The following is a 56,813-nucleotide window of genomic DNA, read 5'->3' as shown; positions in this document are numbered from 1 at the left end:
GGCGAACGCGCCGTCGTCGACGTGGGGCGGCATCACCTGGCTCTGGTACATCGGCGGCAAGCCCGGTGGTGGAGAGGAGTCCGCGCGCGCGGGGGGCGGGACCCGCAAGGGCGCCACCGCGGGGGTGGGCGAGGAGTTCTGCTACATCACCTTCTACAACTACCCGGTGGTGAATACGGGCACGGGACCGCAGTGCGGCACGGTGGAGGCGCCCTGCACGGTGGCCTGCCTCAATCCGCAGACGTGCCAGGTGAATGGCGCCTGGGTCACCGACGCCGCGCAGTGCGGAACGATGACGGGGCCCTGCGGCCCTGGCAGTGGGACGCCGCTCTACGGCACCTGCCGCGACGTCAGCCATGGCGCGGCGCCGGACGCGGAGTGCGGCGCGGGCTTCGTGGAGGGCCAGGCGCCCGCCACCGCCACCCAGGCGCAGGTGCAGGCGCAGGCAGCGGCGGAGTGGGCGGCCTCGGGGAGCCTGGGCGCGCCCGTGTATGACGCGCCCATCCTGTGCTCGGAGTGCCACAGCATCTTCTCGCTGTCCCCGCAGGAGGTGAACCGGCGCGTCTATGCGGCGGCGGCCATGGCCAACGAGCACCCGCGGCTGCACCTGCTGGCGGGCGCGGCGTACTTCCTGGCCCGCGACAACCCGGCGCTCTCCCAGGCGGAGCTGACGGCGGGGCTCAACGCCATCTCCACCGCGCTGGACGTCTACCCCTTCGACCCGGCGAAGGACGGCTCCGGCCCCCGGGTGCGGACGATGATTCGCATGCTCGCGCGGGCGGAGCCGCACCTGCCCACCACGACGGCGCCGGGCCGCGCGCTGCGGGCCCATGCGCGCGCGCTGCTGGCCAGCATGCACAATGGCCTGGACCTGAAGCGGGGGCTCGCCAACGCGCAGTCCTTCGTGGACCGCTACGGCGAGGCGGAGGCCTTCACCGAGGACACCTGGTCCCGCTTGCATGACCTGGCCCAGGGCAACGCCGCGTTGGCGGCGGCGGTGAACGGCGGGGGGATTGGCGCGGGCGTGGGCTTCCAGACCCACCACACCGCCTCGCAGATGCTCACCGCGAAGCCCCTGGGCCCCCTGGCGGCCTTCGTCCTGCCGCGCCTGGGGTCCGATGGACGTCTGTCGGTGACGCCGGAGGACGCGCGGGGCTTCGTCACGACCGCGTCCACCGTGGGGCTGTCCGCCGTGAAGCAGTACTCGGACATGCTCCATGACTTGAACACCGCCGAGCAGGCGTACCGCGCCTCCGTCGCGCTGAAGAAGCCCGCCCAGCAGGGGCAGTCCCTGGACAACGGCGGCGAGCCCGAGGCGGCGTCGGTGAGCGCGCTGGCCTCGCCGGAGGAGACGGCGCTCGCGGCGGCCATCGCGGCGGCGAAGACGCGCGGGACGTCGTTGAAGGAGACGCTCGGCGGCGTGAAGGAGGGCGTGTCGGTCGGCCTGGGGCTGGTGTCGGAAATCCTCAAGATTGACGGCCAGACGCAGCTCGCCGCGGACATCGTGCGGTTCAGCAAGGCGCTGGGCACCACCCTGGAGTCGGTGGCGAAGTACGCGGAGAGCTCCATCAAGGTCGCGGAGAAGGTCGCCGGCTTCCTCGACGCGGGCGTGAAGGGCTTCCAAATCATCAGCGCCGCCGTGTTCACCGGCCAGATTGTCGGCGCGGTCATCCAGCTCTTCTCCATCCTGCGCAAGCCGGCCGAGCCGCCCATCGAGCAGGTCATCCTCAAGGAGCTGCGCAACCTCCACCAGCTCGTCGTGGAGCTGCAGGGGCGGATGCTCAGCCGCTTCGACCGGGTGGACCGGAAGCTCAATGCCATCCACCGCGACATGCATTCCCGGTTCGCCCTGGTGGACTGGGAGCTGGGCCGGGTGAACCAGAACGTGACGGAGGTCCAGGAGTCGCTGTACGCGCTGCACGCGGGGCTGAACCGCGTGGACCAGAACATGTACGAGTACTTCGCCGACGCGAAGAACGACGCGTTCCAGCGGGCGGCGTGGAACTACCTGGGCTGGGACTCACGCCACCCCATGCCCATGCGCTACGAGGAGGAGTTCGTCCCCGCGGAGACGGAGTTCTCCATCTGGGGCGCGCTGCACGCGCATGACTCCACGGCGCTCGCGGGCATCGACGGGCGCGGCTCCAACCCGGACATCAGCCCCGCGGACGAGCTGTCCACGCACAAGCTCTCCTACAACATCAACTACCTGCGCGAGTTCCCCGTGCAGTTGGGGGCGGGGTTCTCCATGCTGGACAGCAGCCGCATCTCCAGCCCGAAGGACTGGATGGCGGGCGCGGAGGCCTACGCGCAGCTCTTCGAGGAGCAGCCCGCGCTCGGCGGGCAGATGGAGGCGACCCGCCACAACGACCTCGTCACCCAGGGCACGACGCTCGAAACGGCGCTGAAGAACATCGGCAAGCCGCTGTTCGCCGGGGTTCACACCCGCTACACGGCCGACTGGGCGTGGATGAAGACGCTCATCGAGCACGCGGAGGGCGAGTGGCGGACGGACCCCGGCCGGGGCATGTACGGCATCGACCTGTGGGGGCCTCCGGAGCAGGAGCCGGCGACGCACTTCCTGAAGCAGGGAGAGAAGCCCATTGTCCCCTGCGGTGGAGGCCAGTGGGGCGACTACAACGGCGACAACGCGGCGGATTACCTGGGCGTGGACCCGGGCCGCTGGAACCACGACGTGCTGCGCCCGCTGCTCATCGCGGCCAACATGGAGGTGGACGACGCCACCATCGACCTGTGCGGTGAGGGGAGCTGGCAGCTCTACTCGGAGGTCTTCACGGGCCTGGGCGGACTGTACGAGCGCACGTACCGGCTGGTGTCCACGGTGTACGTCCGCTACACCGCCTGGGACGCCGCGACCAGCTCGGTGAAGTCCGAGCGGGTGTTCGCGCACCGCTTCACCGGAGGCCATGAGTTCGTCGCCCTGGTGCGAGGCGCCGACCGGCCCACCTACAACCCGAACAACGCGCAGAACCCCCAGGAGTGGATGGCGAAGCGGTGGGACCATGTCTCGCAGCACATCGCGTCCTACGACTACGTCATGGCCAACGACCTCCGCGCCGCCGTCCGCGCCCGGATGGTGGACGTGTTGAAGTCCCAGCAGCGCCAGTTCTACGCCTCCATCGCGGCGCGGATGAACCAGGCCGGTGACGCGTTGCAGGTCCAGGCGAAGCGGATGACGGGCACGCGCCTGGTGTGGCAGGCCTACGCTGCGCTCGCGCTGCCGCTGTCCCTGGAGCACGACGAGCACCTGCGCGGCCTGCTGTACGGCGAGGACGCCGTGCTGTCGGGTTACGACACCCTGCAGGACGTGGAGGTCACGCCGGTGATGAACGACGTGATGGACATGTACGCGCTGTTCAGCACCGCCGCCGAGCTCCCGGCCTACAACATCCTCCAGGACCTGCACCCGGCGGTGACGTCGCGCGCCGACCGGCTCAAGCTCGCCATCGACGCGTCCATGGATGCTCAAGCCGAAGCAGGTGGCCCCGAGGCGAGCGCCTGGGTGGAGCCGACGCTGCTTCGCTTGCGGCTCAGCGTCCCGCAGTGACGCGCACGCGGTGAGCTGACGTGAGGTGGCGCGGGCCGCGGGGGACGTTCCTCCGCGGCCCGTGCCGTTGCTACCGCTTCGCCACCGGCGGGCACGCGACCTCGAGGAACGTCGTCGTCTTCCCGCTCAGCATGACCCACAGGCAGCGCAGCACGCAGCCCGTCCCGAACTCCCGGTAGATGAGCCCCAGGTTGGCGACCACCTCTCGTCCGGTGATGACCCCGCGCATTGGCACTTCCCCCTTCTTCAGCGTTCCGCCCGCCACCGACCCCGCCCGGCGCTGCCCGCCCGGACCCTTCTGCAAAGCAGCGGCCGTGCTCCGCTTGGACCTTCTGTCGGGCTTCGGACGTGCCAAGCAGGCCAAGCCTCGTGGAGGACGCCTGCCCTCCCTTCTTCTCGGCGGGTACGGCCCCCGGGTTGCTGGAGATTTTTCAGGGAGCCGCCTGGGCGGAGTGGACCTGTTCCGGAGGCTTGCCCGGTCGCGGACTTTGCGACACGCCGAGCCCGGTGGCGCCTGGCGCGCGGCGCCTGAATCTTCAGGGTGTGAAGGTGAGTCTTCGGGTGGAAGGGAAGGAGGGATGGAGATGAGGTCGTCACAGCTTTCGAGGACAGCAGTGCCGCTGCTCCCTCCAGGGCTCGCCCGAGGGCAGCGGGGCGTGTCGCGCCTGGTGGTGGGGACGGATTTCTCGCTGCGCTCCGAGTTCGCGCTGGCGCGCGCGCTGCGCCTCCCGCTGGCGCACGGGAGCGTCTTCTGCGTGCTGCACGTGGCCCCCGCCCTGGACGGGCAGCAGGGGCCCGGTGGGACGCTGTCGGGGGAGCGCTGCCTGCGCAAGGCGGTGACCGCCGTGTGCAGGCGGCTGCGCAACCGCGTGGACATCGACGTGCGCGAGGAGCTGGGGCGGGGAGCCCCGGTAGAGGTGGCGTCCGAGGTGGCGCGGACGTCGGGCGCGGAGCTGGTGGTGCTGGGGCGTCCGCACGTGACGTACCCGGCGCGTGCGCTGGCCGAGGATTCGACGGTGCGGCACATGGTGCGCTGGCTGGGCGTCTCCGTGCTGGTGGTGGTGCCGCACCCGGGCCGGCCCTACGGCAGGCCGCTGGTGGCGGTGGACTTCTCGCGCGAGTCGCGCAGGGCGCTGGAGCTGACCTTGCGCCTGTGCCCGGCGCCCGCGCTGGTGGACGTGCTGCACGTGGTGGACACGGAAGCGCAGGAGGCGGAGCTGCGCCGCGCCCACGCGCCGGCCGAGCGGTGGCTGCTGCTGCGGCAGGAGCGGGAGCATCAGGCGCGAGTGGCGCTTGGCCGCTTCCTCGCGCCCTACCGGGAGGCGGGCCGCGAGCTGGAGGTGCGGGTGCGCTGCGGTGAGCCGGCCGAGGAGGGCATCCTGGCGGAGGCGCTGGAGCGGGGCTCGGACCTGCTGGCGCTGGCCATGTCCGCCCAGGAGGCGCGTACGCCGCTGACGGAGCAGGTGCTGGCGCGCGCGAGCTGCGACGTGTTGGTGTCGCGTCACCTTCCGTCCGCATCCTGAAGCAGGCGGGCGCGCTCCGCGTTATGAACGCGGACCGTGTCTCCTCGTCCTACAACAGCCCCCGCCGCCCCGGTGTCGCTCAAGGCCCGCTTCCAGAACGCGGGCAGTCTCTTCAAGCAGCTGCCGGGGACCTTCCGGCTCTTCTGGCAGGCCAGCCCGCGCGGCGCGGTGGTGCTGGGCGCGTTGACGCTGGTGGCGGCGCTGCTGCCGGCGGCCATCGCCTGGGTGGGCAAGCTCATCGTGGACTCGGTGGTGGCGGCGGCGCAGGGCTCGGTGGAGGCCCGCTCACGGGTGTACGGGCTGGTGGGGTTGGAGTTCGGGTTGATGTTGGGCTCGGCGGTGGTGGAGCGTGGGCTGACGCTGACGCGCGAGCTGCTTCGCGCCAACCTGGGGAACCTGCTCAACGAGCGCATCCTCCAGAAGGCGCTGGCGTTGGAGCTGCAGCACTTCGAGGACTCGGCCACCTACGACAAGATGCAGAACGCGCGGCGCGAGGCGAACAGCCGGCCGCTGTCGCTGGTGACGCAGGCGTTCTCCATTGTCCGCAACGCCATCACCCTGGGCACCTTCGCCGCGTTGTTGGTGACGCTGTCGCCGTGGAGCGTGGTGGTGCTGGTGGCCGCGTCGGTGCCGGCCTTCATCGCCGAGGCGCGGCTGGCCATGGCGGGCTTCCGGCTCTATTCGTGGCGCGCGCCCGAGGGCCGCAAGCTGAACTACCTGGAGTGGATTCTCACGCGGGACAGCCACGTGAAGGAGGTGAAGCTCTTCGGGTTGGGGCCGCTGGTGTTGGGGCGCTACCGCACGCTCTTCCAGAAGTTCTTCGCGGAGGACCGGGCGCTGGCCTTCCGGCGGATGGCCTGGGGCCTGGGGCTGGGCGTCTTCTCACTGGGGGCCTTCTACGGCTGCTACCTGCTGGTGGCGGGCCGCGCGGCGAGCGGGGCCATCAGCGTGGGCGACATGGTGCTGTACCTGAGCGTGTTCCGTCAGGGGCAGGCGGCGTTCCAGGGCATCCTGACCAGCGTGGGCTCCATGTACGAGGACGCGCTCTTCATGAGCAACCTGTTCGCGTACCTGGACATCCCCACGGGCGGCGAGGCGACGCGGGTGCTGCCGCCCCTGTCGCCGCCGCGAGGACAGGACAGCGCCATCGAGTTGCGTGACGTGTCCTTCCGCTATCCGGGGAAGGATGCGTGGGCGCTGAGGAACGTGTCGCTGACGCTGAAGCCGGGACAGAAGCTGGCGCTGGTGGGAGAGAACGGGGCGGGGAAGAGCACGTTGGTGAAGCTGCTCCTGCGCCTGTACGAGCCGGTGGACGGCGACATCTTCTATGGCGGCGTCAACCTGAAGGACATGGACGTGGAGGACCTGCGCAGCCGCTTCGGGGCGGTGTTCCAGGACTTCGTGCGCTACCAGTTCAACGTGGCGGAGAACATTGGCCTGGGGCATGTGCCGGCGCTGGAGGACCGGAGCCGCATCGAGAAGGCGGCCGAGGAGGGCGGGGCCAGTGGGGTGATTACGGCGCTGCCGCAGCAGTTCGACACGATGCTGGGCGGCTGGTTCGAGAAGGGACAGGAGCTGTCGGCGGGGCAGTGGCAGAAGCTGGCGGTGGCGCGGGCCTTCATGCGCGACGACGCGGAGGTGCTGATTCTGGACGAGCCCACGGCCAGCATCGACGCGGAGGCGGAGCACGCGCTGTTCGAGCGCTTCCAGGCGCTGGCGGCGGACCGCATCGCGATTGTGATTTCGCACCGCTTCTCCACGGTGCGCATGGCGGACCAGATTGCCGTGCTCCACAACGGGCAGGTGGACGAGCTGGGAAGCCACGACGAGCTGATGGCGAAGGACGGCCGCTACGCGCACTTGTTCCGGCTGCAGGCGCGCGGGTATCGGGACTGAGCAGGCGACAGCGGTCATGCCACGGCTTGGCGCGTGAGAATTCTCGGACCGTGAAGGTCCCCGCGGCCCGTGAATTTCGCGCGCGCATGTCACTGACCCATGGCAGGTTCTCTCGCCATGTCGCGTGCTCAGGCTCCGAAGAAGGTTGATGTCGCTGCGTTGATGAAGAAGGCGGACACGCTGCTGGACGAGGTGCCGCCGCAGCTGGACCGGGCGATTCCGTTGCTGCGCGAAGTCGTGGCGACGGAGCCCGGGCATCTGCTGGGACTCCACTCCCTGAGCTGGTGTCTGGACCCGACGCGCCGCCTGGAGCCGCACCGCTGGGAGCGGGAGCTGAAGGCCGAGCACTGGCGGCTTCGCGACCGCATCCTCGAGCTGACGCGAGGCACGAAGCCCGGCGGCGCGCTGACGCTCGCGCATCGCGCGCGCTCGCTGGCCCTGAGTCAGTGGGCGGAGGACCTGGTGCGGCGCAAGCCGACCGTGGCGCAGCTCGACGAGGTGGAGGCCGCGCTGGATGAGGCCGACAGCATGCGGCCACTCCCGGACCATCAACGTGGCCGTCGTGGACTTGAAGCCTGGCGTGCGCTGACGCAAGGCAAGAAGGAGCAGGGCTACCGCGAGCTGCTCGCCAAGGTGGAGGAGGTCCCCGGCATGTGCGCCCAGGGCGTGACGGGGGACGACGACCCGCTCAACTTCCAGGGCCTGGAGGGCGCATTCTCCGATGAGGGCTTCCACGCGTGGCTGCGGAAGCAGAAGCCCGCGGCGCGCCCCAAGGGAAAGCAGGCCAAGGACCTGGATGCCGGGCTCCTGCTCGCGGCGGGGTTGGACGCGAAGCCGTTCTTCGGTCCCGGCTTCGAAGGAAACAGCCGCACGGGCCGGGTGCTGGCCCTGGTCGCGCTGGGGGCGGACGTGGAGGTGAAGGACTCCAGCAAGCACAGCGTGCTCCACCTGGCCGCGATGGTGGATGACGCGGCGCTGGTGAAGGAGCTGCTCCGCCTGGGCGTCGCCGCCGATGTCGTCGATTCGAAGAAGTCCACGCCGCTGCACGTCGCGGCCGAGTATGGCGGCGTGTCCTGCATCGCCCCGCTGGCGAAGGGGGGCGTGCCCGTGGATGCGCTCGATGCGTCAGGGCGGACGGCGCTCTTCGAAGCGCGTCAGGCCGACGTGGCTCAGGCGCTCATCGAGGCGGGAGCGAACCCCAACGCGGGCAAGGGCTGGACGCCGCTGCATCAGCACGCACGCTTCAAGGAGCGAGGCCCCGTCATCGAGGTCCTGCTCAAGGCGGGGGCGGAGGTCTCGCTGAAGAATGGCAGCGGCCAGACGCCCGTGCAGGAGGCGCTGGAGCACCAGAACGCGTCCCTCGCCCAGCTCATGGGGGCCAAGGCTTCCCCGGGCAAGGCCGGCGCGTTGGACGTGCAGCCGCTGCTGGAGGCGCTGAAGCGTCAGCGCAAGGCGCTGCTCAAGGCCTGGTACTTCGAGGACAAGGACGTGGACGGCGTCGACCAGGTCCTGCAGGGGCTCGCGCTGCAAGGTGCCACGTCCTGGGACCAGCTCGCGGCCTCGCTCCAGGGCGGGCTCCCGTGGACGGCCATGGCGGTGGTGCAGCTCGCGCGGGACGTGCTTCCGGCCGAGGAGAAGACGCCTCGCCTGTCCAAGCTGCCGCGCTTCGTGCGAGGGGACCTCGTGGTGAAGGGCGACGTGCACGTCGATGGGCCGCTGCTCGTGACGGGAGACCTCACGGTGGAAGGCGTGGTGCGCAACGCGGGGATGGAAGGGATGCTCGTGGTGGGCGGCACGCTGCGCGCCACCGGTGTGGACACGGACGGCGAGGTCGTCGTGGGCAAGGACCTGGAGGCGCGGGTGGTGTGGGGCCACGGCAACGACGCCTCGCTCCGGGTCGGCGGCGTGCTGAAGGCGGACGTGGTCATCGCGGACGACCACGACATCCAGGCCAAGGTGAAGGCGAAGCACCACTACGAGAACGGCGAGTTCGACGCCTCGGACGCGGCGCTCAAGAAGCTCTTTGTCGCCAAGGCCTTCGCCAGGTCGGAGCTGGACCGGGACAAGCTGTTCAATGTGCTGCGCAAGGACGGGGCCGTGCAGGTGTAGGCGGGCTCCCTCAGGCCCTGGGCAGGTGGTCCCGCACCACGCCGAGCCAGTACTCCTTGCCGTAGTACTGGCTCATCTTCCCGATGAGCTTGCCCTCACGGAACAGCAGGAACGTGGGGATGCCGAAGAGTCCGAAGCGCCTGGCCAGGTCCTCGTACTGGTACGCGTTCACCTTGACGACGCGCATGGGTGCGCCATCCAGCTCCGCCAGCAGCGCGGGCTCGGCCGCCGCGTAGATGTCGCAGTTCGGGCAGCCGTCACCCCAGAAGTCCACGACGACCAGCTCGCCCTTGGGTTCCAGGACCAGCTGGTCGAAGTTCTCCGCCGTCCCCTCGTAGCTCACGGGATGTGCCATGGCCTCCTGCCTAACGGGCTCAAGCGTCGTGTTCAATCCGCTCACGGGGCTCGCGGCTCGAAGTCCTCGCCGGCGCCGCCGCCCCGGCGCTCGTACACCGTGCCAGCGGGCAGTGGGCCGTACCAGACGGCATCCTCGGGGCTGTGGAGCAGCGGACGCGCCCCGCTCGTTGCGTTGAACACCCCCACCTCGCCCCCCTCCGAAGGCAGGATGAACGGGAGATGCCGCGGTCCTCGGGCCACGTCGCCGCTCGCTTCCAACCGGAGGGCCGCGCCGGGCTCCAGGACGCCGGCTGGAAGTCGGTAGCGCACCGGTGCGCGCAAGTCCGAGGTGACCTCGTATGCCTCCAAGCGCAGTGGGGCGGTGCCGCGGTTATGAAGCTCCACGAAGCCCGCGCTCCCCGAGGCGACCGCGCGGATGACCAGCGGGCCTGCTCCGTGTGCGCGCAGGGCGCTCAGGGTTTCGAGCAACCACGCGCGCCGTCCACGCACGTAGTCTCGGAGGACCTCCCGTGCGCGACGCGCGTGTGCTCCGGAGACGGACGGGTCTTCGCGCAGCTCGGGCTCCACGACCTTCCACAGCTCATCGAGGTGCGCCAGGGCCTGCTCCTCGGAGAAGGGGCCCGCGAGCGCGGCCTCCAGTTTCTCCAGCACGCGTGCTCGGAGCGCGGGACGGTCCCACACGCGCGTGGCCAGCACGCTCCAGGTGGGCCGCTGTTCCGGCCGGGTCCGCACCCGCTGGTCGAACACGTCCTGCACCGCGGCGTCATACAGCGTGAAGGCTTGCGGCGAGGCGTCGACGGGGAGCGGCGTCTCGGCGCTCTTCGTGCGCCAGTAGAGCATCCGTGCGTTGTTCAAGTCCCACGGCACGTACGTCCACCGGTCCGTCTGGGGCTCGTGAATCCAGAAGCTGCCCGAGTCTTCGACGAGGCTGTTGGAGATGAGCGCATCCGCCACCAGGTTGCCGAGGTACGCCTCCACATCCACATGCCGCTCCAGCATGGCGTCGAAGGTGGCGTCGTCACCCCGGTTCACCCATGACAGGAGCGTGTCGAGCGCCTCGCGGTCCGGTGCGTCGTTGGGGATGCGCTTCTCGAAGTCGCCCTGGTGGGGGCCGGGCTCCAGCGTCAGCTCACAGTTGCGATGGCCACAGCGGTAGATGGCCGCGCCACGCTCGTGCCCGTGGTGCCTCAGCCAGTCCTTTCCGACGTGCTCCATGTCCAGGTAGAGCCCCTGGTGTTCGCCATTCACGCTCACGCGGGCGTAGCGCGCGCTGGGCACGGGCAGCCCCATCGCGGTGTACAAGTCCACCGCGAACTTCTCCGTCAGCTTCCCGCCGTCGAACCAGCTCGCGAGCAAATGGAAGTGGTCGCGGTCCTCCAGCGCCTGACCGGAGTCCAGTTCGATTTTGTAGCTCTTCTGCGGCAGCTCCCGCGTGCTGGCGCCTCGGAAGCGAAGCTGCCCCGTCGCGCGCACGCCTCCCAGGGTCACCGCGCAGGGCACGGTGTCGTCCGACGACGGGTCCGCCTCCAGCTTCGCGAGGTCTTCCGGCGCCACGTCCAGGGCGAAGGTGGGGACGTCCTGCTGAACCTGGGGATATGCGCCCCGAGGTGTCGAAGGGGCTCCATCCTGGAGCGGAGTCTCCCGTCGTGGCCCACCGCCTGGACCACAGGCGGCCAGTCCGACCCAACATGCCACCCACCATCCCGCTCCGCGTCCCATTCGTCGTCCTCCCAGCCTGCTACGTCTCGGGAGCCGCCAGCGCGGTGCTCCCGGCACGGTCTGGCGGAGGCTAAGCACGGTCGGAAATTCCGCTCGCGTGGCCGGGCGACGCACCCCATTGCGCGCTCTGGCCGGGCCCTGGGCGGCCAGGCGAGTGGGTTGTTGCCGCGATGGGACGCTCTCCTCGGCGGAGGATGGATCAGCGGAACGCCTGGACCGTCCCGAAGCGCGGGCGGCTGGAGCAGGCTCCAGGGGCATCACCTTCGCGCGTGCGCCCTGTTTTTCCGGAGGAGGGGATGGGTTGGACCGTGGGGGCGGGTTTTCAAGGTATGCCTGCGCGCGGTGGTGGCCGCCATGTCAGCCGGAGCGAACTGGATCAGCTCTGGCGCGGTGTCATCAAAAGCCAAAGCCCGCACTGCGCAGGAGCGCTCAGCCGCCGTAAGGTTGTGCGACTGGATGTCGTGGAGGGGTCATGCACGAGTGGTTGGAGGCACTTCGCAAGTCGGTAAAGGCATCGTCAGCTGGCGTCTCTCCGGAGGAGATTCGCCGGGCCGAAACGGAGTGCGGCGTTCCATTCCCCGACGAGCTCACCGACCTGTATCAGGCGTTCAATGGAGGCGAGCTCAACGGTGAGGTGCTCCTCTTCCGGCTGCACGGCGCGGAGGCAGACCCGAGCGTCATGGAGAAGACCCGCCTCAAGCTGGAAGGGCTTCCCGCGGCGGGGCTATGGCGCATCGGCTTGAAGGGGCAGCACCGGCACCTCTTCGCCTCGCGCAAGTCGGCCATGGTGGAGCAGGGCGACGGTGGCGGTCCGTTGCCGGCCTGGGTCGAGGCACTGGAGGGCGACGACTGGCTCTATGGCACCTGGGAGGGCGAGAAGCGGCAGATGCGGCTGTACCGCTCGCTGAAGGACATGCTCGACGTGCTCGTGCCCCCCGCGGAGGTGGAGAGCTTCGGTGAGCGCACCTTTGCCCGGGCGATGAATGCCGTCCTCCAGGGAGCGCTGTCCGGCGTCCAGGTCGACGAGGAGGAGGAAGCGGCGGAGGCCGGCGAGGCCCCCCCCGGTGCGGCGGCCGAGGCTGAAGCGGTCGACGAGGAGGAGCAGCTCGAGAAGGCGGAGCTGGCCGATGAAGAGGCCGCCGAGGCGGAAGAGACGGAGGTTCGCGAACTCGCGTACGAGTACGACGACGTCCGCTCGTCTTCCCGGCACGAGGACGGAGCCGGCCCGAAAAAGGCGCGCGCGCAGGCCCAGCAGATACCGCTCGCCATCGGCGGAGCTGGCGTGCTGTTCCCGAAGAGCGCGTCGAGCAAGGTGCAGGGGGTGAAGAAGGCCGCCGGGGAGCCGGCTTCCGCGAAGACGCGCCCCTCGAAGAAGGCCGCGACGGGAGTGGCCTCGGCGGACCTCCCTGCTGGAACGGGTGAGGCCGCTGCGGGACCGGAGGCTGCGCCCAAGAAGGTCGCGACGAAGAAGTCCGGTACGGCGAAGGCAGCCCAGCAGGCCGCAACGAAGAAGCCGGCCACCTCGAAGTCGGCGACGAAGGCCCCTGTGCAGAAGGGCGCGGCGAAGAAGTCCGCTACCTCGAAGGTCCCTGCCCAGAAGGTCGCAGCGAAGAAGACCGCTACCTCGAAGGCCGCGAAGAAGACCGCTGTGCAGAAGGGCGCGGCGAAGAAGGCCGTCACCGCAAAGGCTCCTGTCCAGAAGGGCGCGGCGAAGAAGGGCCCCGCTCAAAAGGGCGGTGCGAAGCGGGCTGGTGCCCCGACGGGCGCAGCCAAGAAGGCGGCTGCTCAGAAGGGCGCAGCCAAGAAGGCGGCTGCTCACAAGAGCGCGGCCAAGAAGTCCTCCGTGAAGAAGGCCGCTGCTCAGAGGGCCGGGGCGAAGAAGCCCCCCGCCTCGAAGAAGCCCCCCGCCTCGAAGAAGGGCTCAGCCAGGAAGCAAGCGGCGAAGAAGTCCGCTCGCGGCCGGTAGTCACGGGCTCGGAGGCAAGGCGCGCTTGAGCGCCTTGCCTCGACGTCGCCTCACCGCACGTCTTATCCCTGCGGCAGCTTGTCGAAGTCGATGGGGCGGATGCGGTAGCCCGGCTGCGCCGTCAGCTCCAGCGGCTCCTCCTCCTCGTCACCCCGGCGGAACTCATGAATCTCGTCCGGGAGGATGTCGCGGAACTCCGGCTCCTCCTCCAGCGGTGGGGTCGCCGCCAGGTCCTGGTCGGAGATGTTGATTTCATCCTCACCGGTGTCCGGGTTCATGTGACGCCGAGAGGTGGACTCGCCCACGTCGTCTGACCCCAGCTTCTTGAATCGCATGGCCTCTCCTCGGAAAGCGCGGTGAGTCGGCTGCCCTCGTCTCAAGAATGAGAACCCGCGGGGGCCGCGGCAATTCTCGCCGCCCGCCCGCCTGCCATGCCTGCCCGTGCCTCAGCGCTCCGGGAGCACGGTGCGGCCGGAGGGGTAGGCGGGCTCCACCTCCAGCATCACCATGGCCAGGGCCAGCACGCGCGACAGCGTCTCACGCACCTGGTAGCGCCACGGCGTCGACCGTCCTTCGTCCGCGGCCACGCCCCACGCGTCGATGCCCACCGAGTTGGCGATGAACAGCGCCCGCGTCAGGTGGAAGCGCTGGGTGACGAGCACCGCTCGCTTCGCGCCGAACACCGTGGCGGCCCGCAGGCAGCTGTCATAGGTGGACAGCCCCGCTTCGTCGCCCTGGACCGCGCTCTCGGGGACGCCGTGCTCCACCAGGTAGCGCCGCATGGCGCGCGTCTCATGGTGGAAGGGCTTCGTCTGGTCCCCGCTGACGAGCACCGTCCGCACCTTGCCCTGCTGCCACAGCGCGACGGCCGCATCCAGCCGCTGGGCGAGCACGGGAGAGGGCACCGCGCCCCGCGCCAGGCCCGCTCCGAACACCAGCGCCACGGGGGCCTGGGGCGCCTGCTCCAGGGGGACGATGCGGTCCTCGTAGCTGACCCGGACGAGATGGGAGAGGGCGAGCAGCCCCAGCCCACCCGCGGCCAGGACCGCGAGGCCTCTACGCAACCACACCCGTCTCGCACCGCCTGGCTTCATGGACCCCACGAACACCGGTAGAGGGGCCATTGTGTTCCGGGCGCCCTTCACCGGAAAGCCCAGAGCGACGCCCTTGTCTCAGGGGGACATGCCCGCCTGGGCACCTGCCGGCTTGGGCGCGTACCGCTCGATGGCCTCCAGCAACTGCCGGGGCTCCACGGGTTTCTTCAGGAATGCCGCCACGTTGTACGTGGACGCGTAGACGGCCCGGTCGCGCGGATTCATCGCCGCCATGCCCGCGGACAGGATGATGACCGGCACCTGGGCCAGGGCTTCACTCGCCTTGCGGGTCGTCAACACCCGGTGGCCGTCCAAGATGGGCAGGGCCATGTCCAGCACCATGAGGGCGGGGCGGGGAGGTTGGGCCAGCTGCTCCAGGGCCTCCCGGCCGTTGCGCGCCACCCGCACCGTGTGGCCGTGCATCTCCAGGTAGTCCTGCAGGGCCTCACAGATGTCGACGTCGTCTTCGACGATGAGCAGCGGACCGGATGACGTTTGAGCCACCATGCCCGCAAGGTAAGTCCGTGTACGACTGCGGGGAGGGGCTGTCAGGGAGGCTCGGCCGCCTGCCGTGTCCGGTGGGGCGGGCGATCGTCTGCCCGGCGGCGGCAGGCATCCGTTGACCGGCTCCCGCCCCGCCTATATAGGGGGCCCCGTCTTACCCTGCCCCGCCTTCCTTCTGGACAAAGCGGGTCGAACGCCCCACAGGAGCTCCCCGGTCCATGGCGTCCCTTCGCGACATTCGCAAGCGCATCCGCTCGGTGAAGAACACGCGTCAAATCACCAAGGCGATGAAGATGGTCTCCGCCGCGAAGCTCCGCAAGGCGCAGGACGGCATCCTGGCGGCGCGTCCCTACGCGACGATGCTGGACCAGATCATCGCGGACCTGTCCGCCCGCGCCGGGGCCGAGAGCCTCAGCCACCCGCTGCTCACGGCCCGCCCGGTGAAGCGCGTGGAGCTGGTGCTCCTCACGTCGGACCGTGGCCTCGCCGGTGGCTTCAACTCCAACGTCATCCGCCGCGCCAACCGGTTCCTCTACGAGAACACGAACCTGGAGAGCATCCGCCTCTCCACCGTGGGTCGGAAGGGCAACGACTTCTTCCGCAACCGCGGCCAGAACATCCGCAAGGACTTCGGCGGCCTGTACCAGCGCCTGAACTACCGCGCCGCCGCGGACGTGGCCGAGGAGCTGGTGGCCAGCTACATCAACGGCGAGGTGGACGCGGTCCACATCGTCTACAACGAGTTCGTCTCCGCCATCGCCCAGACGGTGAAGGTCGCTCAGTTGCTGCCGCTGCAGACGCTGGGCACGCCGGGCCAGGCCCCGACGGAGGGCTCCACCGCGCTGGTGGACTTCAAGTACGAGCCGGACCGCCAGGCCGTGCTGGACCGCCTGGTGCCCCAGGCCGTCAACATCAAGCTCTACCGCGCCCTGCTGGAGAGCGTGGCCAGTGAGCATGGCGCCCGCATGAGCGCCATGGAGAACGCCACCTCCAACGCGACCGACATGATTGGCAGCCTGACGCTCACCTACAACCGCACGCGTCAGGCGGTCATCACCAAGGAGCTGATGGAGATCGTCTCCGGCGCCGAGGCCCTGAAGTAGGGCCTTCACAAAGCCGCGCCCCTGGGCCCGCCCCGTCTATCGGGGTGGGCCCTTCGCGTTTAAGCCCCTGGCCGAGCGCGCGAGTCCGCGCTCGAGGAGGGGGTACATGCGTCAGCGGCTGTGGTGGTTCCTGGGGCTGGTGTGCTGCGTCACGGGGTGTGGCTTTGAAACCGTCTCCAGCGGGTATGGAGGCATCGGCTTCGACTCGTTCGGCAGCGGCACGCAGCGTGAGCCGTATGGCGAAGGGTTCCACCTCCTGCGGCCGGGCAAGTCGCTCATCGTCTACGACTTGCGCGTGCAGGAGATGAAGGACGGGCTGAGCGTCCTGTCCAACAACGGCCTGGACCTCAAGGTGGACGCCAGCGTGCGCTACCGGGTGGACCCCGCGAAGCTCTTCGAGCTGCACACCCAGACGGGGCCCAAGTACGCCGACATCCTGATCGCCCCGGTGGTCCGCTCGGAGGCGCGCAAGGTGTTCGGCCGCTACGCGCCGGAGGAGATCTACTCCTCGAAGCGCGAGCAGATTGAGCAGGAGATTTTCGAGGAGGTGATGCGCTCGCTCGAAGGCAAGCACGTGGTGGTGGAGGCCATCCTGGTGCGGGACGTGACGCTGCCCTCGGCCATCCGCGACGCCATCGCCGACAAGCTGGCGGAGGAGCAGCGCAGCCAGAAGATGCGCTTCACCCTGGACAAGGAGCGCCAGGAGGCGGAGCGCAAGCAGATCGAAGCGGAGGGCATCGCCCGGTACCAGGACATCGTCCGCAAGGGGCTCACCGAGGAGTACCTGCGCTTCAAGGGCATCGAGGCCACGGAGCGGATTGCCCAGAGCCAGAACGCCAAGGTCGTCCTGGTCGGCAGCCCGAACAGCGGGCTGCCCCTGGTGTACCAGCCGGATGGGCGGTAAGGGGTGGCGCGCGGCATGTGGCTTGCGCTAAGCCGGACTTACAGCCAGTTGCCCGGGAGGCTTGACCCCCGGGGGGGGCCCCGGTAAAGGGGGCCCGCCCTCACAGCCGGGCCGAAATTTCAAGGGTGGCGGCGCCCGTCCGCTCCCCGTGCGAGGCAGACGATTCCATGAGCGCTCAAGTTCCGACGGCAGGCAGAATCATCCAGGTCCTCGGCCCCGTGGTCGACGTCGAGTTCCCGCCCGGCGGTCTCCCCGAGGTCTACACGGCCCTCAAGGTCACCAACGCGAACCTGAGCGCCGACGCGGACAACCTCACCCTTGAGGTCGCGCAGCACCTGGGCGAGAACACCGTCCGCACCATCGCCATGGACTCCACGGAGGGCCTGGCGCGCGGCGTGGCCGTGAGGAACACGGGCGCCCCCATCCAGGTGCCGGTGGGCAAGGCCACCCTGGGCCGCATCCTGAACGTCACCGGCGACCCGGTGGACGAGATGGGCCCCGTGAAGGCGCAGGAGTACTGGTCCATCCACCGCGCGCCTCCGCCCTTCACGGAGCAGGACGTGCGCGTGCAGATGTTCGAGACGGGCATCAAGGTCATCGACCTGCTCGCCCCGTACACCCGCGGCGGCAAGATTGGCCTCTTCGGCGGCGCCGGCGTGGGCAAGACGGTGCTCCTGCAGGAGCTCATCCGCAACGTGGCCGTGGAGCGCGGCGGCTTCTCGGTGTTCGCCGGCGTCGGTGAGCGCACCCGCGAGGGCAACGACCTCTACCACGAGATGCAGGACACGAAGGTCATCCAGACGGACAACCTGGAGGCCAGCCAGGCCGTGCTGGTGTACGGCCAGATGAACGAGCCGCCCGGCGCCCGCGCCCGCGTGGCCCTGTCCGCGCTGACCATGGCCGAGTACTTCCGCGACGTGGAGGGCCGCGACGTGCTCCTCTTCGTGGACAACATCTTCCGCTTCACCCAGGCCGGCTCGGAAGTGTCCGCCCTCCTGGGCCGCATCCCCAGCGCCGTGGGTTACCAGCCCACGCTGGCCACGGAGATGGGCAGTCTGCAGGAGCGCATCACCTCCACCACGAAGGGCTCCATCACCTCCGTGCAGGCCATCTACGTCCCCGCCGACGACCTCACGGACCCGGCGCCCGCGACGGCCTTCGCCCACCTCGACGCGACGACGGTGCTCAACCGCTCCATCGCCGAGCTGGCCATCTTCCCCGCCGTGGACCCGCTGGACTCCACCAGCCGCATCCTGGACCCGGCCGTCATCGGCGCGGAGCACTACGGCGTGGCCCGCAAGGTCCAGGGCATCCTCCAGCGGTACAAGGAGCTGCAGGACATCATCGCCATCCTCGGCATGGACGAGCTCTCCGAGGACGACAAGCAGGTGGTGGCCCGCGCCCGGAAGATCCAGAAGTTCCTGTCGCAGCCCTTCTTCGTGGCCAAGGTCTTCACGGGCAAGGACGGCCGCTACGTGAAGCTCCAGGACACCATCCAGGGCTTCAAGGAGATCGCCGAGGGCAAGCACGACGAAATTCCCGAGGGCGCCTTCTACATGACGGGCAGCATCGACGAGGTGGTCGAGAACGCCCGGAAGATGGTGTGAGCTAAGCTGGACGCTTCTCCTCCCGCTGAGGTCACCATGCGCAGTGCAGCGCTCGCCCTGGTCCTGATGTGCCTGTCCTCCTCCGCCCTGGCGGAGGAGCGCAGGGGACGGGCCCGGGTGAGCGCCAACGGGCTCTACAGCGTCCGCATGGTGGAGGCGGCGCAGGACCAGTGCCGGCTGGAGGTGACGCAGGAGAGCGGCCCCGTCTGGACGCTGAACGAGTGTCTGGGCACGGTGGACGACCTCTACTTCGTCTCCAACGACGGCGAGCGCGTCTGGGTGGTGTGGCCGCTGGTGGAGAAGGGCAAGGCCGTGGCGGCGCCGCGGCCGAAGAAGAAGTCGAAGGCGAAGAAGCCCAAGGGGCCTCCCGCCTGGGCGCGCGTGGTGGTGGCGGCGCAGTACGGGCGGGATGGCCAGCGGCTTCAGGAGAAGCGGCTGACCGAGTGGCTCACGACGCGGCAGCTCTCCGAGGTGCGCCAGCTCACCCACCACTTCAAGTGGCTGGAGGGCACGCTCGGCATCCCCGGCAAGGGGCCCCGGCTGACGGACGCCGGGGTGGTGGAGTTGGAGCCGGTGGGTGGAACCACCCGCCAGCTCACGTTCTGATTCGGTTGTGCGAGGAGCCTCATGGCCAAGCTGACTGTGGAGATTGTCACCCCCGAGAAGCGCATCCTGTCGGTGCAGGCCGACGAGGCGATTGTTCCTGGCGGCCGGGGCCTGTTCGGCGTGCGCCCGGGGCACACCCCGTTCCTGTCGCTGATGGAGCCGGGCGCGCTGACGCTGATTGAGGGTGGCCGGCGCGAGTCCTACTTCGTCGCGGGCGGCTTCGTGGAGGTGGGCAACGACAAGGTGCTGGTGCTCGCCGACGCGGCCGAGCCCGTCACGGGCATCGACGTGGACGGCGCCCGCCGCCGCATGACCGAGGCGCAGGAGCGCATGAAGGGCATGTCCTCCGAGGACGCGCGCTTCGAGCTGGAGCAGGCCACGGTGCGCCGTGAGGCCGCCCGTATCGGCGCCGCCAACACCGCGCGCGCGTAGGCTGCTCCCGCGGTTCACCGTCCAGGAGCGCCCCGCGCTCCTGGCGGCTCTGGCGTGACACCCGGGCTCCCCTCGCGCGGAGCCGGTGTCCGCTGCTGTCTTCCGTGACGGTGCCCCGCTGGGGTGGCGCCTCCGGAGCAGGCCCCCGTCAGCGGCGGTCCTCGGTCGCAGTAGCTCCACTGACAGTGATGCTTCCATTTGACGGTGCGGGTTTTAAGGTGCATTTAGGATGCATCTTAACGCCCATGCCGGGCGAGAGGAGCGACACCATGAGCGTTGCGGCGGAGAAGAGTGTCTACGAGCAGCTGGGGGGAGAGCCGGCGATGGCGGCGGCGGTGGAGGTCTTCTACCGGAAGGTGCTGGCGGACGAGCACATCAGCCACTTCTTCGAGGACGTGGACATGGAGCGCCAGGCCGCCAAGCAGAAGGCGTTCCTGACGATGGTGACGGGCGGGCCGGTCCACTACTCGGGCAGGGACATGCGCGCGGGCCACGCGCCCCTGGTGAAGCGGGGGCTGAACGACTCGCACTTCGACGCGGTGGCGGGCCACCTGAAGGCGACGCTGGAGGAGCTGGGCGTGGCCGCGCCGCTGGTGGCGAAGGTGCTGGCCATCGCGGAGAGCGCCCGCGCGGACGTCCTGGGCCGCTGACCGGAGGAGCACGCCATGGCCAAGGTAAAGCACGAGTCCAACTGGTATCCGCTGGAGTCAGGAGAGAGTGTGCTGGACGCGCTGCTGCGCCAGGGCGTGTCCATTCCGAATGCGTGCCGCGCGGGGGCCTGCCAGTCCTGCCTGATGCGGGCCGTGGCGGGGACGGTTCCAGAGGCCGCGCAGGTGGGGCTGAAGGACACGCTCCGGACACAGGGCTACTTCCTCGCCTGTGCCTGCCGGCCTCCGGAGGGCACGCTGCTGGAAGTCACAGGCGCGGAGGCGCTGCGCCTCCCCGCGCGCATCCAGGCGCTGTCGTGGCTGTCCACCAGCGTCCTTCGCGTGCGGCTGGTGACGGAAAGCCCGCTGGCGTACCACGCGGGGCAATACCTCTCCCTGATGCGCGAGGACGGGCTGACACGCAGCTATTCGCTGGCCAGCCTGCCGCATGAAGACACCCTGGAGCTGCATGTGCGGCTCCAGCCCGGCGGGGCGATGAGCGGCTGGCTGGCGCGTGACGCACGGCCGGGAGACAGGCTCCAGGTGCAGGGCCCGGCGGGGAGCTGCTTCTATGTGCCCGGCCGGCCCGAGCAGCCCTTGCTGCTGGCGGGCACGGGCACGGGGCTGGCGCCGCTGTACGGCATCGTCCGCGACGCGCTGGCGGCGGGCCACTCGGGGCCCATCTTTCTCTTCCACGGCGCTCGGACGCCCGAGGGGCTCTACCTCACCTCCGAGCTGCGGGCGCTGGCCGAGCAGCATCCTGGGTTCCGCTACCGTCCGGGCGTGCTGGAGGGCGGCACCCGGGACATCGCCGAGGGTGCGCTCGATGCGCTCATCCGCGCCGACTGCCCCAAGCCGCTGGGCTGGCGCGCATGGCTCTGCGGAGACGGGCCATTGGTGCTATCCCTTCGCAAGAAGCTGTTCCTGGCCGGGCTCTCGCTGAAAGACCTCCACACGGATGCCTTCCTGCCGAGCGCTCCCCAGGGCCAGCGTACTTCCGACGCCGGAGCCCGCTGACGTGCACCTCACCCTCCATGCCGACTACTCGCTGCGGGTGCTGCTCTACCTGGCCACGCGCACCGGGCGGCCCGTCTCCACGCAGGAGATGGCGGATGCGTACGGCATCTCCAAACACCACCTGGTGCGCGTGGTGCAGACGCTGGCGGGGCAGGGGGTGGTGGACGCGCGAGCGGGCCGCTCCGGCGGCGTGGTGCTGGCGCGCGCGCCAGAGGACATCCAGGTGGGGAGCGTGCTGCGCGCCGCGGAGCCGGACTTCCACCTGGTGGAGTGCTTCGACCGGGAGCGCAACGCCTGCCCCATCGCCCCCGCTTGTGGGCTCAAGGGCGTGCTGGACGAAGCGCGCGAGGCGTTCCTCGCGGTGCTGGACCGGTACACGCTGGCGGACCTGCTCCGCCGCTCGCGCCCGAACCTGCAAGACTACTTCCTCCCCGCCGCCGCGCCATGATGTCCGGCACGCTGGAGCTGTTTCATCGCATCGCGGATGCGCCTTCCGCGCAGGCCCGGCGCTACATCGTGGATTACGCGCTGGAGGACCGCGTGCGCTTTCGCAACGTGGCCTTCGACGAGGCGGAGGCGGACTGGCGCGAGCACGGCGGACACACCACGCCCTCGCTCTGGGACGGCACGCACCTGCATCAGGGCGCGCAGGCGGTGATGGCGCGCTTGCAGGCCGTCGTCAACCTGGGACGTGACGACGCGTGATGTGACGGCGCGCGTGTGCTGATACCCGCGTGCTCGTGCCACTTGCGCGTCCCTCGTGCGCCATTCCCACCGTGCGCGAAGCTTCGAGAGTTGGACACGTGTACAGGTGCGCGCATGCGTGCACCCGCCGAGGCTTGCCGCGCGTGTGTTGGTTGCGGTAGTCACCCCACCCCGCGCTGCGATCCACCAGGCGCCAGGGATGGAGCGTGGACGGTGAAGAATCCGAGCGGCGGAGTTTCGAGGACGGCTGTAGCGCGCTCGTCAAGCCCCGGCATGATTCTTCCCGCTCCGGCTCGCGCATGTTTCATGGGTTTCTCTCCTTTCTCGCTGGCCGTCCTGGCCTGAGCCTCGGTTAATCTCCACGACCCCATGCCGCTGACTCCCGCCGAGCGCCAGGACAGGTTCCATGCGGCGTTCGTGGGCCTCGCCATCGGTGATGCGCTCGGCTTTCCGCTGCGCGGCATCCCACCGGCGAGCCTCGCGCGGCTCCCCGGCCTCGCCGAGGACTTCGCGCCTCGTCCGCGCGGCAAGTTCGCCAAGGGCCAGTTCAGTGACGACACGCAGCTGCTGCTCGCGGCGGCGGAGAGCGTCATCCGCGAGGGCAAGGTGGAGGGCCGCAGCGCGGCGGCGCACCTGGCGTGGCTGTGGCAGGAGGGCATCATCCTCCAGCCGCCCAAGAGCCTGTCGGACGCGCTGCAGCGGCTGGCCAGCGGCGTGCCGTGGATGAGCGCGGGCGCGTCTTTGGGCACGCGCTGCCATTCGGTGCTCAGCCGCGCGCTGGTGGTGGGCCTGCTGGAGAGCGGCCACCGCGCGCGCCTGCCGCATGACGCCGGGGTGCTCACCATCATCACGCACAAGGACCCGGTGTGCGCGGCGGCGGCGGCCGCGTTCGCGCAGGCCGCGGCGCTGGGCATGGAAGAGGAGCCGCTGACGCCCGCGGCCTTCTGCGAGGAGCTGGCGCTGGCGGCGGCCGTGCACGACAAGGGGCTGGCCGAAGAGGTGCGCCACCTGCCGCGCCTGCTCACCTGGGACACCGCGCGCGCGCTGACGCAGCTGCGCAAGGTGGGCGTGCCCCCCAGCGAGCTGAAGGGCGTGGACGGGCTGCCGCCGCACGTGGTGCCGGTGCTGCTGACGTCGCTGTACGCCATCCTCAAGGTGCCACACGACTTCCGGGAGGCGGTGGCCCTCACGCTGCGCTGCGGCGGCGAGGCGGACGTGGCCGCCGCGCTGACGGGCGCGCTGCTGGGCGCCCACCTGGGGACGCGCGCCATCCCCGCCCGGCTGCGCAAGCAGGTGCTGTACTCCGAAAACCTGGTGGATACGGCGGACCGCCTCTTCCGCGCCCATCAGGTCCGCGAGACGCTGGCCACCGCCCTGTCGCACCGCCGCCGCCGCTGAGCGCGAGGGCTGGGCAGGCGGGCAGCCGTCGGCGTGCATTCCCCCGGGGCTTCACTGGAGGGAGCGTCCTGCCCACCTTGTGCGAAGGAGCGGGCCGCAAGGATGCCAGGCAGGCATGGGAGGCGCACGTCGTGGATCTCGAATCGGAACGCCTGGAGCGAAGTCAACTGGAGACGCTCTCCACGGCGGAGCTCATCCGGCACGCCTTGGCGGAGACGCGCCTGCTGGTGCGCGCCGAGGTGATGCACGCCAAGAAGGAGCTGCGTGAGGAGCTGAAGGCCGCGCGCACCGCGGGCATCCTCCTGGGGGCGGGCGCGGTGCTGGCGCTCACCGCGCTGGCCGTCCTCTTCGTCGCGCTGGGGCTGGCCTTGCCCATGGCCCAGGCGCTGGGCGTGCTGGTGGTGGGCGTGGTGCTGCTAGCGGTCGCCGGTGGCCTGCTCTTCCTGGGTAGCAAGCGCGTGCCCAAGAAGCCGCTGCCGCACACCCAGGAGCGCTTGAAGACGGACTACCAGCTCACGCGGGAGACGCTGCAATGAATGGCAACGGCCGCGACGCAGGCGGGCCCTCGGCAATCGAGCGGCACGAGGACCACCACATCACCCGGGGCATGGGGGGCCGCAAGCAGGTGGAGGAGACCGCGGACCGCATCCGCGACGAGCTGATGCTCACGCTGGCGGAGTTGGACCGGCGACGCGAGCGCGCGCTCGACGTGCGCTACCACGCGCGGCAACACCGCACGGAGTTGATGACCGCGGGCGCCGCGCTGCTGACGGTGGTGGGCCTGGGGGTGGGGTACGCCATCTACCGCGCGAGGCACCGCGACGAGATTCTGCGCCGCAAGCGCCGCAAGGCCCTGTCGCGCGCCTGGGAGCATCCGGACCGTGTGGCCTCCAGCGCGGAGCAGCGTCCGCTGGGCGCGGAGCTGGGGCGAAAGCTCGTTCTCATCTTCGCCAGTGCGCTCGCCACCGCTGTCGCACGAAACGCCGTGGTGACGTTGGTTCCCGCGCGCCGCGTCCCCGCTTCTGCTCAGGGGGCTGATAAGAACTCATAATTGCGACAAAATCAGACATAAACCATTCTGATGCCCATGACGGACCTGCTCTATGCGCGGGCTCAAATGGGCATGTCGCTCGCGTTCCACATCATCTTCGCGGCGGCGGGGGTCGCGCTCCCCGTCCTCATGGTGCTCAGTGACTGGAAGGGCCGGCGCACCGGGGACGCGGACTACCAGAAGCTGAGTCAGAAGCTGGCGAAGGGGACGGCCATCCTCTTCGCGGTGGGCGCGGTGAGTGGCACGGTGCTGTCCTTCGAGCTGGGCCTGCTGTGGCCGGAGTTCATGGGGCAGTACGGCGAGGTGATTGGGCTGCCCTTCAGCCTGGAGGGCGTCGCCTTCTTCACCGAGGCCATCTTCCTGGGCATCTATCTGTACGGGCGGGAGCGGGTGTCGCCAGGGATGCACCTGTTCTCCGGCGTCATGGTGGCGGTGAGCGGCGCGGCCAGCGCCTTCTTCGTCACGCTGGTGAACACGTTCATGAACCACCCGTCGGGCTTCACGCCGTCGGCGTCGGGGCCCATGGACGTGCAGCCGCTGGTGGCCATGTTCAGCCCGGGCTGGCAGTACCAGACGGCGCACGTGCTGCTCTCCTGCTACCAGGCGAGCGCCTTCGCCATGGCGGGCATCCACGCCTTCGTGCTGCTGCGCTACCCGGGCGCGGCCTTCCACCGCAAGGCCCTGTCGGTGGCGCTGCCGCTGGCGTGTGTCACCGCGCTGCTCCAGCCCGTGGTGGGGGACCTGTCCGCGAAGCACGTGGCGAAGGCGCAGCCGGTGAAGCTGGCCGCCATGGAGGGGCAGTTCGAAACGGAGCGCGGCGCGCCGCTGCGGCTGGGTGGGCTCCCCAACGTGGAGACGGGCGAGGTGCCCTACGCGGTGGACATCCCCAAGGGCCTGTCGATTCTCGCCTTCGCGGACCCGGACGCGGAGGTGAAGGGCCTCAACGCCTTCCCGCGCGACGAGTGGCCGCCGGTGGCGAAGGTCCACGTGGCCTTCCAGGTCATGGTGGGCACCGGGAGCGCCATGGCGCTGCTGGCGCTGGTGACGCTGGGCTGGCGGTGGCGGAAGAAGGCGTGGCCTCACGGGCGGAGGCTGATGTGGGCGTGGCTGTTGTCGGGGCCGCTGGGCGTGGTGGCCATGGAGGCGGGATGGCTCGTCACGGAGTGGGGCCGACAGCCGTGGATTCTTCGCGGCGTCATGCGCACGGCGGACGCGGTGACGCCGGTGCCACACCTGGCCGCGCCCTTCTGGACCTTCACCGCCGTGTACCTGTTCCTGGGGGTGACGGTGGTGCTCCTGCTGGTGCGGCAGGTGGCGGGCACGCTGCCCTCGCGGGACAGCGGTCCGCTGGGAGGTGAGGCCCATGTCCACTGACGCGTTGCTGGGTTTCGCGGTGGCCGGGACCTTCGTCCTCTACGCGCTCTTCGGTGGGGCGGACTTCGGCGGAGGTGTGTGGGACCTGTTGGCCTCGGGGCCGCGCAAGGCGGAGCAGCGCGCGCTCATCGCCCGCGCCATTGGCCCGGTGTGGGAGGTGAATCACATCTGGCTCATCGTGGGCATGGTGCTGCTGTTCGCCGGCTTCCCACGCGCCTTCGCGGTGCTGAGCGTGGCGCTGCACGTGCCGCTGACGTTGCTGCTCCTGGGCATCGTCTTCCGGGGCGCGGCCTTCACGTTCCGGACGTACGACACGCGCGGAGACATGGTGCAGCGGCAGTGGGGGCTCGTCTTCAGTGGCGCCAGCGTCATCGCGCCGGTGCTGCTGGGCCTGTGCGTGGGGGCCGTGGTGGGCGGCACCATCCGCGTGGAGGGGCGGGTGGTGGTGAGCGGCTTCTTCGCGTCGTGGCTCACGCCCTTCTCGTGGTCGGTGGGTGTGCTGGCGCTGTGCCTCTTCGCCTTCCTGGCGGCGGTGTACCTCACGCACGAAGCGCCCGAGTCCGCGCTGCGCGAGGACTTCCGTCGCCGGGCGCTGGGCGCGGGCGTGGCCGTCTTCGTCGCGGCGCTGGCGGTGCTGCTGCTGGCGCGCGAGGGGGCGCCGCGCGTCTGGGAGGGGCTCTTGCGCGCGCCCTTCGCCCTGGCGCTGCATGCGGGCACGGCGGTGGCGGCGGTGGCGTCCTTCGCGCTGTTGTGGACGCGTCGCTTCCAGTGGGCCCGTGTCGCGGCGGCCGTGCAGGCGGGGCTCATCGTGCTGGGGTGGGCCGCCTCGCAGCACCCGTTCCTGGTGGTGCCGGACGTCACGCTGCACGGCGCTGCGGCGAGCCCCGGCGCGCAGCGCTTGCTGTTGGTGGCGCTGGGCGTGGGCACGGCCGTCGTGGTGCCCTCGCTGGTGCTGCTGTTCCGCGTCTTCCGGCCCGTGCCCACGCGCGGAAGGCGGAATCTTCTACACCAGCCGTAGAAGCCCGCCTTCGGCGCGGAGGTGCCCGCGAGGTGTGCGTCAGGCTTGCGTGGGCCAGACGGCCCGCGGCTCTTCGTCGTCCCTGGCGATGAGCAGGGTGGCGCCTTCGAGCAGGTCCTCGGCGTCCAGGGCCTCCAGGGCCGTGCGCACGCCCGCGTCGGCGTCCATCACCCGGCAGTAGACTCGGAGCTGCTGTTCCTGGAGCTCGCCGCCTTCGACCTCGCCATTGCCCGTCCAGCCGAGCGCGTCCGTGAGCAGCTCCTCCACGGCGACGCGCTTCTCCACGTCGTGGCCGGTGCCCTTGCCCTCGACGGTGTACTGGACGATGAGGGTCATCATCGTCGTGGCATCCGGCTCGTCATAGCCCTGGTCCACCAGGGGCCCCGCGGCCTCGGCGATGACCAGGTCCGGGTCGTCATCCGGGGGGAGGGGGAGCTGGTGGTCCTCGCCCGTCTCGCCCACGAGGCCTTGGTGCACGGTGAGTGCGCCGTCATGCACCCAGGCCTCCCAGTAGCGGAGCCGGTTGCCTTCCTTCTTGTAGAGCTTCAGCACGCTTCGAGTCTCATTCGGAGGGCCCCTGCATAGCACGGAGCACGGGGGGCTTTTCGCTCAGAAGGCACGGCCCTGGCCTCCATCCACGGGCAGCGTGGCGCCTGTGACCCAGCGTGCGCGCTCCGAGCAGAGGAAGGCCACCACGTCGGCCACCTCCTCGGGGGCCCCGAAGCGGCCCCAGGGCAGCTCGTCACGCACCAGCTTCGCCACCTTCTCCGGGTCCGCCTTCTGGCGTTTGTCCCAGCTTCCCCCGGGGAAGAGGATGGAGCCTGGGGCCACGCCGTTGACGCGGATGCGGTACTGCGCCAGGTCCACCGCCATCTCCTTGGTGAGCGCGGTGATGCCGGCCTTGGCGGTGGTGTAGGGCGCGCTGGTGGCGTACTCGCGGCCGAAGATGGAGTTGATGTGGACGATGCAGCCGCCGCCCTGCTGGCGCATGGCCTCCACGGCGCGCTGGCTGCACCACACGGCGGACAGGAGGTTCCGGTCCAGGACGGAGGTCCACTGCTCGGCGGTGGCCGAATGAAAGGCGCCCGCGCCGCCGCTGCCGCCCACGTTGTTGACCAGGATGTCCAGCCGGCCGAAGGCGCGCACCGCCGCGTCCACCGCTTCCACGGCGCCGGACTGGGCGGCCACGTCCGCCACCACGGTGGCCATGTCCGCGCCCTCGGCGCGAAGCTGCGCCGCCGTGGCCTCCAGCGCCTCCGCGCCGCGTGCGCTGAGGCACACCCGCACGCCCTCGCGGGCCAGCGCCGACGCGATGGCCCGGCCAATGCCTCGGCTGCTGCCGGTGATGAGGGCTGTCTTTCCTCTGAGCTCCAAATCCATGGGCGGGCGTTCTACTTCGCCCGCCCGCTCATGGGGACGTCATGGTGCCGGGGCGTTGAGTCCTGTGCGGAGGGACTGACGGCGCCGCGCGCTACTTCGCCTGGAAGCGCGCCTGTGCCGGCGTGGCCCCCGGGGTGCGCGTGACGCCGCGGTCCGGGTTGGCGGCCAGGTGCTGGAGCACCTTGAACACCGTCTCCACCTCGTCCGGCATGCCGATGTCCGCCGCGAGCTGCTCGGCGGTGCGGGCCTCCGCGCGGGCCTCGCGCAGGCGCGTCGTCAGCTTCCGCTGGAGCGCCAGCACCACGCCCGCGGCCTTCTTGCCCGCCTCCACGCCCGGCTGGTGGTACGCGTTGATGTGCACCAGCGTGGCGTAGAAGCCCACGGCGCGCTCATACAGCGCAATCAGCGCGCCCAGCGTGCGAGCGCTCACGTCCGGCACGGTGAGGGTGAGCGACTCGCGGTCCTTCTCGTAGAGCGCGCGCCGCGTGCCCAGCAGGAAGCCCAGCAGGTAGTCGCCGCTGGTGACGCCGGGCTCCACCTCCTGCGAGCCGCCGTCGCGGTCCTTGAGCACCTCGATGAAGGTGGCGAAGAAGTTGAGCACCCCCTCGCGAAGTTGCTGCACGTAGGCGTGCTGGTCCGTGGAGCCCTTGTTGCCGTAGACGGCGATGCCCTGGTTCACCACCTGGCCATCCAGGTCCGTCTCCTTGCCCAGCGACTCCATGACGAGCTGCTGCAGGTAGCGCGACATCAGCAGCAGCCGGTCCTTGTACGGCAGGATGACCATGTCCTTGTGGCCCCGGCCGTCACCGGCGTAGTGCCACATGAGCGCCAGCAGCGCGGCCGGGTTCTTCAGCGCGTCCCGCTCCCGCGTCGCCGCGTCCATGTCTCGAGCGCCCTTCAGCAGCGCGTCGATGTCCAGCCCCTGCAGCCGCGCGGGCAGCAGGCCCACCGCGGACGTCACCGACGTGCGCCCGCCAACCCAGTCCCACATGGGGAAGGTGCGCAGCCAGCCCTGCTTCTCCGCGTGGCGGTCCAACTCGCTGCCGGCGCCGGTGACGGCCACCGCGTGCTTGCTGAAGTCCAGGCCCCGCGCCGAGTAGCCGCGCTCGGCCTCCAGCATGCCGTTGCGCGTCTCCTTGGTGCCACCCGACTTGCTGATGACCAGGGTGAGCGTCTCCGCCATCCGCTCGCCCAGCTGCGCCAGCACGCGGTCGAAGCCGTCCGGGTCCGTGTTGTCGAAGAAGGACACCTGCATCGGGTCCTTCGCCGTGCCCAGCGCGTCCGCCACCAGCTGCGGCCCCAGCGCCGAGCCGCCAATGCCGACAATCAGCACCTGCGTGAAGCGCTGCGCCTTCTGCGGCTTCACCCGGCCCTCATGCACGTCCTTCGCGAAGGCGTGGATGGCGGCCACCGTGTCGGTGATTTCCTTCTGGAGCGCGGGCTCGGGCGCCAGCTCCGGCGCGCGCAGCCAGTAGTGGCCCACCTTGCGCTGCTCGTCCGGGTTGGAGACGGCGCCCTTCTCCAGGGCCGCCATCGCGTCGAAGGCCTCCTCCACGCGGGGGCGCATCCGCTCCAGGTAGTCCGCCGGGAAGCGCATCCGCGAAACGTCGAGCGTGAAGTCCAAGGCCGGGACGACGCACAGATAACGCTGGTACCGCTCCCACAGTTCTCGCTCGGTCATGGCTCCTCCTGGCAGTTCTCGCGTCGCGAAAAGTGCCCGGTGGCTTAGCGCCTCCGTGCGCGGGTGGGAAGCCGGACGGCGGTGTCGATGCGCGTCCATGGGGCCAATGACGGCCGGGTGCTCAACACCTCACACGGAGGGGCGGGCCGCTTCGGACGGGGGATGGACTCCGGACGGCTGGGGCGCCTCCGGGGCGTCGGGCTTCCAGGCCGGGTTGCGGAAGACGTAGCTCAGGCGCTGCTTCAGGGAGCCGGGCTTCGCCGCGTCGCGGGTAATCGCCGCGAACTCGTGGAAGGCGATGCGCACGGGATTGAACGTCTCCAGGTTCTTCGTCAGGCCGTACACGGGCTTCTCGCCCTCCGGCTCGAACGTCCCGAAGAGCCGGTCCCAGATGATGAGGATGCCCGCGTAGTTCTTGTCCAGGTAGCGCGGGTTGGACGCATGGTGCACGCGGTGGTGCGACGGCGTGTTGAGCACCCACTCCAGCGGGCGCGGCAGCCGGCCAATGGCCTCGGTGTGAATCCAGTACTGGTAGAGCAGGCTGATGGACTGCTGCGCGACAATCATCACCGGGTGGAACCCGAGCAGCGCCAGCGGTGCCCAGAAGACGAAGCTGGTGGGCGGCGTCCACGTCTGCCGCAGCGCCGTGGAGAGGTTGTAGTGCTGGCTGGAGTGGTGCACCACGTGGGAGGCCCAGAAGAAGCGGCTCTCATGATGGACGCGGTGGAAGGCGTAGTAGCAGAGGTCGTCCGCGAAGAAGAGGAGCACCCACGCCAGCGCGCCGAAGCCCATGCGCAGCGGCGTCAGGTGGTAGAGCGCCAGGTAGCCGGCGAAGGCCACGCCCTTCCACAGGACGTTGATGGCCACGTTGCCCAGCCCCATGGAGAGGCTGGCGGCGGTGTCCTTCCAGGTGTGGCCCACCATGGGACGGCCTTCGTCCCGCTGCTTCTTCACCCAGAAGGCCTCGGCAATCACCGTGAGGGCGAACACCGGGATGGCCAGGGCGATGAGGTCGGGGATGTGTGGTGCGTCCATGGTGGGACCCTCGGTGTCGGCGAGCTCAGGAGCGGGCGCGGCGGCGAGGCCGCGCCAATGAGGGGAGGAAGGCGTTGCGCATGAAGTGGGTGAGCGCATCCAGCATGCGCCGGTGCGCCGGGTCGTCCGGCCGGGCGCTGCCTCCCACCGCGGCGCCCTGCACCGCGTCCAGCGCCAGCTCCACGATGGAGTCGAAGTCCGGGTGCGCGGAGGCCTCGGGGAACAGCTCGCGCGCCACGCGGTGCAGGTTCTCCCGGTGCGGCCCGTCCACCGCCGCCAGCGCCACGCGCAGCTCCGCGTCCGTGCGCGCCGCGACGTACAGCTCGATGGCGGCCTGTAGCTCCGGGCGCTGGAAGGCGGCCCACAACATGTCCACCGCCGCCGCGATGCGGTCCCTGCCTGACGGCCGGGCGCCCACGCCCGCCAGGTAGTCCTGGATGAGCCGAGGGAAGAGGTGCTCCACCGCCGCGGCGAGCAGCTCCTCCTTCGTATCGAAGTGGGTGAAGAGCGCGCCCTGTGACAGGCCCGCCCGCTTGGACACCTCCACCGTCGTCAGGCGGGCGTAGCCCTGCTCCACCAGCGTCTCGATGGTGGCGTCCAGCAGCTTGCGCCGCGTCGTCTCACGGCGCTCCTGCTGCGTGCGGCGGACAGGCCGGGCCGGCGCGTCCGATGGAAGGTTCTTCGCGGCCATTCGACTCGCAGGATAATGCCGAACTTAATGAGTGACCAGTCACTTTCTGTGACTGGGGGGTGAGCGCCCCTCACAGTGGCGTGTGCCACCGCCTGTCCCCGTACATGGGCCCGTCGAAAGGGAAGTGGCCGCTCGCGACGCGCGTCAGGCCCGCTTCCCCAGCGGCCGGGCGGGCAGGGGCCTGGCTGTCATGCGCGCGGCGTTCGCTCGGGACTCGGGTATGACGCTCTTCAGGAGGGTGGGCGTGCCGAGGCCCTCCGCGTCGTCCAGCAGACAGGCGCGGCGAAAATCCGCAGGGAAATACCCGCGCCCCTTGCCCCCGTTTCCGCCGCGCCCCGATATGAACCTCTCAGCCCTCCTCCTTGGTTCTCTCCTGGCTTCGGCCCCCGCGGTTCCTTCCTCTGCCCCCACGGATGTGGGTGAAATGCCTGAAGTAGGCGTTCCATTCGCCTGTGGTCGCATCCACACGGTGAGCCAGGGACATGACACGGGAAGCCACCAGCACAACGACACGCATGCATGGGATTTCCGCATGCCGGATGGCACGCCCATCGTCGCCGCGCGCGACGGCACGGTGCGCCTGTCTCGCGGTGACAGCACCAAGGGTGGCTGTGACGAGAAGTTCGCGCCCTACGCCAACTACGTCGTCATCTCCCACGGCGACGGACTGGAGACGCAGTACCTCCACTTCAGCGCGGTGGTGGTGAAGCCGGGTGACGTGGTGAAGGAAGGCCAGCTCATCGGCTTCTCCGGCTCCACGGGCTGGGCCTGCGGCGCGCACCTGCACTTCAAGGTGGCGCGTGAGAGCGGCAAGGGTTGGAACAACCCGTCCGTTCCGGCGCGCATCGCTGGCTACGGGGACCCGGTGCGCGACACCCGCGTGGCCGCGCCCATCTGCAAGGACAACGGCACGCAGTCGCTCATGGCGAGCAACGGCGGCGCGCACTCCCCGGGCCAGCCGGTGGTGTCCATGTCACCGGAGCGCCAGCAGGCCCTTCGCGGCCTCCCGCCCGGGGCGCAGCGCATCCTCGACGGCCTCTCCCAGCCTCCCGCCCAGGGCGGCCAGGGCCTCGACGAAGCGCGCCCGGCCGGTGGTCCCCGCACGGCGAGCGGCCCCAGCGAGACTCGCTGAGGCCAGCAGCGCGCCCGCTCCGGCGAGCAGCATGAAGAGGGCCCCCGCGTTGACGAAGTAGTCCAACGGCAGCAGGGGGCCTTCCACGTAGGCCCGCACCACGCGGTAGCCCACATGGCCCAGCAGGGCCAGCAGCGGCAGGTTGATGAGCGGCAGCACCAGCCAGCGCGCGGTGCGCCACCAGCCGGCCACCGCCTCCGCCACGCCGGTGGTGGCGGTGTAGCGCCAGGCGCCCGCCCGGGCCACCCGCACCTCCTCCAACAGCGTGTCCACGTCGGGGACGCCCAGCAGCGCCGGCTCCAGCCCGCTCGCGCGTGCCACGCTGCGCGCCTCCGCCAGCGCGGTGCGCGCCGCGGACTGGGCGCTGAAGTCGTCCTCGAAGGGCTCCACCACCGCGGACTCCGCGGCCCTGGCGCGTGTGTGTCCGCGCACCACGTCCACCACGGTGGAGGCCGCGGCCACCGCCAGCCCCGCGGGCAGGCTGCTCCGCCCCACCAGCGCCGCGGCGCCCAAGCCGCTGGCGCCCCAGAGGGACAGCCGCAGGCCCCAGGCCGCGGGCCCCCAGAAGCGGCCTCCCGCCTGACGCCGCACCTCCGCCGCCAGGTGGCCGTGCGCCAGCCGCAGCCGCGCGTCGAAGTCCGCGCGCAGGCCCTCCGCCGCCTTCTCCAGCCCCGAGTCCAGCGCGGCGCGCGTGCGTGACAGCGTCTCGTCCGTCTCCTTCAACGCGGCCTCCACGCGCGTGTGCACCTCTTCCAGCGCGCCCATCGCGTTCGTCTTGCGCACGCGCGCGGCCACCGCCTGCGTGGCCAGTCCGCGCAGGTGGAAGAGCAGGGCGCCGAACTCGCCGGACACGTCCCGGCCGTCCTTCGCTGACAGGGCGCTGATGGCGAAGACGGGCACGTCCTCCTGGGCCAGGCCGTACTGCTCGGAGGCCACGCGGCGCACTTGGGCCTTGAGCGTGTCGCGCGACTCCGGGGACAGCTCGTCCGCGAAGTTGAGGATGAAGACGAGCGCGCGGCGGCGGGCGAACTCCGTGAGGAACTCCACCTGCGAGGCCTCCGCCACGCTGCCGCGGTGCATGACGACGAGCGCCACATCCGCGCGCTCCAGCGCCGCGCGGGCCACTTCGCGGTGCGTGGTGGCCACGCTGTTGAGGTCCGGCGTGTCGATGAAGATTTGTCCGCCCCACAGGCCCTGGGGGCCGGGGGCATACGTCATGACGCGCGCGCCGGAGCCCGCCAGCGCGTCCGTGGGGGTGCCTTCTGGCGCGAACACGGTGGCGGCCGTGCTGGTGGGCCGGTTGACGCCCTCACGCGACAGGGCCTGCCCCGCCAGCGCGTTGAGGAGGGTGGACTTGCCCGCGCCGGTGGCACCCACCAGCGCCACGCTCAGGGGGGCGTCCTTGCGCGCCACGCCGCGCGCATAGTCGTCCACGAGCCGCTCCAGGCGCGCGGCATGCGGCCGGAGCGCGGGCAGCTCCAGGGCCGTCTTCAGCAGGGAACGCAGGGCATCGGGTTCAGGCAGGCTCGTCTCGTCCACGTGGGGAGAGCCTGTCCCGGCTTCGCCCGGGTGACTACGAAGAAGATGCGCGGAGGGTGCGCCAGCGTGCAGTTTCCGGCGGCGGCCCCTCGCGGGGTGCCCTCCCGGGAACGCCGGGCGCCAAGGGAGGCGGGGGACCGGATGGCAGCGGGGAGGCCGGGAGGAGTAGAAGCAGTACCACCATGGACCTCTTCCTCATGTCGCCGCCGGGACGCACGTGGGCCCTGCGCGGCCGGAGCAACTTCCGCAGCCGCGAGGCGCCGCCCGTGGACGCGCTTCAGGCCCGGCGGGAATGGCTGGCGCTGGCCCGGGACATCGAAGCGCGCGGCGGCACGGTGGTCGCGTTGCCGTCTCCCTCCGAGCTCCTGACGGGCATGCCGTACGCCGCCGAATGTGGACAGGTGGTGGCGCGGCAGGGCGCCGCGCCGCTGTTCGTGCTGCCGCGGATGATGAGCGCGCACCGGCAGACGGAGCGCGAGCACTGGGCGCCCCTGGCCCAGTCGTTGGGCATGGAGGTGGTGGACCCGGGCGTGGGCGTCTGGGAGGCCCACGGCGACGTGGCCACCTTCGACGGTGTCACGCTGCTGTTCTGGGGTGGCCGCACGACGCTGGACGGCCTGGAGGCCGCGGCGCGCTACTTCCCCGGAGAGGTGCTGCGCATCCAGGTCCGCGAGCCCGCCTTCCACGGCAACATGGCGGTGCTGCCGCTGCCCGCGGTGGACCGGCTGATGGTGTGTCCAGACGTGATGACGCCCCAGTCCCATGCGCTGCTGCGCGAGCGCTTCGGCGAGCACCGGCTGCTCCTCGTGACGGAGGCGGAGATTCGCCGCTACGCGACCAACGGGCTGCCGGTGGGGCGCGACGTGCTGGCGCCTTCGGTGGTGCCGGGCCCGGTGCGTGAGCGCTTGGAGGCGCTGGGGCTGCGCGTGGTGTCGCACACCATGCGCGAGCTATGTGAGAAGGGCGGCGGCTCGTCACGCTGCCTCGTGTCGCGCGCGGAGGTGGACGCGGCGACGCTGCACATCCCAGACGCGTTCCGGCTGTCGGCCATCGCCGGGGACATCGATGCCGATGGGTGACGCGGACACGCTGCCACGGCAGGCGGAGGCCTTCCTCGCGGCGCACCCTGGCGCGTCGCTGGTGGCGCTGGGCTCGGGTGAGCACGCGGGCGCGTTGGACCTGTCGCCCCTGGGCGTGCCGGTGACGTTCCTGCCCGCCGAGCGGAACGCGGACCTGGCGCAGCAGTACCTGACGCTGAACCAGCTCGCCTTCAGTGGCATCGGCGTGCCGCGTTGGGTGCTGTCGGACTTGTATCTGCTACCGGGCGCCATCGGGCTGCTGCGCTGTCCGGCCCGGATGCTGGCGGCCCCCGTGCGCGAGCGGCTGGGCCTGGCCGACGAGGACCCGGCCATTGGCGCGGCCTACTACGCGGCGCCTTCGGTGACGCCGGGGCTGTTCATCGGCGTGTCGCTGCTGAGCGTGCTTCCTGGAACGGGAGCGTCGCCGTGGGTGAAGCTGCTCACGTTGCGGATGCTGCGCGCGCGGCGGCTGCGAGGCGTGGCCCAGTGGGACAACCCCAGCGTCCGAGTCCATTCCAGGCTGGGCCCGCTGCGCCTCGTGGGGCGCGTGCCCGGCGGGCATGAGTACGGAGCGCGCTCCTTCGTCTACGAGTCGGAGCTGACGGACGGGGCGCGGCTGGGCGACGCGATGGCGCGGCGCCTCTCGCTGACGCCGTCGCTGCGTGTGCCCGCAAGCGACCTCCCGGCGCTGAGCGCGCTGCTCGACCGCGCGGAGGCCGGCGAGGTGTTGCACCTGGTGCCTCCGGGGCTGGAGGCGGGACAGGTGCTGGTGCGCGAAGGCCCGCTCGACTGACGCGGGTGGGGCCCGCTCAGGGCGCTGGCGCGGCGGGCGACTCCATGTCCTCTTCCAGCGCGAGCCGCAACGCGCGGGAGCCGTCGCGGAGGATGGGCGCCCCGTGGGAGAAGCACAGCGTCTCCACGGGGAGGTGGTCCAGGATGCGCTGGACGCTGTGCCGGGTGCGCAGCGGTTCGTCCTGATACTCGCTGGGGACGAACTCCGGCGTCTCCCCCTCCTCATGCGTGAGCAGGTCGGAGAGGAACGCGACGGCGCGCGGGTGTTGCTGCATCCACAGCGTGTACATCGCCTCGGTGGGCCCGGGCGTGTGGAACGAGATGAGCCCCGCGGGCAGCGTGTCTCCCGCGACGTAGAAGAAGTCGGGCTGCTCCTCCAGCGTCTGTGCGCCCTCGGGCGCCCAGACGGGCACCTTGAAGGCCCTGCGCAGCCGCCACGCGGAGCGCTGGTGGTTTCCCGCCGTCAGGACAATGGCGGAGATGTTCCCCAGCTCGCGCAGCGCCGCCTCGTCGATGGGCAGCGGGTCGATGAGGACGACGGCCCCGTCGATGTCCACCACGGCATACGCGTCACTGCGCGCGCCGCCGATGCGGTCATCGGAGAGGGTCCAGTGGTGGACGCCGGGCACCAACTCGCTTGTCCGCTTCGCCTTCCCCTTGGGCTCGCTCATGCGGACAAAGCTAGGCACCCGCGGGCGGTGACACCGGGGTGGGGAGGGAGGCCACGGCCTGGATGCTCCGCTGCTTCCACGGCGGGCGCCCGAGGACCCGGGGACGTCGTCCGCGGGACGGCACAACGTTCCCGCATGATGATGGCGCGAATCTCTCGCGGTGTGCTGGCCCGGCCCCTGGTGCTCTTCGACGGCGACTGCGCGTTCTGCCGGCGCTGGGCCGCGCGCTGGCGGTGGCGCACCGGGGACCGCGTCCGCTACCGGCCAGGCAGCGGGTGGCGCCGCTGGCTGCTGGGCAGCCCGAAGGCGGACATGCGCAGGGCCCTGCAGTTGGTGGAGCCCTCCGGCCGGGTGTCCCAGGGCGCGGAGGCCCTCTTCCGCGCGCTCGCCGCGTCACCTCGCCGGGGGACTCGGGTGGCCGCGAGGCTGGGCTTGCTTCCGGGGGTGTTGCAACTGGCCCAGGGCGTCTACGCGGTGGTGGCCCGGCATCGCCGCCAGGCGGCGGGCGTGGACCGCTGGCTCTTCGGGCGCGCGGTGGTGCCGCACGAATACCGGTGGGTGCGCTGGGTCTTCCTGCGGCTGCTGGGAGGGACGTTCCTCATCGCCTTCACGTCGCTGGGGCGGCAGGTGCGGGGCTTGTATGGGACGCGAGGCCTCCGGCCCGTGGCGGAGCGTCTGGCCACGGAGCGCCGCGAGGAGGCCTCGGCGCTCGCGCGGTGGCGGCGCATCCCGTCGCTGTTCTGGTGGGACGCGTCGGACGCCGCGCTGGTGCGTGGGTGCTGGGCGGGGCAGGTGCTGTCCCTGGCGTTGCTCTTCAACGTGGCGCCCCGGCTCAGCGCGTCGTCGCTGTGGGCGCTGTACCTCTCCTATGTGGCCGTGGGGCGTGAGTTCCTCTCCTTCCAGTGGGACGTGCTGCTGCTGGAGATGGGGCTGCTGGCGGCGCTCACCGCGCCCGGGGGCTCGCGGCCGGGCCTGGGCCGTGACGAGCCCTCCGCGCTGGAGGTGTTCCTCTTCCGGCTGCTCGTGTTCCGGCTCTACTTCGGCTCGGGGCTGAGCAAGCTCAAGTCGGGAGACCGGACCTGGCGCGAGCTGACCGCGTGCGAGCACTATTACGAGACGGCGCCGTTGCCCACGCGGGTGGGGTGGTACGCGCATCATCTGCCTCGCCGGCTCCAGCGGGCCTCGACCGGGGCGGTGCTCTGGCTGGAGACGGTGGTGCCCTTCCTGGCCTTCGGGCCCCGGCGCTTGCGGCAGTTCGCCTTCTGGAGCCTGAGCGGCTTGCAGGCCGCCATCGCCGCCACGGGGAACTACGGCTTCTTCAATGTCCAGGCCGGGGTGCTGGGCGTGTGGCTCCTGGACGACGCGGCGCTGCGGCGGGTGCTGCCGTTGAAGGACGGGCCCGCCGCTCAGCCGCGGCCCTGGTGGCGCACCGGCGTGTCCGCGCTGGGGGTGTCGCCGCTGCTGGTGCTGGGGGCGTCGGAGGTGCTGCGCCGGTTCGAGGGGTGGCAGCGGCACCGGCCCGAGCGTGTCGGCGCGGTGATGACGTGGCTGGAGTCCCAGGCGCGGCCCCTGCGCTCGGTGAACCCCTACGGCCTGTTCAGCATGATGACGGTGCAGCGGCCGGAAATCCTCGTGGAGGGCTCCGACGACGGCGAGCAGTGGAAGGAATATTCCTTCCGCTACAAGGCGGGGGACCCGGCCCGGCCTCCCCGGCAGGTGGCGCCCCACCAGCCGAGGCTGGACTGGCAGATGTGGTTCGCCGCGCTCGGCTCGCCCCCTGGCTGGTTCGTCGCGTTCCTGGCCCGGCTGCTGGAGGGCTCGCCGGAGGTCCTGGGCCTGCTGGCGGGCAACCCCTTCCCGGACCGGCCGCCTCGGATGGTGCGCGCGGTGCTGTACGACTACCGGATGACGGACGTGGCCGAGCGGCGGCGCACGGGCATCTGGTGGCGGCGCGAGCTGCTGGGCCTCTACGTGCCGCCCCTGTCGCTGGCGCCAGGGCCTCGGCCTCGTGGACGCCTCCCCGCGCTGCAATGGCAGGCCGGGGCGTGAGGCGGCTGGGAGCAGGCGTGCGGCCCTGAAGGTCGAGGGCCCCTTTTCATACGCCGACGACGGGGTGGGGCTACAATGGGGGCTTCCCACCCATCTCCGCCGTCGTGACGCCGTGAAGACGCCGCGTATTTCTTTTTGCCTCCATCTTGTCGCCGTCATCGGGCTGCTGAGCGCCTGCGGGCCCACGCCCACCACCATGAAGCTGGAGCCGCTGGAGACGAAGTACCTCCGCACGCCTGGGCAGACCGTGAAGCTGGCGTACGAGGTCTTCGACGCGGAAGGCCAGCCCATGTCCGACCCGAAGCTGCGGTGGACCAGCTCCGCGCCGGACGTGGCGCAGGTCCAGGAGGGCTTGCTGACGGTGCGCAAGTCCGGGAGGACGACCATCGGCGCGACGGGGGGCAAGGTCCGCGCGGCGTTGCCGCTGGAGCTGACCATCCTCAACTCGCTGGACGTGCGGGCCCCGGGCTCGGACTTCCTGGAGGTGGGGCGCGTCATCAAGCTGCGCGTGGTGGCGAGGAACGAGCAGGGCTCCTCGTTGCAGGACGCCACGCCCAGCTTCCGCGTCTCGGATGAGACGGTGGCGCGAGTGGAGGAAGGGCAGTTGGTGGCCGTGCGCCCGGGCAAGACGGTGTTGAGCGCGACCTTGGGGCACCTCAGCCGGCACATCGCGGTGCAGGTGGTGCCGGCGGACTTCGCGCGGCTGGGCCTCAACCTCACGCACCACGCCTTCCAGCGCAGGGGGCAGTCCGTGCAGCTTCAGGCGCGCGCCTTCAATCGCAGCGGCGTCGTGCTGGACACGGTGCCGCTGGAGTTCTTCACGTCGGACGCCTCCGTGGTGTCGGTGTCACCCGAAGGCCGCGTGACGGCGGTGGGCTCCGGGCGCGCGGTGGTGTCCGTGGTCGCCGGACGGCGGCGGTCGGCGGCGGAGTTCGTCGTCCCGTAGCGTCGTTCCTGGGCGCATGGACGCCGCGCGAGTCACGGCTTCGGCGCCGCCGCGGGAGCCTTCGACTTCAGCTTCGCCTTGGGCGTGGCCTTCTTGGTGGGGCGCTTGCGCTTCTTGGCTTCCGCGTCCTCCGGGCAGGGGGGGCGCGGGCCGTCGCTCGGCGGCTGGATGGTGAAGTCGACGCGGCGGTTGAGCGCCATGCCTTCTTCCGTCGCGTTGTCCGCGACCGGCCGCGAGCGGCCGAAGCCCTGCGAGCACAGTCGCTCCGCCGCCACGCCGCTCTCCACCAGGAAGCGCATGACGCTGGCCGCGCGGCGGCGCGACAGGTCCAGGTTGTACGCATCGCTGGCGCGCGAGTCGGTGTGACCCTCCACGTGCATCCGGTCAATCTCCGGGCTCTCGTTCATCACCCGCGCGACCTCCTCCAGGATGGGGAAGGACTCGGAGAGGATGATGTCCTGGTCGGTGGCGAAGTTGAGCTGCTCCAGGATGACAATCCGATTGCCGTCGCGGCGGGCCAGCGGGCACCCGTCCTTGCCGCGGCTTCCGGCGGGCTGGTCCGGGCAGCGGTCGAGCCGGTCGACCACGCCGTCACCGTCCTTGTCCGTGTCCGGGCAGCCCATGTTGGCCACGGGGCCGGCCACGTCGGGGCACGCGTCCGACTCGCCAATCACGCCGTCGCCATCCGGGTCGACGGGCGGCGGCAGCGGCTCGGGCGGCTCCTTGAAGCGCTCCAGCGCCTCCCACTCGCGCGTCTTCGCCGGAATCCACAGGATGGAGGTGAAGAAGCTCAGCGTGGGCGAGGCGATGGAGCAACCGCAGCCCATGCCGCCGCCGAACGTGAAGGTGAGGCCGGTGGAGCTGTACCAGCGCAGGCCGAAGAGCGCCTCCGCGGGGACCTGCCGGGGCTCATCGGGCTGCTTCTGCAACCCCACCGCGCCGTGCACCATGCCCACGGCGGTGACGCCGCTGCCGCGAAGGATGGGGACCTCCGCGCCGACGCCGAAGGGCATCATGTCGCCCACGGAGACGCCGCTGAAGACGCGGTCCGGGCGCTGCCAGAAGCCGCCGTTGAGCGCCAGGAGGATGCCGTTCTCGAAGCGGTAGTCCAGCACCAGTCCGGGGGCCCACGTCAGCTCGCCGTCTCCGGCGAACGCTTCCTGGGCGCCGGTGGGGAAGCTCACGTTGAGCGTCACCGCGCCGCCCCAGCCCTTGCCCTCGGCGGGCCGGCGCAGGCCGGGGATGGCCACCTTGCCCGAAAGCCGGAGGTCGCCGAAGACGAAGCTCTCCACGCTCCCCTCGGTGCCGATGACCTCCAGGTTGTCGCCGCCCTGGGCCAGGATGAGCGGCATGTCCACGCCGATTTCGGCCCAGTCGAAGAGGCCGACGGTGGCCATGACGTCCAACTGGAGGCGGTTGCCGACCAGGTTGATTTTGCTCAGGTCGCCGCCTTCGGGAACCAGCGACAGGGGGTTGAGCGAGTAGCTGAGGTACGGACCGGCGGAGACGGACAGGTGTGACAGCGGACGCGACTGCTGCACCACCACCAGGTCCTGGGGCGCGCCGGACGGACGGAAGAGCTGCACGTTGAAGCGCGCATCCGGCTGGGCGGTGGCGGCGGTGGACAACCCCAGCGCCACGAGGAGGAGCAGGTGGGAGGGCTTCATCGCGTCGTGCGTCGGGGGCGGAGGAGCATGAGGCCCGCGGCGAGCAGCAGCAGGAAGGTGGTGCTCCCGGCGGGCGTGGCGTCGGCGGTGGTGCCGCAGCAGAAGGCGCCGCCTTGAGGCTCGGTGCCCGGCTTGCGGCGGCCTCGCTCGCACTCCATCGTCTTCGCGGAGCAGTGCTCCACGCCCAGGCAGTCTCCGCTGTCGGAGCAGGCGGTGGAGCAGGTGTTCGTCGCGACGTCGCAGGTGCCGCCGCAGGGGCAGTGGGCATCCGCGAAGCACTCCACGCAGGAGGTGCCATCACAGACCGTTCCCGGCTCGCACGTCACCGCGCACGCGCCCGAGTTCTCACACGTGCGCGTGGTGGGGTTGCACACGCCGCTGCCGCAGTCCCCGTCATCCGTGCAGCCCACGCAGGTGCTGCCCTGCGCGGTGCCATTGGAGAGGCAGAAGGGGGTGTCGCCACCGCAGGCGCCGCAGCGGGGGCCGCAGTGCCGGTCCGTGGTGCAGGACGCGCACTCGCCACTGAGGCAGAACTGGCCGTCGCCGCACTCCAGGTCGTTGCGGCACTGGACGCAGACCTCTCCGTCGAGGCAGTAGGGGCGCTCGCCGGGGCACTTCACACAGCCGGGGCCGCAGCTGTCGGCCGTGTTGCAGGAAGGCACGCTGTCCACGCAGCGGCCGTTGGCGGTGTCGCACTGCTGACCGGCGGCGCACTGGCTGCTGGTGGTGCACTCCACGCAGGTCGGCGTGGCACCGGGCGTCAGCGCGGTGCACTGGGTGCCGTTGGGGCAGCAGTTGCAGGAGTTGCCGGCGCACGAATCATCGGTGGCGCAGGGGGAGCACACGTTGTTGGTGCAGGACTCGCCTTGAGGGCAGTGGGAGTCCAGGGTGCATTCGCGGCACTCGTGGAGGTCGGTGGCGCAGAACTCGCCGCTCGGGCACTGGCTGTCGTCGTTGCACTCGACGCAGGTGAACGTCTCGGCGTCGCAGGCGCCGGTGGCGCAGTCGCTGTCTTCGTTGCAGCCGGTGCACTGGTTCGTTTCGATGTCGCAGCGGCCGTTCGGGCACTGTCCGTCCTCGGTGCACTGCACGCACTGGGTGTTCCCGTTGATGTTGGCGCAGTGGGGCGTGGACTCGCCGCACGGGGAGCAGGAGTCGCCGCAGAAGAGCGAGGAGTCGCAGGGGGCGCAGAGGGCCGCCGCGTTGCAGTGGAAGAAGGAGCCGCAGCCTCCGTTGCCGGGCGCGTTCGCGTTGCCGCGGTTGCACTGCTCGCAGCGGTCGGGCTGGCCCTCGAAGGAGGGGAGGCCGTTCTCCGTCTGGAAGAACTGGGCGGGGCGGAGGAGCTCGAACCCCGAGCTGAACAGGTTGACGACGGGCGGCTGGTTCGCGGCACGTTCGAAGTCAGTGAAGGGGCCTGTCTCCATGGACAGTTCCAGCGCGGCGTGCTCGGTGACTTGGGCGTAGAGTATCTCCAAGGCATAGAGGCCGGGCTGGGGGAATGTGACGTTGTTCGTCGACCGCCAGGTCGCCGCACCGAGCACCGGTGGGCGGTTGATGACTTGGTACCCCTGGCTTCGGTCGTAGATGACGAGGCTGATTCCATCATCCGCGTAGAAGCCGAAGTGGATAGGCTGGCCTACGAGGTCCGCAGTGATGTTGAGGTAGCCGCGGAATCGGGACACGAAGGGCGTGAAGGCGTCGTTGTCCTCAATGACGTTGAAGGTACAGCCACCCACCGAGCAGCCCGGTGCAACCACCTGATTGGCGAAGTCGCCATAACTGAGCGTGCGACCGTCGTTGAGGTTGTTCGACAGGTCGAACTCGGTTCGTAGCACCGTCGTGACACGGTTCTGCCTGCTGATGGGCTCCTCGATGTAGCCGTTGATGCCGTCGATGTACGTGCCGCGGGACTGCGGAAACTCGTTCGCGGGGCGCGTCCACACATTGGACGCCACGCACAGGCCTTGCCCATCACCAGCGAGTGCGGGGGCAATGGGAGGCCCTTGGATGACGACATCGGGCAACTTCTGGCCCCAGGCGGTCGAGGCCGCGAGGCACACCGTCAGGACAGTGAGCGCGGTACGCGCGATGCGGGACACGGGCGATTTCAAAGCCCCGCAACAATGCGGGATATCTCCCACAACCGCAATTCCGGCAACGTGCGGGTTCCCACTATGACGTCCCAGGTCCTCCAGAGCTCGCTCAACGGCGGCGACTCAGTGGGCCGCTGCTACTCGGAATAGTGAGAAATGCAGGTTCCGTCGCGTCACAAGGATGAGTCGGTGCCCTCATCAGCGTGACGAACTCCGAATCGATGCGCTCCAGCGAGAACCGCTCCTGGGCGAAGCGGGTTCCTTCGGGGCCCATGCGTTGGCGGCGGTCGGTGGAGGACACAGATGGCCATCAGCGCATCCAGCTACGTGACGGCGTCTCTGAGGCGCCAGCGAGAATTTCCTCCCCACCTTCGACCAGCGTCTCCGGCAGGCCGCCAATGCTGCTCGTTGGGGCCGGAACCCCACGGATGGAGGCCCGCTCGAAGGGCTCCTGTCATTCAGACGGGATGGTACTGCGTTCATGTCGTACTGGACGCACACACTTGCTCAGCGTTGAATCGGCCGCCGGACAATGCATGCGCCGCTGGCACCTTCGTCCGAGAGGCTCCAGACTAGAGAGGCATCTCCCCGCGCGTAGCCTCGAGCATAGGCTCTGGTCGCCATGCAGATGGCGACCAGAGCAGCCGACGTACCTACGTCTCCCAGGGATGTCGCGAGCCACGTCTCGCGCGTGGAGGGCAGCAGTGCTCCTTCATCGATGCGCACGCGCGCTGTTCCCCATGCCATCGCTCGGCGCACCTCTCCATTGAGGTTCCCGAACACGTCACCGATTCGCGTTCCGCCAGCGAGCGCTTGCTGAATCACGCCAGCGAGCGTCTGGCCCCAATGGACGGCAGGCAGGTGCTTGCCGGGGCTCTCCTCGACGAAGCATGCATCCACCCAGGCTTCTTCTCGGGAACCTGACTGGCGTGGAGCTTCCACCAGGATGCACGCACCTGCTTCGCCTCCCATGAGCCCCACGGGGTGTCCCGGTGTCTTGAGCCGCCCTTGCGCGGCAAGCCACTTCAGGGAGGCTTCATCCACGAGGCTGTCGAGAGAGAGTATGACGGCCCGATGCCAGGACCCGGTGGCAAACTTCTTCCTTGCGATTTGCAACGCCATCAGTGGCCCGACGGGGCCGGCTTCGATGCAGACACAGTGCTGTGCATCAACTGGTAGTCGCAGCGCATGCAGGAGGCGCTGCGGCATCGCACGGGCCAGATCGTCGCGAAAGTTGAACCGTTCGGGGTCAAGCGTCGGTAGACACACCACGAACCCACATGCGCGCCAGAAGGCCGTGTCCTCGGAGTCGAGGTTGGCGTACCTGAGCAGGTCGAGGAGGGCATATTGGCCCAGGCGGAACCACCGGCCCACTCCCTGATAACCGTCGGTGAGTACCGAGATGGGATGCCCGATGAGGGGAAGGTCCTGCGCTACGTCCACGTCCCAGGTGGTCATGCCCTCAACAGGGGCGGGCCGAGCCATGCCGCAGCGCAGAGCGGCACAGGCTTCCTCCACGGAATAGCCCAGGGTCGTGATGAGTCCGAGCCCAGAAAGGCTCAATCGCGATTCGTTCACGTCGCCGGCCTTCACGTGCCTCTGCGCCAGGAGCCAGAGGGCGGGTAAGCGTGTTCTCTGCTCGCCACCGCGCACAGTTCCAGTGGGATTCGCGGTAGCAGGGCGGTGGAAAGAGGGGCTCCCGCCAGGGTGGCCAGCCGCACGAGGGCAACTGCCTGGACATCCACGAAGCGCTCCGTGTGGATAACCACCTGCGGCAGGTCACCCAGTTCAGCCATTCGCGCATAGTTCCCTGCGCGTCGTTCCACCACTTGCCGGAGTGCCATTTCGATAGCATCCGATGCCTGCGCTTCAAGCGCATGGCATAAGGCGAGGAACGGGCTGTCCTCTTCGCCGACGGCTTCCTGGAAACGGGCGGTTACTGCCGCGAGATCGTTGGCCGAACGCCTTCCTCTGAGGAAGAGGTAGAAGACCTGGAGCCATTGGACGAATAGAAAGTCATCCTCGTATTCGAGCGCTTCGACGTAGAGGTTGTCACATCGCTCTGCCAGCGCCTCGGCGTTGGGAAGGTCATTAATGGCCAAGCAGTCGAAGAATGCTCGGTTGCGAGAAGTCCGATGGAAACGAGGGGTGCCTGTGCGGCCTGCGGCGCACCCTTGGAGGTAGAAGAGCCGTGTTTGTCCGGCACGATGGAGGTCTGCCACGTACGGGACGGTGTCCCCGGTAGAGAGGAACGCCGCGATACCGCGTAGCCGGTAGTAGTAGGCCAGGTTCGTGAGGTGTCCTTCCTCGTCAGACGGATAGCCTGCATCTACTGGCAAGTGTTCCGTCAACGTGACGATCAGGAATTCCAGCGTCTCCGTGGCGAAGTCCAGCTCTGTCACAATGATACCTCGCTCTCCAGTGGGATGAGGGCGAGGCCCGTGGCGCCACTTTCCTTCAATCGGGTCGCGAGATCTTCACGGACGAGGATAACGCGCGGAAGTCGGGAGATGCGGAAGATGTTCCGAGCCGTATCCACGCGCGAGGCATCAAGGACCAGTCGGGTCAGTTCAGTGAATTCGCCAGGGGCAAGCGCGCTCTCCTCGTAGACGCTTTCTCCCAAGTGGACGCAGTCGATCTGCCCAAGGATGTTGGCAATGAAAAAGGGCCCCGTGTCTCGTCGTCCCTTATGGTTGATGAGTTCGATGGGCAGGAACTCGATGGCAGTTGTCGCGTGGCGCTCAAGAACGTCGCGGATTCGCTCCGAAACGATGAGATAACCCAACGTGTTGGTGACGATGTCGAAGGTCGCTTTGCCCCCCATGCGTCGCGACATCGGAAGGCCGAGAGGATGGGGCGGGAACCGATTCCCGAGCGGAATGCCTTCGGTGGCCTGCCAGATGTGCTCGAAATACGAGGGGTGTTGGTCCAGCACGCATCCATCCGGATGCGCCCCTGCGCTGAGAACGAAGTAGTGGCTCATACCTGGGGCGTCACCAATCGATGCTGTCGAGCTTCAGATTGTCGAGATTGATGCCGGGATTCCGCTCGCCCGCATCAATGAGGAACTTACGGATGGCGGAGGAGGCCTTCTCCAGTTCCTTGCGGCAGTCTTCTTTGTTGTCGTCCGTGAGCGTGTGGTCCGTCTTGTCCTTGTTTTTGGCCAGCTTCGCCTTCAATGCATTGAGGCGTTTTCCAAGTTCTAGACTGTACTGACCATGTTCCGCAGGACCATCTGGTGGGACATGAGTTGGCAGCTTCAGCATTCTGGCCACCGTGTACTGCTTGGGGAGGATGATGACGTTGGGCATCTCGTTGATGTTCCAGCGAGTCGCCAGGAGCAACCGTCGTTCCTCGTCGTCAGGGAAGGCCGCCTTTATTTCACCACACGCGATGACGTGATGCGTGTTGTGCCAATACGGGGTTTTCCACTCGGTGAAGTTGGCGCCGCGATCGAGGTCCCAGGCCCCTGCCGCGGGAGCCGACGCATGGCTGTTGGCGACGACCGTTCCGCGCTTGGTGTAGGTCGGGCCGAGCCGGTCGGCCCAGGTTTGAATCCAGCGCTCTGGGGAGCGAAAGCTTGGGATGTTGTAGATATGGCTCTCCGACGCTTTCGAATAGTCGTGAGCGTTCTTCCGGTAATCGCACCGCGGAAACTCCTTGGCGTTGTAGTCCGCATGCCGCCAGAGGCAGCCCGTCGTCTTGGGGCTGGTTTTATGCTCGTTTTCGACCCAGTCAGCGAGATGCTCTTTGACGGCCATTTAGGTCTCCAGGTGCGTTCCGACGGGTTCGCGTCGGAAGTCGGGCTCAGACGGAGAGTTGGTCGCTCCGGGCCGAGGCACGTGCGATGCGCCGCAGTTCCTTGAGCGTCGCAGGTCCCACGTTTCCGAGGTGGGTGTCACCTTCTGTGGCGAGCAGTTGCTGGATGCACGCTGCCAGGCGCCGTGTCAGGAGCCCTGGCGCTTGGAGCCCCACCGCCGCGGTCTCGGCGCACGCCGAGTCGTTTCCAAGGAAGTAGTGCGCCACCATCCAGTAGTTCGTCAGCACGGGGTGCTTACGCCACGAGGTGCGCTCTGCCTCCCATTCAGAGAGCCCGGGAGCTTGTGCGAGTTGCTCCGGTAAAAGGTCGGTCGGCCGTCCCCATACCATCCGCATGAGCCAGCGGGAGCGAAGGTAGAGCTGCGCACTGTCCGGAGGGTCGAGGGCTGTCTGCTGGGCATGTCGCTCTGCGGCCAGCTCCGTGTCCAGCGTGGAAGTGATCCCCAGGAGTTGTTCGTAGCGCGCGAGTCCGACGTCACCGGGAGCCGCGCCTGCTTCGGGGGCCGCCTCGGAACTCCATTGGGTGACGATGAACGACTTGAGGCTTTGCGCTTCGCCGAGTTCCCCACGTTCGTGGCGAAAGCCGTGTACCCGCAGCAGCCCCAAAGAGTCCGGCAGAAGGCTGGCGAGGACGCGGTCCCCCGACGCATCCTCACTCAAGGGAAAGAGCCCCGCGAGGAGACCCTCCGCGTTCTGGGCGAGGAAGTTCCCCGATGAGAGCGCTTCCGTGGACTGAGGCGCCTCCGGGTTGAAGAAGTCCAGGAGCAGGGAACGGTCCCCAGCACGCCAGTAGTCTTCTGCACCCTCATCAAGGCCCAGGGCGGACTCGATGGCGAGCCAGTCATTGAACTCGCTGGGCGGCTCCCACCCGAAGGCGGCTTCAAAGCCCTGGCGCAGCGCCGCCAGCCCCTCCGAGTCAGTGTCCGCGAGTCGCTCGCGGAAGTCCTCGGGGTCGCGCGCGACCAGTAGCGACACGAGGTCCGACAGCCTGGCGCCTCTCAGCTCATCCAGTAAGAGCGCTTCGATTCGCAACATCGTCTCCTCGGACTGGAAAGCTCAGACCCGCTTGCAGCTCACGTCCCCATCCTGGGAGCGGATGAACGCGGCGGTCAGCTCCGTGCCCAGCGCCGCGCACAGCACCTCGAAGGTCCGCCGCCGGGCGCCGCCCACGACGGACGGCTGGCTGGCCAGCGTCTCCGGATGTCGCACGAAGATGTTGTAGCCCACGATGCAGCCATCCGCGCGGAGCACGGTGATGCCATCGGTGGCCATCATCCCCCGCAGCAACTGCGCGGCGGCGCGCACGGCGGTGCCCGAGCTGTCGGTGGGGTCCACGTGGTAGCGCTCCAGCAACGCCACGATGTCCAACGGACGAGGCAGGATGATGCCGTCCACGAACAGCGTGGAGCCCGCGCGCTCCCGGGGCAGCACCGCCACGAGCGCGCCGTGGGAGCCCTGCATCACCTCGAAGAGCACCCGGCGGAAGAACCCGCGCGCACGCTCGCGACTGTGCGTGGTGACGCCGGCCGTGACGACGTCCGCCAGCTCATCCATCACCTCCGGCGGTGAGGCCGACTCCACCCTCGCGCCGGACAGGTACACATGCCGGCACAGCCCACCGCCCGAGCGCAGCTCCAGGATGTTGTCGGCGAGCTGAAGCACCCCCACGACGCCCGCGCCCCTGTCCTCGACACGACGCAGCCGCTCCAGCGGCGTCTCCGCGAGAGGGAAGGGGTCCGTCCGGAAGACGCCGTAGGCGAAGCCCTCCGGGACGCGCAGCAGGTACAGCGCCCACCAGCGCCCCTGGCCCAGCGGCGCGCACTGCTTGAGCGCGCGCTGGATGGTGGCCCGCGAACGCGGCCCGATGCCGATGGCAATCGGGTCATGTCCGCCCAGGTGTTCGAGCATCTGCCCCAGGTCGTCTCCCACGAAGGCCATGGGAAACAGCGGAGCGCCCTCCTCGCGATAACGCGACAAGGTGACGATGAGCTCGCCAATGGCGTCCGCTGTCAGCTCGCACGACATCCGAGCTTCGTCCAGGAACGCGCTGACGGCCTCGGTCAGCAGGTGGCGGAAGGAGAGGACGAGAGGGGGCGAGCCCAGTCCGGCTGGGTCCGAGCCGTTCATGAGGTGCGCAGCATGGCGCATTGCCGTCGGGCACGCACGGACGGAGTAACAGCGAGCCCGGAAGCTCGTCCCCTCACCAGGGTGTCAGCGCCGCCGCGTCCACTCAGGGCGCACGGCCCGTCAGGACAAGCCTGCCCGAGCCTCATCCAGCCGGGTCGCCGTCTGGTTCCAGTCACTGGTCAGCCCGTCGAGCTGCTTCAGGAGGTCGGAGAAGTACCGCGCCTCCAGGGCCTTCGACAGGGTGGCGCCGTGGGCCTCCGCCCACTTCTTCGTGACACGGGCCCGCACCTGGGCGCCCAGCAGGTCCACGAAGCGCTCCATCAGCGGCGTGGACAGCAGCGTGCCCGCCCACACCACCGCGTCATGGCCCATGCCGCCCGTGGCCACCGTCACCGCCGCCGCCGCGCCTGACGGCACGGAGTACACCAGCGTCGTCAGAGTCTGGAGCAGCTCCTCTCGCATGCCACCCTGCAGCTCCGCGGAGACCAGCTCCCGGCAGTACGCATACAGCGTGGCCCGGTCCGCCGCGTGCGCGTGCAGGGGCTCGAAGCCCAGCGGCTCCTCCAGCTTCGTCAGCGTCACCGGACCGAAGGCTTCCTCCAGCTTCGCTCGCGTCTGAGCGTCCGCGCGCCACGCGGCCACTTCCGGAGCGAAGGCCTCCACCAGCCGCCGCACCCCGTCCTTCAGCGACTCGTCCACCGCGTGGGTCGGCGTGTCCGCGCCCGGAGCCTCGGGCGCGGTGAAGGACTCGCGCACCTTGCGCGTGACGAAGGTGAGCGCCGTGGCCAGCCCCCGGAAGGGCAGTCGCACCCACTTGTGGAACTGGCTGCGCGCGTCCAACTCGTCTCGAAAGGCATCAATCAAAACGTCCGCCGGCACGGCCTTCAGCGCCGCGTGCGCCCCCACCACGTCCAGCTCGTGGCGCAGCCGCTTGCGCAGCCGGTCGGGTTCCCTCGCCGCCTCCGAGGCCGCGCGCGACACGGCCTCCAGCTCCGCGCGTGCATCCGCGAGCGAGGCCTCCAGCGCCCGGGCCTTCAGCTCGCGCGCGTGCTCGGCCTGTCCCAGCAGCGCGCCCAGGGCGGGCTTCCCGTCCAGCGGCTCCGTGGCCAGGGGCTTCAGGCCCGCCTCCACGTCGGGCTGGTGCGGCGCCAGGTAGCGCGCCAGCGCCGGGTGGCCCACGTCCTCGGCGAGCTTGTCCAGGTGCCCGCGGGCCACCTCCTCCCGCGTGGCCTCGTTGTAGACGAGCAGGTAGGGCCGCCCGTGCCCCACGGCCGCGCGCAGGAAGTCCACCAGCGCGGCGTTCTGGTACGTCTGCCGGCTCACGACGAACGCCAGCACGTCCACGGTGACGAGCAGCGCCTCCGCGCGCTCGCGGTTGTCGCGGTACACGCTGTCGAAGTCCGGCGTGTCCATGACGAGCAGCCCGCGCGGCACCGCGTCCGACAGCGTCAGGTACAGCCGGCCCGGAGGCCCCGCCTGGTCCACGGGCGCCGCGTCGCCGACGGCCACGGGCACGATGTCATAGCGCCGCGTCAGGAAGTCCTTCAGCGGCCCGGTCCATGTCTCCGGGTGGGCCGCCGCCAGGCACTGCTTGGTGAGCCCGCCCTCGGGCCTCGCGGGGGACAGCGCCGCGCCCACCAGCGCGTTGAAGAGCGTGGACTTGCCCACGTTGTTGGGGCCGGCGATGGCCACCAGCAGCAGGGGCGCGTCGGCGGAGCCCAGGCGGGGGAGCAGGTCGCGGCGCAGGCGCTCGGCCAGACGGCGCGCGAGCTCGGCGTCCGAGGCGTCCGGGAAGCGCTCGGGAGCGGGCAGGGCGTCCAGGGCGGACGCGAGGAAGGTGCGCAGGGCGTACGGGTCTCTCATCACCAGAAGTCCTCGCACCACAGCACGCGGAGCGCCCCGTGCCCAGGCACTTGTCCCGCCAGGTGTCGGCCGGGGACAGAGCGGGGGGAGCGCGGTAGGGTGGCGCCATGCGCCTTCTCGCCGCCTGCCTGCTCCTGTCGGGGCTCGTCGCCTGCACCGCCGCGAACACGAACGCCCCCGCGTCCGGCGCGCCTCACGCCAAGGGCCCGTTGCCCTTCATCGAGGATGACTACGCCCGCGCGCTCGCCGAGGCCCAGGCGAAGGGGCTCCCGCTCTTCGTCGACGTCTGGGCGCCCTGGTGTCACACGTGCCGGTCGATGAAGGCCTACGTCCTGTCCGACGCGGCGCTGGCCCGGCACGCGGGCCGCTTCGTGTGGCTGGAGGTGAACACCGACCTGACGTCGAACGCGGCGTTCCAGGAGAAGTATCCGGTGGAGTTCTGGCCCACGCTGTACGTCATCGACCCGCGCCAGGAGAAGGCCCTGCTGCGCTTCGCGGGCAGCGCCACCGTGGCGCAGTTGGAGAAGCTCTTCGAGGACGGTGAGCGCGCGTACCAGGGCGGCGTCACCGGCGCCCAGGCCCTGCTGGCTCGCGGGGACGCGCTCTACGCGGAGGGCCGCTCAGCCGAAGCCGCGGAGACGCTGGCGGAGGCCCTGGCCGAGGCGCCCGCGGACTGGTCCCGCCGGGGCCGCGCGGTGGAGTCGCTGCTGACGGCGATGTACGGCGCGAAGCAGCACGAGGCGTGCGCGCGCAAGGCGCTGGAGGAGCTCCCGAAGACGCCCCGCTCGCTGTCCTGGGCCAACGGCGCCCTGCTGGGCATGTACTGCGTGCTGTCGCTGCCGGAGGACCACGCGGCGGGGGCGGAGCTGCGCGGCGGCGTGGAGGCCAAGGTGGCCGAGGCCCTGGGGCCCCCGGCCATCGAGATGTCCGCGGATGACCGCTCCGGCCTGTACGAAGTGCGCGTGCAGGCGCGCGAGGTGGCGAAGGACACGGCGGCCGTGAAGGCCCTGTCGGAGGAGTGGCTGGCGTTCCTGGAGGCGGAGGCCGCGAAGGCGCCCAACCCCCAGGCGCGCACGGTGTTCGACTCGCACCGCATGCTCGCGGCCATGAAGCTGGAGACGCCCGCCCGGGCGATTCCCGCGCTCGAGCAGAGCGAGCAGGACCTGCCCCAGGACTACAACCCGCCCGCGCGGCTTTCGACGCTGTACCGGCTCGTCGGCCGGCTGGATGACGCGCTCGCCGCCAGCGACCGTGCCTTGGCGCGTGTTCAAGGCGCGCGGCGGCTGTCGGTGCTGTCGGGCCGCGCGGACATCCTCGTGGCGCGCGAGGACACGGCGTCCGCCGTGAAGACGCTGGAGAAGGCCATCACCTTCGCGAAGTCGCTGCCCGCCTCGCAGGTGTCGCCGCGCATGGTGGCCGGGCTGGAGAAGAAGCTCAGCGGCCTTCAGGCCTCGGCGCGGTAGCCGCCGCGCGGGTGTCCAGGTCGAACAGCGCGTAGTCCGGGGCCTGGCATTCGCGCATGGCGCCGTCGGTGAACACCATCATCGCGGCGCCGGGGACTGGCGGAGGCGGCGCGCCGTGGGCGTAGTCCACGCGCGCTCCCTCCGTGACGAGGTGCCGCAGCACGCCGTCGCGGGCACCGGTGGGAGCCAGCCCCAGCATCGCGCGGCTCCGCTTGTCGCGCGTATGGCCCACCACCTGCGTCAGGCCCGTGGGCAGGCGCCTCGGGTCGAAGCGGCGCCGGGGCGTGCCGCGCACCCGCTCCGCGTCCTCGGGCAGCAGGCTGGGGCGCTGGTAGAAGATGCCCGTGCCCTCGCCCTGGGCCGCGTTGCCCGGGTGGTGCAGTCCCGGAATGACGAGCGGGCCTCGAGTCCATCCCGCCACCGCCGCGTCCAGGGCCGCGTTCAGCGCCGCCGCCACCTGGTTCGCGTCCCCTCGCTGGGAGGGAGGCAGGGGCGTCACGTCCAGGTCCTCCCGCGTGACGCCCGCGTGCAGCACCAGCAGGTCGGGGGCCGCGGCGTGGGCCACGCGGAAGCGCTTCACCCGCAGCAGGTGCTCCACCCAGGTGCGCTGCACCTCGCGGAAGTTGCCGAAGTCGCGCGCCACCAGCTCCGCGGAGGGGACCTGCGGCCAGCGCGCGAGGAACGCCTGCTCCGCGGCTTCGTCCGTCTCCCCGCCCTGGTAGATGCGGTCCGCTTCGGCCTGGGCCTCGGCGAAGCGCGCATCCGAGAAGCCGGCCAGCTCACCCACCCGTCCCAGGTCGTGGTTGCCCAGCAGCATCACCGCCTGGTTCGCCGGGTGGGCGGCCAGCCACGCCACCAGCGCCAACCCACTGGCGGCGACGGGCGCGCGCTCGGGGGGCTTGCCCCAGTCGAAGTGGTCGCCCACCGAGATGAGCTGCACGTCGGAGCGAAGCCAACCATCGCCGGCCAGCAGCTCGTGGTGCGCCAGGATGGCCAGGACCTGGTCCAGGTCGGCCTGCGGGTCCCCCATGACGAGCCGCCGCCGCCAGACCTGGTCCTCCGCCGGGACGGAGCGTGGTGCCTCCGCCGCGGCCTCGGCGGCCCGCGCGAGCGCGGCCTGGATGGATGACGTCTTGCTCACGAGCTCTGGAAGAAGCGGGCGATGAGCGCCGAGCGGCTCTCCACCTGTGCCTTGCTCAGCAGGTGCGTGACGTGGACTTCCACCGTGCGCTCGGCGCAGCCCAGCCGGCCGGCGATGGACTTGTTCGTCTCGCCCTGGATGATGTGCGTCAGCACCTCGGACTCGCGCGCGGTGAGCGACCAGCGCGCCGACAGCGCCTGCACGCGCGCGGCGGCGCTGGACGCGGTGCCGGTGTCGATGGCCAGGTAGTGGGGTGGCAGGCCGGTGGTGAGCAGCGGCGTCATGGTCAGCGGGCCGGAGCAGGGGATGCCCTGGGCGCCGCGGCGCAGGGACTCCATCAGCTCCGGGTCATGCCGCTCCAGCCGCGCGCGGCCGGCGTTGTTGGCGTGCACCACGCGGCCGCTGGAGCTGACGACCCAGGCGGCGCGCCCCAGCGCTTCCATGGCGACCTGGAGCGCCGAGGACATCAGGCCCGACTCGCGCAGCCGCGTCTCCATGGTCAGCCGCCGCTGGAGCGCGGGCGTCAGGGCCTGGAGCAGGCGCTGCTCGCGCTCGGTGAAGGGCTCGGCTCGGGCCAGGCCCACCCAGCCCAGGAGCACCGGCCCATCACAGACGAGCGTGCGCAGCCATTGCATGTTCTCCACGCCGAGCTGCCGGAACATCGCCGCGGAGCGGACGCTGATGCGCTCCCGGGTGCTCTCCAGCGACTCCTCGCTCATGCCCAGCCGGCGCCCCACCTCGCTGGCCGACAAGTCATGCAGCGGCAGCTGGCGGGCCGCCTCGGTCTCCGTCAGCGAGCGGAAGTGCAGCGCGCGGTTGCGCTGCGCGGGCTCGGGCCGGGCGGGATTGAACCAACCCCAAGGGTCTCCCCAGGCAGACACCTGGCTTTCGATGGCCGCATTCACTGTCGCGGTAGGGAGTGGGAAGCCCGCGCAATAGGAGTAGCTCGCGTGGTAGCGCTCGGGGCCCACGTCCACGCCATAGGCCACGGCGCGTTCGGCCCGCAAAGCCTCTCGTAAAGCACCTAGCACCGGGGGTAGGGATTCCGTCCCGGGCTCGGCCTCCACGAGCATTGCCTCAAGGTCCGTCAGCAGGCCTTGCTCCTCGGAATTCAAACGAATCACGGTGTGTGAAGTATACGCCCGTCAGGGATTGCGCCCAGTACTTGGCCACCCTTCACGCACATCTCGAACGTCCAGAATTGTCCCGACAGAAACTTCCTGGCTTTCAGATGTTCTGGGTTTTTTCTGACCCGGGGATTTCCCCCATAGCCGGACACGGGGCAGTGGCGGAACACTCTCATGTCGGCCCCCGGGGGGGAGGGCCGCCGCGGTGGACTGTGAGCGCGCGCCGGGCGCTCGGTTTCGGGTGCCCGGTGCGCCGCTCCTTTCCCTCACGCCTGTCGCCCGCACGCCAACCCACGAGGATGGCTGCCTTTGTGGGCCCACCAGACCTCATGGGGCATGCAGGATGCGAGGCAGCCGCCCGGCGGGCACCACCCTGCGCAGGAAATGAAGCATGCCCAGGCCCAGGTAGGCCATGCCCAGGGCCAGCGCCGCCCAGCCCAGCCAGGCGCTGACGGCGCCCGTTCCCAGGCCCACCAGGGACCAGATGGAGAGCGCCGAGCCCACGCCCCAGGGCATGGCGGTGCGCAGGTGGGGGCCGCTGAAGGCACCGCCCAGCGCGCAGAAGGCGGCCGCCATGACGCCAAAGCCGAACCACTTCGGCTCCTGGACGGGGAAGATGGCCGCCATGGATAGCAGCGCCGTGAAGAGTCCGAGAATCGCGAGTCCCAGGGTCATGGCTTACTCCGTGGCCGTTCCTGGGAAAGGTGCTCACCGGGCGCGTAACGCGTAACGCACCTTCGGTTCGTGGGCTTCGCGGTATGCCGCATGGTGTCGTGCTCAAAGGCGCGAAATCGCACCATTCTTCCGCTCGGCACGCTGCTGGCTAGGCTGCCAGTCGGTTGTACCACCGTGCGACGGCCGGCCCACGTGGAGAACGGATGGACACCTGGAAATGCGTTCAATGACGACGAAGAAGTCCGTGAAGCGCGCGTTGTGCATGGCGGTGGTGATGACCGTCTCCGGTTGCAGGGCGCCCGCTGCGTTGGGGCCCGGGGGCGGCATGAGCGCTTCGGAGGGCTCCGACTCCGGCGCTTCGTCCGAGGGCTCCAACTCCGGCGCTTCGTCCGAGGGCTCCGACTCCGGCGCTTCGTCCGAGGGCTCCGACTCCGGCGCTTCGTCCGAGGGCTCGGGTGAATCGAGCCAGTCGGACTCGGGTGCGTCGTCGGAGGGCTCGGGCGACTCCAGCCAGTCGGAGTCGAGTGGCTCCAGTGGTGAGGAGGGCTCCAGCCAGTCGGAGTCGAGCGGTTCCAGCGAAGAGGGCTCCAGTCACTCCGAGTCGAGCGGCTCCAGCGAGGAAGGCGCGAGCCACTCCGAGTCGAGCGACAACGAGTCCACGGAGGTCGCCTCCCGAAGCTCCGAGGAAGGTGGAACGAGCGAGGGCTCGGCTGGAACGGAGAAGGCGGACGGCGAGGCGTCGCGCTCCCGCAGCGACAACAGCAGCCAGTCGAACAACAACGACGTGGCGTCCGCGGTGACGGTGGCCGCGTTGGTGGTGGGGCTCGGCATCATCATCTGGCAGGCGTATGCCGCGGCGGAGCGGCGGCGCCGAGGGGTGTCTCCGAAAGAGGCGGGTCGCGCGGCCCAGGTGTACCTGCGGGCGCGCACGCACCAGCTCCGTGAGGACCTCGCGCTGGGCGCGGGGCCGACGGTGGAGGACCTGGCGGCGGCGGCGCGCATCCGCCGTGAGCACCTGGGGCTCTTCGGGCGCGTGCTGCGCGCGAACCGGAAGGAGCTGCTGGAGATGGCCGAGGCGAGCACCCTCACTCCGGACCGCGCGCTCGCGTGGCTGGAGCGGGTGGGCGAGCTGGCTCGGGCCGAGCCTCGGTTGGAGGAAGATCGCCGCGCGTTCCTCGCGGCACCGGCCCTGGAGGGCACCGCGACGGTGGCGCACTGATGCGCTGGCTGGGGCTGCTGGCGCTC

Annotated in this window: 51 protein-coding genes and 1 pseudogene (2 of these 52 running past the window's edge); 27 read left to right on the top strand and 25 right to left on the bottom strand. The window is 70.1% G+C overall.

Annotated features, from left to right (window positions below; all coding sequences use genetic code 11):
• A protein-coding gene (locus HV826_RS05215) for a hypothetical protein (RefSeq protein WP_368670841.1) crosses the window boundary here: on the top strand, nt 1-3,568 show its 3' portion. Its footprint begins 347 nt before the window's first position; only the last 3,568 of its 3,915 coding nucleotides appear in the window; its start codon lies beyond the left edge, outside the window; its stop codon occupies nt 3,566-3,568.
• 70 nt (nt 3,569-3,638) lie between these two features.
• On the opposite strand, the gene HV826_RS05210 is transcribed toward HV826_RS05215, so the two are convergent.
• Nucleotides 3,639-3,803 carry a hypothetical protein gene (locus tag HV826_RS05210; RefSeq protein ID WP_161604945.1) on the bottom strand — a complete coding sequence of 55 codons (165 nt, stop codon included), beginning with the start codon at nt 3,801-3,803 and terminating at the stop codon, nt 3,639-3,641.
• Nucleotides 3,804-4,152: 349 nt separating this feature from the next.
• On the opposite strand from HV826_RS05210, the gene HV826_RS05205 reads away from it, so the two are divergent.
• The 3 genes from HV826_RS05205 to HV826_RS05195 all read left to right on the top strand — a co-directional run bounded on the left by HV826_RS05205 (nt 4,153) and on the right by HV826_RS05195 (nt 9,096).
• Nucleotides 4,153-5,091, top strand: a complete 939-nt coding sequence (locus HV826_RS05205) for a universal stress protein (protein WP_176415891.1) — start codon at nt 4,153-4,155, stop codon at nt 5,089-5,091.
• 72 nt (nt 5,092-5,163) lie between these two features.
• The gene (locus tag HV826_RS05200; protein ID WP_176415924.1) at nt 5,164-6,987 is read left to right on the top strand and encodes an ABC transporter ATP-binding protein; all 1,824 of its coding nucleotides are present in this window, start codon (nt 5,164-5,166) and stop codon (nt 6,985-6,987) included.
• A gap of 99 nt (nt 6,988-7,086) precedes the next feature.
• Complete coding sequence (locus HV826_RS05195) at nt 7,087-9,096, top strand: ankyrin repeat domain-containing protein (RefSeq protein WP_176415890.1); 2,010 nt, start codon at nt 7,087-7,089, stop codon at nt 9,094-9,096.
• Nucleotides 9,097-9,106: 10 nt separating this feature from the next.
• Here HV826_RS05195 and HV826_RS05190 read toward each other — a convergent pair whose 3' ends face one another.
• Together HV826_RS05190 and HV826_RS05185 are read right to left on the bottom strand one after the other, a co-directional pair.
• Nucleotides 9,107-9,451: a co-chaperone YbbN gene (locus HV826_RS05190; RefSeq protein ID WP_176415889.1), complete on the bottom strand. Its 345-nt coding sequence runs from the start codon at nt 9,449-9,451 to the stop codon at nt 9,107-9,109.
• Between the two features lie 41 nt (nt 9,452-9,492).
• Nucleotides 9,493-11,007, bottom strand: coding sequence for a CotH kinase family protein (locus HV826_RS05185; RefSeq protein ID WP_368670840.1), 1,515 nt, complete (start codon nt 11,005-11,007; stop codon nt 9,493-9,495).
• 637 nt (nt 11,008-11,644) lie between these two features.
• Between HV826_RS05185 and HV826_RS05180 the strand changes: the two genes are divergently transcribed.
• Nucleotides 11,645-13,138 (top strand): SMI1/KNR4 family protein, encoded by a 1,494-nt coding sequence (locus tag HV826_RS05180; protein ID WP_176415887.1) that lies wholly within the window; start codon nt 11,645-11,647, stop codon nt 13,136-13,138.
• Nucleotides 13,139-13,200: 62 nt separating this feature from the next.
• On the opposite strand, the gene HV826_RS05175 is transcribed toward HV826_RS05180, so the two are convergent.
• The 3 genes from HV826_RS05175 to HV826_RS05165 form a co-directional block, all read right to left on the bottom strand.
• Entirely contained in the window at nt 13,201-13,473 is a 273-nt protein-coding gene (locus HV826_RS05175) for a hypothetical protein (RefSeq protein WP_176415886.1), read from the bottom strand.
• A 111-nt stretch (nt 13,474-13,584) separates the two neighbouring features.
• Complete coding sequence (locus tag HV826_RS05170; RefSeq protein ID WP_176415885.1) at nt 13,585-14,262, bottom strand: vancomycin high temperature exclusion protein; 678 nt, start codon at nt 14,260-14,262, stop codon at nt 13,585-13,587.
• A gap of 48 nt (nt 14,263-14,310) precedes the next feature.
• Entirely contained in the window at nt 14,311-14,739 is a 429-nt protein-coding gene (locus tag HV826_RS05165; RefSeq protein WP_176415884.1) for a response regulator, read from the bottom strand.
• Between the two features lie 215 nt (nt 14,740-14,954).
• Between HV826_RS05165 and atpG the strand changes: the two genes are divergently transcribed.
• The 14 genes from atpG (at nt 14,955) to HV826_RS05095 (ending at nt 26,598) form a co-directional block, all read left to right on the top strand.
• On the top strand, nt 14,955-15,839 hold the full coding sequence (atpG, locus tag HV826_RS05160) for an ATP synthase F1 subunit gamma (protein ID WP_176415883.1): 885 nt from the start codon (nt 14,955-14,957) through the stop codon (nt 15,837-15,839).
• Nucleotides 15,840-15,945: 106 nt separating this feature from the next.
• A complete protein-coding gene (locus HV826_RS05155; RefSeq protein ID WP_176415882.1) occupies nt 15,946-16,743 on the top strand; it encodes a prohibitin family protein in 798 nt (265 codons plus the stop codon).
• Between the two features lie 167 nt (nt 16,744-16,910).
• Complete coding sequence (gene atpD / locus HV826_RS05150) at nt 16,911-18,350, top strand: F0F1 ATP synthase subunit beta (RefSeq protein ID WP_176415881.1); 1,440 nt, start codon at nt 16,911-16,913, stop codon at nt 18,348-18,350.
• 36 nt (nt 18,351-18,386) lie between these two features.
• The gene (locus HV826_RS05145) at nt 18,387-18,956 is read left to right on the top strand and encodes a hypothetical protein (RefSeq protein WP_176415880.1); all 570 of its coding nucleotides are present in this window, start codon (nt 18,387-18,389) and stop codon (nt 18,954-18,956) included.
• Nucleotides 18,957-18,977: 21 nt separating this feature from the next.
• Complete coding sequence (locus tag HV826_RS05140; protein ID WP_176415879.1) at nt 18,978-19,388, top strand: F0F1 ATP synthase subunit epsilon; 411 nt, start codon at nt 18,978-18,980, stop codon at nt 19,386-19,388.
• A 269-nt stretch (nt 19,389-19,657) separates the two neighbouring features.
• A complete protein-coding gene (locus HV826_RS05135; protein ID WP_176415878.1) occupies nt 19,658-20,038 on the top strand; it encodes a group 1 truncated hemoglobin in 381 nt (126 codons plus the stop codon).
• Nucleotides 20,039-20,053: 15 nt separating this feature from the next.
• Nucleotides 20,054-21,052: a 2Fe-2S iron-sulfur cluster-binding protein gene (locus tag HV826_RS05130; protein WP_176415877.1), complete on the top strand. Its 999-nt coding sequence runs from the start codon at nt 20,054-20,056 to the stop codon at nt 21,050-21,052.
• A gap of 1 nt (nt 21,053) precedes the next feature.
• Complete coding sequence (locus tag HV826_RS05125; RefSeq protein ID WP_176415876.1) at nt 21,054-21,500, top strand: Rrf2 family transcriptional regulator; 447 nt, start codon at nt 21,054-21,056, stop codon at nt 21,498-21,500.
• Nucleotides 21,497-21,757, top strand: a complete 261-nt coding sequence (locus tag HV826_RS05120) for a hypothetical protein (protein ID WP_176415875.1) — start codon at nt 21,497-21,499, stop codon at nt 21,755-21,757. Before HV826_RS05125 ends, HV826_RS05120 begins: the two co-directional genes overlap by 4 nt.
• 369 nt (nt 21,758-22,126) lie before the next feature.
• Entirely contained in the window at nt 22,127-23,155 is a 1,029-nt protein-coding gene (locus tag HV826_RS05115) for an ADP-ribosylglycohydrolase family protein (RefSeq protein WP_163779172.1), read from the top strand.
• 131 nt (nt 23,156-23,286) lie between these two features.
• Nucleotides 23,287-23,691, top strand: a complete 405-nt coding sequence (locus HV826_RS05110) for a phage holin family protein (protein ID WP_176415874.1) — start codon at nt 23,287-23,289, stop codon at nt 23,689-23,691.
• Nucleotides 23,688-24,206, top strand: coding sequence for a hypothetical protein (locus tag HV826_RS05105; protein ID WP_176415873.1), 519 nt, complete (start codon nt 23,688-23,690; stop codon nt 24,204-24,206). The genes HV826_RS05110 and HV826_RS05105 overlap by 4 nt, the downstream gene beginning before the upstream one ends.
• A 30-nt stretch (nt 24,207-24,236) precedes the next feature.
• Entirely contained in the window at nt 24,237-25,580 is a 1,344-nt protein-coding gene (locus HV826_RS05100) for a cytochrome ubiquinol oxidase subunit I (RefSeq protein ID WP_176415872.1), read from the top strand.
• Nucleotides 25,570-26,598, top strand: coding sequence for a cytochrome d ubiquinol oxidase subunit II (locus HV826_RS05095; RefSeq protein WP_176415871.1), 1,029 nt, complete (start codon nt 25,570-25,572; stop codon nt 26,596-26,598). Before HV826_RS05100 ends, HV826_RS05095 begins: the two co-directional genes overlap by 11 nt.
• Before the next feature lie 39 nt (nt 26,599-26,637).
• On the opposite strand, the gene HV826_RS05090 is transcribed toward HV826_RS05095, so the two are convergent.
• The 5 genes from HV826_RS05090 to HV826_RS05070 form a co-directional block, all read right to left on the bottom strand.
• Entirely contained in the window at nt 26,638-27,150 is a 513-nt protein-coding gene (locus HV826_RS05090; RefSeq protein ID WP_176415870.1) for a hypothetical protein, read from the bottom strand.
• 57 nt (nt 27,151-27,207) lie between these two features.
• Nucleotides 27,208-27,978: an SDR family NAD(P)-dependent oxidoreductase gene (locus tag HV826_RS05085; RefSeq protein WP_176415869.1), complete on the bottom strand. Its 771-nt coding sequence runs from the start codon at nt 27,976-27,978 to the stop codon at nt 27,208-27,210.
• 91 nt (nt 27,979-28,069) lie between these two features.
• Nucleotides 28,070-29,659: a glucose-6-phosphate isomerase gene (locus HV826_RS05080; protein ID WP_176415868.1), complete on the bottom strand. Its 1,590-nt coding sequence runs from the start codon at nt 29,657-29,659 to the stop codon at nt 28,070-28,072.
• A 129-nt stretch (nt 29,660-29,788) separates the two neighbouring features.
• On the bottom strand, nt 29,789-30,694 hold the full coding sequence (locus HV826_RS05075) for a sterol desaturase family protein (protein WP_176415867.1): 906 nt from the start codon (nt 30,692-30,694) through the stop codon (nt 29,789-29,791).
• Between the two features lie 25 nt (nt 30,695-30,719).
• A complete protein-coding gene (locus HV826_RS05070; protein ID WP_176415866.1) occupies nt 30,720-31,385 on the bottom strand; it encodes a TetR/AcrR family transcriptional regulator in 666 nt (221 codons plus the stop codon).
• A 190-nt stretch (nt 31,386-31,575) separates the two neighbouring features.
• On the opposite strand from HV826_RS05070, the pseudogene HV826_RS37985 reads away from it, so the two are divergent.
• Nucleotides 31,576-32,178, top strand: a pseudogene (locus HV826_RS37985) (M23 family metallopeptidase); the annotation flags it as partial.
• 180 nt (nt 32,179-32,358) lie between these two features.
• Here HV826_RS37985 and HV826_RS05060 read toward each other — a convergent pair.
• The gene (locus HV826_RS05060; RefSeq protein ID WP_176415865.1) at nt 32,359-34,056 is read right to left on the bottom strand and encodes a GTPase; all 1,698 of its coding nucleotides are present in this window, start codon (nt 34,054-34,056) and stop codon (nt 32,359-32,361) included.
• 182 nt (nt 34,057-34,238) lie between these two features.
• On the opposite strand from HV826_RS05060, the gene HV826_RS05055 reads away from it, so the two are divergent.
• Together HV826_RS05055 and HV826_RS05050 are read left to right on the top strand one after the other, a co-directional pair.
• Entirely contained in the window at nt 34,239-35,135 is an 897-nt protein-coding gene (locus HV826_RS05055; RefSeq protein WP_176415864.1) for a dimethylarginine dimethylaminohydrolase family protein, read from the top strand.
• Nucleotides 35,122-35,928 (top strand): hypothetical protein, encoded by an 807-nt coding sequence (locus HV826_RS05050; protein ID WP_176415863.1) that lies wholly within the window; start codon nt 35,122-35,124, stop codon nt 35,926-35,928. Before HV826_RS05055 ends, HV826_RS05050 begins: the two co-directional genes overlap by 14 nt.
• A 16-nt stretch (nt 35,929-35,944) precedes the next feature.
• On the opposite strand, the gene HV826_RS05045 is transcribed toward HV826_RS05050, so the two are convergent.
• Nucleotides 35,945-36,598, bottom strand: a complete 654-nt coding sequence (locus HV826_RS05045; protein ID WP_176415862.1) for an MBL fold metallo-hydrolase — start codon at nt 36,596-36,598, stop codon at nt 35,945-35,947.
• 138 nt (nt 36,599-36,736) lie between these two features.
• On the opposite strand from HV826_RS05045, the gene HV826_RS05040 reads away from it, so the two are divergent.
• Nucleotides 36,737-38,647, top strand: coding sequence for a lipase maturation factor family protein (locus tag HV826_RS05040; RefSeq protein ID WP_217918506.1), 1,911 nt, complete (start codon nt 36,737-36,739; stop codon nt 38,645-38,647).
• A 112-nt stretch (nt 38,648-38,759) separates the two neighbouring features.
• Entirely contained in the window at nt 38,760-39,593 is an 834-nt protein-coding gene (locus HV826_RS05035; RefSeq protein ID WP_176415860.1) for an Ig-like domain-containing protein, read from the top strand.
• A gap of 32 nt (nt 39,594-39,625) precedes the next feature.
• Here the strand turns inward: HV826_RS05035 and traB are convergent, their stop codons facing one another.
• From traB to HV826_RS04990, 9 genes are all read right to left on the bottom strand, one after another.
• Nucleotides 39,626-41,260, bottom strand: coding sequence for an outer membrane exchange protein TraB (gene traB / locus HV826_RS05030; RefSeq protein WP_176415859.1), 1,635 nt, complete (start codon nt 41,258-41,260; stop codon nt 39,626-39,628).
• The gene (traA, locus tag HV826_RS05025; RefSeq protein ID WP_368670839.1) at nt 41,257-43,359 is read right to left on the bottom strand and encodes an outer membrane exchange protein TraA; all 2,103 of its coding nucleotides are present in this window, start codon (nt 43,357-43,359) and stop codon (nt 41,257-41,259) included. The genes traB and traA overlap by 4 nt, the downstream gene beginning before the upstream one ends.
• 501 nt (nt 43,360-43,860) lie before the next feature.
• Nucleotides 43,861-44,946, bottom strand: a complete 1,086-nt coding sequence (locus HV826_RS05020; RefSeq protein ID WP_176415857.1) for a hypothetical protein — start codon at nt 44,944-44,946, stop codon at nt 43,861-43,863.
• Nucleotides 44,943-45,755, bottom strand: a complete 813-nt coding sequence (locus HV826_RS05015; RefSeq protein WP_176415856.1) for a hypothetical protein — start codon at nt 45,753-45,755, stop codon at nt 44,943-44,945. Before HV826_RS05015 ends, HV826_RS05020 begins: the two co-directional genes overlap by 4 nt.
• The gene (locus HV826_RS05010; RefSeq protein WP_176415855.1) at nt 45,752-46,336 is read right to left on the bottom strand and encodes an imm11 family protein; all 585 of its coding nucleotides are present in this window, start codon (nt 46,334-46,336) and stop codon (nt 45,752-45,754) included. The genes HV826_RS05015 and HV826_RS05010 overlap by 4 nt, the downstream gene beginning before the upstream one ends.
• Nucleotides 46,337-46,346: 10 nt before the next feature.
• Nucleotides 46,347-47,114 carry an AHH domain-containing protein gene (locus HV826_RS05005; protein WP_176415854.1) on the bottom strand — a complete coding sequence of 256 codons (768 nt, stop codon included), beginning with the start codon at nt 47,112-47,114 and terminating at the stop codon, nt 46,347-46,349.
• 46 nt (nt 47,115-47,160) lie between these two features.
• Nucleotides 47,161-48,207 carry a hypothetical protein gene (locus HV826_RS05000; protein ID WP_176415853.1) on the bottom strand — a complete coding sequence of 349 codons (1,047 nt, stop codon included), beginning with the start codon at nt 48,205-48,207 and terminating at the stop codon, nt 47,161-47,163.
• A 21-nt stretch (nt 48,208-48,228) separates the two neighbouring features.
• Entirely contained in the window at nt 48,229-49,299 is a 1,071-nt protein-coding gene (locus tag HV826_RS04995) for a hypothetical protein (RefSeq protein WP_255207739.1), read from the bottom strand.
• A gap of 120 nt (nt 49,300-49,419) precedes the next feature.
• Complete coding sequence (locus HV826_RS04990) at nt 49,420-51,162, bottom strand: GTPase domain-containing protein (RefSeq protein ID WP_176415851.1); 1,743 nt, start codon at nt 51,160-51,162, stop codon at nt 49,420-49,422.
• Nucleotides 51,163-51,269: 107 nt separating this feature from the next.
• Between HV826_RS04990 and HV826_RS04985 the strand changes: the two genes are divergently transcribed.
• Entirely contained in the window at nt 51,270-52,625 is a 1,356-nt protein-coding gene (locus HV826_RS04985; protein ID WP_176415850.1) for a thioredoxin family protein, read from the top strand.
• Here HV826_RS04985 and HV826_RS04980 read toward each other — a convergent pair.
• The 3 genes from HV826_RS04980 to HV826_RS04970 all read right to left on the bottom strand — a co-directional run bounded on the left by HV826_RS04980 (nt 52,597) and on the right by HV826_RS04970 (nt 55,568).
• The gene (locus HV826_RS04980) at nt 52,597-53,766 is read right to left on the bottom strand and encodes a metallophosphoesterase (protein ID WP_176415849.1); all 1,170 of its coding nucleotides are present in this window, start codon (nt 53,764-53,766) and stop codon (nt 52,597-52,599) included. The two genes, HV826_RS04985 and HV826_RS04980, sit on opposite strands and share 29 nt — an antisense overlap.
• Nucleotides 53,763-54,773, bottom strand: a complete 1,011-nt coding sequence (locus tag HV826_RS04975; protein WP_255207738.1) for a helix-turn-helix transcriptional regulator — start codon at nt 54,771-54,773, stop codon at nt 53,763-53,765. Before HV826_RS04975 ends, HV826_RS04980 begins: the two co-directional genes overlap by 4 nt.
• Before the next feature lie 447 nt (nt 54,774-55,220).
• A complete protein-coding gene (locus tag HV826_RS04970; RefSeq protein WP_176415847.1) occupies nt 55,221-55,568 on the bottom strand; it encodes a hypothetical protein in 348 nt (115 codons plus the stop codon).
• 226 nt (nt 55,569-55,794) lie between these two features.
• Between HV826_RS04970 and HV826_RS04965 the strand changes: the two genes are divergently transcribed.
• Complete coding sequence (locus HV826_RS04965) at nt 55,795-56,787, top strand: hypothetical protein (protein WP_255217045.1); 993 nt, start codon at nt 55,795-55,797, stop codon at nt 56,785-56,787.
• Nucleotides 56,787-56,813, top strand: partial view of a DUF4105 domain-containing protein gene (locus HV826_RS37840; RefSeq protein WP_176415845.1) — the beginning only. The gene runs 2,760 nt beyond the window's last position; 27 of the gene's 2,787 nt are visible here — the first part of the coding sequence; it begins with the start codon at nt 56,787-56,789; the stop codon falls past the right edge of the window. Before HV826_RS04965 ends, HV826_RS37840 begins: the two co-directional genes overlap by 1 nt.

This window comes from Myxococcus sp. AM010, assembly GCF_013372585.1.
Taxonomy (GTDB): Bacteria; Myxococcota; Myxococcia; order Myxococcales; family Myxococcaceae; genus Myxococcus; species Myxococcus vastator.
The sequence above is the reverse complement of the archived record's forward strand: the minus strand, read 5'-3'. Positions and strand labels throughout refer to the sequence as shown.

Coding starts and splice junctions, on each gene's coding strand:
- HV826_RS05145 (WP_176415880.1), top strand. CDS start 18,387: ATGCGCAGTGCAGCGCTCGCCCTGGTCCTGATGTGCCTGTCCTCCTCC.
- HV826_RS04985 (WP_176415850.1), top strand. CDS start 51,270: ATGCGCCTTCTCGCCGCCTGCCTGCTCCTGTCGGGGCTCGTCGCCTGC.
- HV826_RS05175 (WP_176415886.1), bottom strand. CDS start 13,473: ATGCGATTCAAGAAGCTGGGGTCAGACGACGTGGGCGAGTCCACCTCT.
- atpD (WP_176415881.1), top strand. CDS start 16,911: ATGAGCGCTCAAGTTCCGACGGCAGGCAGAATCATCCAGGTCCTCGGC.
- traB (WP_176415859.1), bottom strand. CDS start 41,260: ATGAAGCCCTCCCACCTGCTCCTCCTCGTGGCGCTGGGGTTGTCCACC.
- HV826_RS05085 (WP_176415869.1), bottom strand. CDS start 27,978: ATGGATTTGGAGCTCAGAGGAAAGACAGCCCTCATCACCGGCAGCAGC.
- HV826_RS05050 (WP_176415863.1), top strand. CDS start 35,122: ATGCCGATGGGTGACGCGGACACGCTGCCACGGCAGGCGGAGGCCTTC.
- HV826_RS04990 (WP_176415851.1), bottom strand. CDS start 51,162: ATGAGAGACCCGTACGCCCTGCGCACCTTCCTCGCGTCCGCCCTGGAC.
- HV826_RS05120 (WP_176415875.1), top strand. CDS start 21,497: ATGATGTCCGGCACGCTGGAGCTGTTTCATCGCATCGCGGATGCGCCT.
- HV826_RS05180 (WP_176415887.1), top strand. CDS start 11,645: ATGCACGAGTGGTTGGAGGCACTTCGCAAGTCGGTAAAGGCATCGTCA.
- HV826_RS05010 (WP_176415855.1), bottom strand. CDS start 46,336: ATGAGCCACTACTTCGTTCTCAGCGCAGGGGCGCATCCGGATGGATGC.
- HV826_RS05005 (WP_176415854.1), bottom strand. CDS start 47,114: ATGGCCGTCAAAGAGCATCTCGCTGACTGGGTCGAAAACGAGCATAAA.
- HV826_RS05135 (WP_176415878.1), top strand. CDS start 19,658: ATGAGCGTTGCGGCGGAGAAGAGTGTCTACGAGCAGCTGGGGGGAGAG.
- HV826_RS05140 (WP_176415879.1), top strand. CDS start 18,978: ATGGCCAAGCTGACTGTGGAGATTGTCACCCCCGAGAAGCGCATCCTG.
- HV826_RS05205 (WP_176415891.1), top strand. CDS start 4,153: ATGAGGTCGTCACAGCTTTCGAGGACAGCAGTGCCGCTGCTCCCTCCA.
- HV826_RS05105 (WP_176415873.1), top strand. CDS start 23,688: ATGAATGGCAACGGCCGCGACGCAGGCGGGCCCTCGGCAATCGAGCGG.
- HV826_RS05000 (WP_176415853.1), bottom strand. CDS start 48,207: ATGTTGCGAATCGAAGCGCTCTTACTGGATGAGCTGAGAGGCGCCAGG.
- HV826_RS05070 (WP_176415866.1), bottom strand. CDS start 31,385: ATGGCCGCGAAGAACCTTCCATCGGACGCGCCGGCCCGGCCTGTCCGC.
- HV826_RS05190 (WP_176415889.1), bottom strand. CDS start 9,451: ATGGCACATCCCGTGAGCTACGAGGGGACGGCGGAGAACTTCGACCAG.
- HV826_RS05155 (WP_176415882.1), top strand. CDS start 15,946: ATGCGTCAGCGGCTGTGGTGGTTCCTGGGGCTGGTGTGCTGCGTCACG.
- HV826_RS05080 (WP_176415868.1), bottom strand. CDS start 29,659: ATGACCGAGCGAGAACTGTGGGAGCGGTACCAGCGTTATCTGTGCGTC.
- HV826_RS04995 (WP_255207739.1), bottom strand. CDS start 49,299: ATGAACGGCTCGGACCCAGCCGGACTGGGCTCGCCCCCTCTCGTCCTC.
- HV826_RS05045 (WP_176415862.1), bottom strand. CDS start 36,598: ATGAGCGAGCCCAAGGGGAAGGCGAAGCGGACAAGCGAGTTGGTGCCC.
- HV826_RS05195 (WP_176415890.1), top strand. CDS start 7,087: ATGGCAGGTTCTCTCGCCATGTCGCGTGCTCAGGCTCCGAAGAAGGTT.
- HV826_RS04965 (WP_255217045.1), top strand. CDS start 55,795: ATGACGACGAAGAAGTCCGTGAAGCGCGCGTTGTGCATGGCGGTGGTG.
- HV826_RS05100 (WP_176415872.1), top strand. CDS start 24,237: ATGCCCATGACGGACCTGCTCTATGCGCGGGCTCAAATGGGCATGTCG.
- HV826_RS05165 (WP_176415884.1), bottom strand. CDS start 14,739: ATGGTGGCTCAAACGTCATCCGGTCCGCTGCTCATCGTCGAAGACGAC.
- HV826_RS05170 (WP_176415885.1), bottom strand. CDS start 14,262: ATGGCCCCTCTACCGGTGTTCGTGGGGTCCATGAAGCCAGGCGGTGCG.
- HV826_RS05095 (WP_176415871.1), top strand. CDS start 25,570: ATGTCCACTGACGCGTTGCTGGGTTTCGCGGTGGCCGGGACCTTCGTC.
- HV826_RS05130 (WP_176415877.1), top strand. CDS start 20,054: ATGGCCAAGGTAAAGCACGAGTCCAACTGGTATCCGCTGGAGTCAGGA.
- HV826_RS05040 (WP_217918506.1), top strand. CDS start 36,737: ATGATGGCGCGAATCTCTCGCGGTGTGCTGGCCCGGCCCCTGGTGCTC.
- atpG (WP_176415883.1), top strand. CDS start 14,955: ATGGCGTCCCTTCGCGACATTCGCAAGCGCATCCGCTCGGTGAAGAAC.
- HV826_RS05075 (WP_176415867.1), bottom strand. CDS start 30,694: ATGGACGCACCACACATCCCCGACCTCATCGCCCTGGCCATCCCGGTG.
- HV826_RS05115 (WP_163779172.1), top strand. CDS start 22,127: ATGCCGCTGACTCCCGCCGAGCGCCAGGACAGGTTCCATGCGGCGTTC.
- HV826_RS04970 (WP_176415847.1), bottom strand. CDS start 55,568: ATGACCCTGGGACTCGCGATTCTCGGACTCTTCACGGCGCTGCTATCC.
- HV826_RS05055 (WP_176415864.1), top strand. CDS start 34,239: ATGGACCTCTTCCTCATGTCGCCGCCGGGACGCACGTGGGCCCTGCGC.